Raw genomic sequence first — 56012 nt, 5'->3', positions numbered from 1 at the left:
AAAAATAAGGATCACTATCCAATCACAAAGAAACGATTCATCTCGAATCCGAGACCACGTAATCGTTGGACAGTCCAACTTCAGGTTCATATTTTTTAGTTTTCCGAATTTTTATTTAAATTTTCGATATCCAATATCGATTTTTAAAAATCAGAAAACAAATTTCCTCACGCACCCGAATTCAGGCACTCGACATTCGGGACTGGTTTTTTTCGAAATTCGCACCCGCGACATACCAGCATATGGCATTCGCTTCAGCGATCGAAAATGCGTGAAAATGATTAACTACCGAAAATGCAGCGCCAGCGAAAACATGCACGTCATCGTGGCGATAACGGGCCTGCATTACGGTCAGTCGGCATCGCTTCTCCCTGAGCTACCGATCAACGATCTTCCGGGCAATCCGGCCAATGGGTATTCGAGCTAGTCCGCCGAGCGCCGGCATTTTCCCGGCGCACTCGATACGGCCCTGCACGGTCGAAGTCGAATCGGGGTCAAGCTGTCCGGCACGAACAGCCCGGTCCACCCGGACGCGCCGAAAGAAGGGGAGCACCGCTGTCGGCCGGTTGTCATGCGGAACGACAGGCGTTCCAGCACGTGCAACACGCGGATGCCGGGAAACCGGCAACGAACCCGCGAGGCTGGCACTGCATCGCGAGCCGTACTCCGAGCTGTCCGACTACCCCACGGATGCGCAAGGAATGCGCGGAAAGAATGACTGCTTCTGGTCTTCATCGCTGTTTCCCCGACTGCTTATTGACGAACGCGTCGCCCCCCATCTTTGTCGCATCAGGTCGACCGCTCGCCGGTGCGTCCAATGTTGCAAGCGGCATGCCATGCGTGATTCCACCGACGGTTGCATGACGCGTACCGTCCGCGACGCGCGGCCACATCGCCAGGAATCGCTTTTTTCGTTTCAGGAATGTATCGCGACGACCGTGGGCAGCTTGCGCCGATCATTGAATGCCGCGAAGCAATGCCGGAAAAGGCGGACGAATACGGCCCGCGGGGCCTCGCGCAAGGGGGTGGCGAACGGGTGTTGCATACTTGAGAACTGCGCGGTCGCACATTGCGGCCGATCTGCACATCGGCCCTGCCAAACCGCCTGCTGCAGCCCGTTCGACGGCGTTCGCAGGCCCGAAAAACGACGAATCGAAATACGCGGTGCCCGGTGCAGCGGAGCCTGCACGGCCGATTTCGGCAAGCTTCCGGATGTGCACACCAGCCGCCGCGAAACGCGATTGATTCATCCGTGAAAATACCGACGGGATCAGGTCTCGACCGACAATGCGAACGTGCGGCAAAAAAAACGGCAATTGCGATGCAGGCCGACATGCCCTTCACGCCACCGGCATATCGGAAAAAATGACAGCATGTGCCGCACGAACCCTTCAACACCCTTTATTCATTTTTACTGTCGTCATTCAATTTGGCGACATTCAATGTCGATAACCGTCGTGCTCCAATCGCTGGATGACAACGCACGATGCGCGCGAGAAACATTTCCGATGCGATATCGGCGCGAATCTCATTGCTGAAACATGTTTGTGCAAAGCACGATTCATGCAGAAAATTCGTGCCGGCGCGACTTTTTTGCGCGTTTCGATCGGTCGATTCGTGTGCTGCCGGCAAGTGTCGCCCTGGTTCGCGCAATCCAGGGATGCATGCGTGAAACAGAAGTTCGCGCGCGGCGCGGCAGCGCTGTCCGCCGCTCCCTCGCATCCTCACGCAGCAACCCTGGCACGCCGATTGTATGTCGCCCCGATTCGGCAGACCGCGCATCGCGCGACGAAGCCAGGCGCGATGCAATCGAAATGAACCGCGCGGCCGCTATGTGCCGAGCAATTCCTTCTTGCGCAGATGCACGACGTCGCGCATCGGCGGCGCGCCGAACAGCCGGCTGTATTCGCGGCTGAACTGCGACGCGCTTTCATAGCCGACGGTCGCGGCCACGGACCCGACGTCGCCGCCCTGCCGCAGCAATAGCCGCCGCGCTTCGTGCAGCCGCAGCTGCTTCTGATACTGCAGCGGGCTCAGCGTGGTCACGTGCTTGAAGTGGTGATGTAGCGACGACACGCTCATGTTGACCGCCTGCGCGAGCGTGTCGACGCGCATCGGCTCCGCGTAGTGATCGCGGATCCATTCGATCGCGCGTGCGATCCGGTGCGTCTGGCTGCCGGCAACGGCCATGTGCCGCAGCCGCGTGCCCTGCCCGCTCGTCATCAGCCGGTACAGCAGCTCCTTTTCGATCAGCGGCGCGACCACCGGAATGTCGGCCGGCGTTTCGAGCAGCCGCAACAGCCGCAGCGCGGCATCGAGCAGCGGCGGCGTCAGCTCGGCAAGTGCGATGCCCTCGCCTTCGGGGCCGGCATCCGGCTCCGGCAGCCGCATCTCGGCCGCGAGCTCGACGATGCGTTGCGGATCGAGCGTGAGCGACAGGCACAGGTAAGGCGCGTCCGGCGACGCCTGCGTGACGCGCGAGAGAATCGGCAAGTCGATCGACGCGATCAGGCAGTTCCGTGTGTCGTATTCGTAAGCCTGGCCGCCCACGATCACACGCTTCGCGCCCTGCGCGGCGATCACGAGCGCGGCGCGCGACACGCCGCAGCCGAGATCGACCGGATGCCCATGCCGATGCAGCATCAGCGCGGGCACGGCCGTCGAGTGGGAGCCGTCCGTCGGCGCGAAGCGGGCAATCAGCGATGCCAGTTCGCGCCGCCCGGATTCGCGCGACGCCGCGATTTCGGTCATGTCCATGACGGGTTCCTCGCTTCGTTTCCCTGAACCGCGCGAGCATAGCGAATCGCTTGCCGTCGCGCCGGGGATTTGCAGGATTGTTCAATAAATTTGCAGGATTGGGTAGACGCAAAAATCGCGCGCTCGCGCACACTGCCCGCTAACCGGGCGCATGCCGGGTTTTCCCCATGGAGACATACAAACATGCCTACCTCGTTCGTCCTCAACGGCAAGAACGTTACGCTCGACGCCGATCCGTCGATGCCCGTCCTCTGGGCGATCCGCGAGCACGCGGGGCTGACCGGCACGAAGTTCGGCTGCGGCATGGCGCAGTGCGGCGCGTGCACCGTCCATCTCGAAGGCCAGCCGGTGCGCTCGTGCGTGCTGCCGCTCGCCGGCATCGCGGGCAAGCACGTCACGACGATCGAAGGCCTGCAGAGCAAGCCCGCGCAGGCCGTGCAGGCCGCCTGGGTGAAGCTGCAGGTGCCGCAGTGCGGCTATTGCCAGTCCGGCCAGATCATGTCGGCCACCGCCTTGCTCGAACAGAATCCGAAGCCGACCGACGCAGACATCGACGCGGCAATGAACGGCAACATCTGCCGCTGTGCGACCTACGCCCGCATCCGGGCCGCGATCCACGACGCGGCAGCGACACTGGGAGCCTGACCATGACGATCGAACTCGAGAATCGCGGTTCGGTGCGACCGTCGCGCCGCACGTTTCTGAAAGCCGCGGGCGCCGCGGCCGCCGTCAGCCTGACGATCGGCTTCGAATGGGCCGGCCTCGGCCGCCGCGCGCTCGCCGCGACGGCACCCGCCGCCGATTTCGCGCCGAACGCATTCCTGCGCATCACGCCCGACGGCGTGGTCACCGTCGTCGCGAAACACGTGGAAATGGGCCAGGGTGCCTACACGGGCATCGCGACGATCGTCGCCGAGGAGCTCGACGCCGACTGGTCGAGCGTACGCGTCGAAAGCGCGCCGGCCGATGCGAAACGCTATGCGAACCTCGCCTTCGGCACGATGCAGGGCACGGGCGGCAGCTCGGCCATGTCGAACTCGTGGCAGCAACTGCGCGAAGCGGGCGGCAAGGCCCGCGCGATGCTCGTGTCGGCCGCGGCGGCGCGCTGGAAGGTGCCGGCCGGCGAGCTGACCACCGCCAACGGCGTGGTCACGCACGAGAAGAGCGGCAAGACGGCCGCCTACGGCACGCTGGTGGCCGACGCGTCGAAGCTGCCGGTGCCCGACAAGGTCACGCTGAAGCAGCCGGCCGACTTCAAGCTGATCGGCCATCGCATTCCGCGCGTCGACGGGTCGGCCAAGTCGAACGGCACCGCGCATTTCACGCTCGACACGACCTTCCCCGGCATGCGCGTCGCGCTGCTGCAGCGCCCGCCGCGCTTCGGCGCGACGGTCAAGTCGTTCGACGCGACGGCCGCGAAGGCCGTGCCGGGCGTGGTGTCGGTCGTGCAGGTGCCAGGCGGCGTCGCGGTCGTCGCGACCGGCTTCTGGGCCGCGAAACAGGGCCGCGACGCGCTGAAGGTCGACTGGGACGAAACGAACGCCGAAAAGCGCGGCTCGGCCGAGATCATGCGCGAGTACCGGCAGCTCGCCGCGAAACCCGGCGCGTCCGCGCGCAAGGACGGCGATGCCGACGCGGCGATCGCGGGTGCCGCGCGCAAGGTCAGCGCGACGTACGAATTCCCGTATCTCGCGCACGCTCCGATGGAGCCGCTCGACGCGGTCGTCAAGCTGACCGCGAACAGCTGCGAGATCTGGGCGGGCGACCAGTTCCAGACGGTCGACCAGGGCAACGCCGCCAGGGTCGCGGGCCTGAAGCCCGAACAGGTGCAGATCCACACGCTGTACGCGGGCGGCAGCTTCGGCCGCCGCGCGAACGCGTGGTCGGACTACGTGGTCGAGGCCGTGTCGATCGCGAAGGCGCTGGGCGCGGACGGCCAGCCGGTCAAGCTGCAGTGGACGCGCGAGGACGACATCCAGGGCGGCTTCTATCGCCCGATGTACTTCCACAAGCTCGACGCGGGGTTGACCGCGGACGGCAAGCTGGTCGGCTGGCGCCACCGGATCGTCGGCCAGTCGATTCTCGCCGGCACGCCGTTCGAGGCGTTCATGGTCAAGAACGGGATCGACGCGACATCGGTCGAGGGCGCGGCGAACCTGCCGTACGCGGTGCCGAACGTGTCGGTCGAACTCACGACCACCAAGGTAGGCCTGCCCGTTCTCTGGTGGCGCGTGGTCGGCAGCTCGCACACCGCGTACGCGGTCGAGGCGTTCATCGACGAAGCCGCGCACGCGGCCGGCAAGGATCCGTATCTGTTCCGCCGCGACCTGCTCGCGAAGGAGCCGCGGATGCGCGCGGTGCTCGAGTTGGCCGCGCAGAAGGCCGGCTGGGATCCGGCGAAGCCGCTGCCGAAGGGACGCGGGCGCGGGATCGCGGTGGCCGAGGCATTCAAGAGCTATGTCGCGCAGGTCGCGGAAGTGTCGGTCGACGCCGGCGGCAAGGTGAAGGTCGAACGCGTGGTGTGCGCGGTCGACTGCGGGATCGCGATCAACCCCGACATCGTCGCCGCGCAGATGGAAGGCGGCATCGGCTTCGGGCTCGGTGCGGCGCTGCACAGCGCGATCACACTGAAGGACGGCCAGGTCGAGCAGCGCAACTTCGACGGCTATCACGTGCTGCGGATGGCGGAGATGCCGAAGGTCGAGGTGCATATCGTGCCGTCGGCCGAGGCACCGACCGGCGTCGGCGAGCCGGGCGTCGCGCCGGTGGGCCCGGCGGTCGCCAACGCGATCTTCGCGGCGACCGGCAAGCGCCATTACGTGTTGCCGTTCGATTCGGGCGACACCGCGAAGGCTTGACCGGCAGGTGAAACGCCGGTCGCGCGGCGGGCGTGTCGCGCGACCGGTTTTCTTTCTTTCCGCTTGGGGCAGGCCCTGGCGTACGGTCCGAAATCGGCAAAAATCCGCCCCAACCCATTGATTCCGCTCTGCAATCCGTCCAGGCAAGGGAGCGTTCGATGCAGGGTTCGCCGTCCGGTCGGCGCGCTGCCTGATCGGCGGGAATTTCCCGCCCCCACGTAACACCGCCCGTAACACCCGTAACGTTCCCGCCGGATGCTACGTAACAATCCTTCACTGTTGCTCCGACCCTTTCGAAGCCCGCCGCGCGTCCTGCGTTAAAAATTCTTTTAGATTCAAGGCCGGCGTACCTCCCGCCCCGCCCCCGCCGCCCGTCGACGCCTGACAGTCCCTCCCTGGCCCGGAAGTTGCAGTACATGACCCGCAAACACTCCTTTACGGACATGCGAGGGCCAACATGGATTGCAAATACCTGTACATCGACAACATAAAAATCAACTTCGTGCGCCGCACGATCGAAATCGACAACAAAGTCGTCGACGTCACGCCGCGTGAATTCGACGTCGTCGAATTCCTGCTCGACAACATGAACAAGATCGTGCCGCGGCAAGCGATCCAGGAAGCGGTCTGGGGCCGCGAGCTCGGCGTGTCGTCGCGCACGCTCGACACCCACATCTCGCGCATCCGTTCGAAGCTGCAGCTCGATCACGACAAGAACCTGCGGATCATCCCGATCTATGCGGTCGGCTATCGGCTGGTGCTGTTCGGCGCGGCCATGACGCACGTCGAGCGCCATGACGCGGCGCCGATCCTGCGCGCCGCGCCGCAGCAGGCGCTGGCTGCCGACTACGCGTAACGGCTCACCCGCGCGCCGCCACTGAGCGGCGCGCCGGCAAGGCTCCCCACCGCGCCGCACGTCCGACGTGCGACGCCTCGCGGCCCGGCACGCGTGCCCGCCGCGCCACGACCGCCGCCTCCGGGCGGCGGCCGCCTTTGTGCGTGCGACGCGCCGCACGCGGCCACGCCGCCGCGCAGCAGGCTTCGTAGCTCGCCGCCGCCCGCGCGGCCGGCGCATGCACGCGACTACGGATTCCGGCGTGGCACGCGGCCGGCGCCGTCCCTACAATCGACGCAGCAGCCGCGCGCCCCCCGCGCCGCCGGCCACAACAACCCGTCGAACCAACGCCGAATCCGCCCCGATCCCGCCGTGCCTGCGCTGTCCCTGACGAATGCCGACGCCGGCGACGCCGCGAACCGGGCCTCGCCCGCCGCTGCCACCCCGCCCGCCGCGGCGCCCGCCATCCCGCCCTCGCCGGCCGTGGTCGCGCTCGACGCGTCGCCCTGGCTGCCGCGCCTGTCCGCCGCCGCCGCGCGCGGGCTGTCGCATGCGTACGGTGCCACGGGCGCGGTCCCGGTCACCCTCGGCGAACACGCGTACGAGGTACGCTGGCGCGTCGACGCCGAACCAGCCGCCGACGCGCACGCATACCGCTTCGTCATCGGCCCGGCCGCCGGCACGCTATGGATCGATCCGGTCGCGGAAAGCGCATGGCTCGACGACGCGGCCGACCCGGCCGTACCGGCCGTGATCCGCGCGGCGCTGCTCGCCGACCTCGTCGCACCGCTTTCGGCCGTGCTGCAGGCCGCGACTCGGCAGCGCGTGGAACTGCTGCCGCCGCCGACGAGCGTGCCCGCGTGGCGCAGCGCGCCGGCCGCGCTGCGCTTCGAACTGCGTCGCGCCGACGGCGCATGGCGCTGCCACGGCGCGCTGCTGTTCGATGCACCGGACGCGCTCGCGGTGTTCTTCGCGGCGCCGGCGGCCACGCGGCCCGACACGCGCGCCGCGTATGCAAGCCTGCCGGTGCCGCTGGTATTCGAGATCGGCCGGACCGAGCTGACGATGGCCGAGCTGGCCGACGTCGTCAGTGGCGACATCATCGCGATCGAGCGCTGGCGCGCGCACGAGCAGAACCTGCTGTGCGTCGCGCGGGTGCCGGCCGCGCCGGCGTGGGAGATCACCGGACGGCCGTCGGGCAACCGGCTGACCGTCGAACGAATCAGGGAGATGCCTTTGGAACCGACCCGCACCGACACCCCGCCCGCGACTGCGCAGGATGCGTCGCCCGACGATGCGCCGCGCTCGCTCGACGGCCTCGCGGTCGACCTGCGTTTCGAATTGCCGCCCACGTCGATCCCGCTCGGCGAACTCGGCGCGCTGCAGCCCGGCGCGGTGATCGAACTGCAGCAAGGCATCAACCAGAGCGTGATCCATCTCGTCGCGAACGGGATGCTGATCGGCACCGGCCATCTGATCGCGGTCGGCCAGAAGCTCGGCGTGCGCGTCGTCACGCTGACGCAGCCCGCGCCGCGCGAGCGCTGAACGATGGGCAGCCTGCCGAATCCGGTCGCGCTGATCGCGGTGATCGCCGCGCTCGGCATCGCGCCGTTCGCGGCGCTGATGGTGACGAGCTACACGAAGCTCGTGGTCGTGCTGGGCCTGCTGCGCTCCGCGCTCGGGATCCAGCAGGTGCCGCCGAACCTCGTGCTCAACGGCATCGCGCTGATCCTGTCGCTGTTCATCATGGCGCCGGTCGGCATGTCGATCCGCGACGCGCTGCAGGCACGCCACTTCGACGCATCGGGACAATTGTCGACCGCCGACATCGGCGCGCTCGCCGATGCCGCGCTGCCCCCCGTCAAGGATTTCCTGGTGTCGCATACGCGGCAGCGCGACCGCGAATTCTTCGTGCGCACCGCGACGTCGGTCTGGCCGAAGAACCGCGCGGACGGCATCAAGGACGACGACCTGCTCGTGCTGGTGCCGAGCTTCACGCTCGCCGAGCTGACGAAGGCATTCCAGATCGGTTTCGTGATCTACATCGTGTTCATCGTCGTCGACCTGCTGGTTGCGAACATCCTGCTTGCATTAGGCATGCAGATGATCTCGCCGACGACGATCTCGGTGCCGTTCAAGCTGCTGCTGTTCGTCGCGCTCGACGGCTGGTCGCTGCTCGTGCACGGGCTCGTGCTGTCGTATCGCGTGGCGGGGGCAGGATGAGCGCGCGTGGCCCGCGCGGCGTCGCCGCGATCCTGTGCGCGCTGCTCACGCTGGTGCTCGCAGGCGCGGGCATGCAGCCGCGCGGCGCGCAGGCGGCAGGCAGCGCCGCAGGCTTCGCGCAGCTCGCGCGCGCCTGCGCACCGAACGTCGATCCCGACACGCTCGCCGCGCTGGTGCGCACCGAATCCGGTTTCAATCCGTATGCGATCGGCGTGGTCGGCGGCCACCTGACGCGCCAGCCCGCGTCGCTCGACGAGGCGCGCGCGACCGCAAGCGAGCTGGCCGCGCGCGGCTTCAGCTACAGCGTCGGCCTCGCTCAGGTTAACGAACGAAACTTCGCGAAATACGGCCTCGACGACACGACGATGTTCGAACCGTGTCGCAACCTGCGGGCAGGCGGCGCGATCCTGACCGAATGCTTCACGCGCTCGTCGAACACCGGCCGCCCCGCGCAGGCCGCGCTACGCGCGGCGCTGTCGTGCTATTACAGCGGCAACTTCACGACCGGGTTCTCGAGCGGCTATGTGAGCCGCGTCGTCGCGAGCGCGCAGCGCAACGCACGCGAAGGCGGTGTCGAACCGATTCCGGTGGTGCGCGACATGCCGCCACCCGCGCGGCAACGGCGCATGGACGCGGCCGCGACCACACCGCCCGAACGCGCGCGCAGGCTCGCGTCGCCCGCTGCTTCCGCCGACGCGCCGTCGTGCCATGCGCGACCGGTCGTGATGATGTGCCGCGGATTGTCGGCGAGCCAGGCGAAGCGGCTGTGCGTGCGGTGCCTCGACCAGTGAGCGAGCGCCGAACACCAGCATGACGTGACGCGGCTCGCCGCGTCATCCCGCTTCATGCGGCGCGCTGATGTTCCAGCCACGCCTGGAACATCAGCACCGTCCACAGCTGATGCTGCCAGTTCATCCGGCCCGTCTGGTGCTGGCGCCACAGCCGCTCGACGGCCGCCGCATCGAAGAAGCCCTCGTCGCGCAGCCGCGACGGCTGAAGCAGCGCTTCGGCCCAGTCGCGCAATGCGCCGCGCAGCCAGTGATCGACGGGCGCGCAGAAGCCCTGCTTCGGCCGGTCGATCAGCGACGACGGCACGTACTGGTCCAGCAGCCGGCGCAACAGCGCCTTCGACTGCCCTTCCGGCAACCGCACCGACGCAGGCAGGCGCCACGCGAATTCGACGACGTGATGGTCGAGGAACGGCATGCGCGTCTCGAGGCTGACCGCCATCGCCGCGCGGTCGACCTTCGCGAGAATGTCGGTCGGCAGGTACGTGAGCGTGTCGATCGCCATCGCCTGCTCGGCGAAGCTCAGGTTCGCGGGCCATGCGGACACCGTGTCGAGCGGCGTCGGCGGCTCCTGGCCGCGTAGCGCGATGCGCTCCGGATGATGTACCGACGACATCAGCAGCCGGTACAGCCCGATGCGGCTCTCGGCCGTCATCACGTGGCCGAGCTTGTGCAGCCGGTCGCCGATGCGGGTCGCCGAGTCGCGCGCGTCCACGCCGCCCCATGCGCCCTGCGCAACCGCCGCGAGCTGATCGGCATGATCGGGGCGCAGCGCATGCAGCGCTGCGGCGATCCGCGCGCGCACCGCCGCCGGCACGCGATGCAGCTTGCGCCACAGGCGCGGCGTCAGGAAGTAGCGCGTATAGCCGCCGAACAGTTCGTCCCCGCCGTCGCCGGACAGGCTCACCTTCACGTGCCGGCGCGTCAGCTCCGACAGGAGGAAGGTCGGAATCTGGGAGGCGTCGGAGAATGGTTCGTCGTAGATCGTCGGCAGCTTCGGCACGACGCCGAGCGCATGGTCGGCCGTCACGTAGAGCTCGGTGTGGCGCGTGCCGAGATGGCGCGCAACCGCCTTCGCGTAACCGGCTTCGTCGTAACCGGCCTCGTGAAAGCCGATCGTGAACGTGTCGACCGGGTTCGCCGACTGCGCCTGCATCAGCGCAACGATCGCCGACGAATCGATACCGCCCGACAGGAACGCGCCGAGCGGCACGTCGGCTTCCATCTGCCGCGCGACGGCCTGCCGCAGGACCGCGTCGAGTTGCCCGACGGCCTCGTCGGCACTGCCCTCGAACGGCTGCTCGCGGCCCGCTTCGATCGCCTGCTCGAGCGTCCAGTACGCGCGCAGGCGCGGCGTGTCGCGCGCATGTTCGAACTGGACGAAGGTGCCCGGCGGCAGCTTGCTGATGCCGCGATAGATCGTATGCGGCGCCGGCACGCTCGACTGGCGCAGGTACAGGCACAGCGCGTCGCGATCGATCGTGCCGTCGAAGCCCGGATACCCGCGCAGCGCCTTCAGTTCCGACGCGAACACGAGTGCGTCGCCGATCCGGCCGTAGTAAAGCGGCTTCTCGCCGATCCGGTCGCGCGCGAGCGTCAGCACCCGCGACGCGCGATTCCACAGCGCGAACGCGAACATGCCGGTCGCGCGCCGCAGCGCCGCCTCGACGCCCCACGCGACGATCGCCGCGATCAGCACCTCGCTGTCGGAGTGGCCGCGCCACGCCGGTGCGCGACCCGCGCGCTCGAGCTCCGCGCGCAACTCGCGATGGTTGTAGATTTCGCCGTTGAAGACCATGACGTAGCGGCCGCATGCGGATGCCATCGGCTGCCGGCCGTGTACCGACAGATCGACAATCGCAAGCCGCCGGTGCCCGAGCGCGATACCAGCCTCCGGGTCGACCCAGAGGCCCTGCCCGTCGGGCCCGCGATGCGCGAGGCTCGCCGTCATTCGCGCGAGCGTGCCGCGCGCTGTCTCCTCATCGCAGGCGACGCTATTCAGAAAGCCGTCGATTCCGCACATTGATTTGTCTGCCCCTGTTGACCTGTTCCGTCAGCGGCGGCGCAATCTCGCAGCCCGCCGCCCGGTTGACGGTCGAGCCATATTACGAAGAAATAAATCAGCAATAATTCATGGGTGAATGTCGGACAAATCCGGAAAAAAAACCGCGTCAAGCCCGACGTGCCATCGGCCTGGCGAGCAGGAAACGGGTCCACATCACGGTGCATCGACGAATCGCGTGCATGCCGGCGTTCCGGGCCCGACGGGTCGTATTCGTCATGCCGCGCCGGTCGCCCACTTCAGCAACTGCGCGACCTCGCGGAAATGCTGCTGCTGGATCGTGCCCTTTTCGGGCGTGCTCTCGTACAGCGCGTGCGCGAGGCCGGCGTTCGCGAGCGTCGGGCGCAGCGCGTCGCGCGCGAGCCGCACGATCCGTTCGGCCGCCTCGCCCTCGCCGCGCGCGAGCACCCACGGCAGCGTCCCGATCCCGCCGTAATAGAGCGCAACCGCGACGCTCGACGAATAGACGACCACCGACGCGAAGCCGATCCGGTCGGGCAGCGACGAGAACTGCGCTTCACGCGCGAGCTGCCGGCGCTTTGCCTCGATGTGCGGATCGCCCTCGTCTTCCTTGTGCTCGCGCCGCACTTCGTCGATCGACATCTTCATCTTCTGGTTGAACTCATGGCGCTGGTGAACGATGTCGATCAGCGCCATCACGATGTAGATCAGCGCGGCCCAGCCGAACAGCAGCATCAGCAGCTTCACGATCAGCGCGAGAATCGACATCGGCCGCGTGAAGCCGGCCTGCACCGACGGGTCGAGCGACTCGACGATCAGCCAGCCGAGCGTCGCGGCGAGCAGCACGGTCTTCAGCAGCATCTTCGCGAGGTTCACGAGGTTGCGCATCGACCACATGTTCTTCAGCCCCTCGGCCGGATTGAGCCGCGACAGCTGCGGCACGAGCCGGCTCCACGCCATCACGCCGCCCACCTGCACGAAGCCCGCGAGCACGCCGGCCAGCAGCCCGGCCGCGACGATCTGCGCGGACAGCAGCGCCCAGTCGCGCGCGGCGCCGTCGATCAGCACGGCGAGCCGCGCGGACGGATCGGCCGCGCCGGCCGCATCGAACACGAGCCGGAACAGCGCCTGCAGCCGCGCGAACAACGTGCCGAGCCCCACCGCGAGCGCGACGCACACGCCGACGAAGAAGGCCGACGAGATCGTCTCCGCGCTCTTCGGCACGTCGCCCTTCTGGCGCGCCTCGCGCAAGCGCTTCGCGGTCGGCTGCTGGTTCTTCTCGGACATGGGCGCTCCGGTTCCGGCGGGCCGTCACGCGCCGCCGTGCGCGGCGAACAGCGCGCGCAGCAGCGCCATCAGCCCGCTGTCGGGGCTCAGCAGCGCATGCAGCGACGCGTACACCACCGGCAGGAACAGCACCATCATCAGCACCGCGAGCGCGCTCTTCACCGGCTGCGCGAACACGAAGATGTTCAGCTGCGGCACCGCGCGCCCGACGAGACCGATGCCGAGCTCGACGAGCACCAGCACGATGATGACGGGCGCGGCGAGCTTCACCATCCATTCGAAGATCGTGTCGGTCTGCCGCACGACGAAGGTCTCCAGCATCGACGAGAAATCGGGGCCGAGCGAGCCGATCGGCCACCACGCATACGACTGCGCGAACAGTTGCACCAGCACCTGCAGGCCGCCCGCGGTGACGAACAGCGCGATCGCGACGAAATTGAGGAAGCCCGAGGTCGGGCCGCCCTCGTGCCCGCCCATTGGATCGAAGAACGCGGCGCTGCCGCTGCCGGTCTGGAAATCGATCAGGTAGCCGACACCCTGGATCGCGAACAACACCGCGCTGAACGCGCCCGCGAGCAGCATGCCGACCACCGCCTCCTTCGCGACGAGCAGGCACCACATCAGGAACGGCAGCGCGGCGACCTGCGCCGGGTCGATCACCGGCGCGACGAACGCGGCGATCACCACCGCGATTCCGTTGCGCACGAGGCCTGTGACGATCTGCTCGTTGAACACCGGCACGACGAACATGACCGGCAGCAGGCGCGGCATCACGTAGAGCAGCGGCCGCAGCGTGCCGGCGATGTCGTTGAAGTTCGCGGCGTGGTCTAGCATCGGCGGTCCGCGGCGGCGGGTGCCGGGTCGGCGGCGGGGGTGGGTGCAGTGTCTGCGGCGGTCGAGTCGGAGGTGTCGGCCGCGTCCGTCGCATCCGCATCCGCCGGCCGCGACACCATCTGCGCATCGAAGCCGGCGGCCATCTCCGGCTGCCCCGACGCATGCGCGTGCGCATCGCCCGCCCAGACGCCCGCCGTCGCGAAACGCCGCACCGCATGCGCATCCGCAACTTCGTCAGCGTCACGCTCGACCCGCGCGGCACGCGCCTGCAATGCCTTCTCGCCAGCCTTGTCGAGCTTGTCCTCGGCAGCCTTCGCCTTGCGCGCGGCGCGCTGCAGGTCGGCGAGCGTCGCCTCGTGATCGCGGTGCACGTGCGCGGCTTCGCTGACCGACGCATTCGCAACGCCAATGTGGCGATCGAACGTGCGCGTGTCGGCCGCGGCGTTCTGCAGCGCGCGCGCCTCGCGCAGGTCGTCGGCGAGCCGCGTCTGGATCGCGGCCTTCGCGGCGACCTGCTGCGCGAGCTGCGCGTGCGCGGCATCGAGCGCGCGGCGGCTCTGCGCGGCGATGCCCTGCTGGCGCGCGGCTGCAACGCGCGCGATCTGGCTGCGCATCTCGCGCACGCGCTTCAGGCGCGCAAGCGTCGCGAGCACGAGACGGTCGTCGGCTTCAGACATGGTCGTTCGCGAGTTTCGTCAGCTTCGCGAGCAGCGCGTCGAAACGCACGTCCTCTTGCGAAGCCTGCGCGCAGAACGCGCCGATCGCATCGCGCGCACGCAGCGCGAGATCGCCGAGCCGGTCGCTGCCTTCGCGGTACTCGCCGATCTGCACGAGCAGCTCGATCTCCTGGTACTTCGCGATCAGCTCGCGCACGCGCGCGGCCGATTGCTGATGCGCGCGGCTCGCGACGAGCGGCATCACACGCGACAGGCTCGCGAGCACGTCGATCGCCGGATAGCGGTTCGCGAGCGCGATCTTGCGCGACAGCACGATGTGGCCATCGAGGATCGAGCGCACTTCCTCGGCGATCGGATCGGATTCCTCATCGCCTTCGACGAGTACCGTGTACAGCGCTGTGATCGAGCCGGTCGCGCCCTGGCCCGCGCGTTCGAGCAGGCGCGGCAGCACGGCGAACGTCGACGGCGGGAAGCTGCGCCGCGTCGGCGGCTCGCCGCTCGCGAGGCCGACCTCGCGCTGCGCGCGCGCGAAGCGCGTCAGCGAATCGACCAGCAGCAGCACGCGCTTGCCCGCATCGCGGAAGTGCTCGGCGATCGCGGTCGCCACGAGCGCGGATTTCACGCGCTCCATCGCGGGACGGTCGGAGGTCGACACGACGACGATCGAGCGCGCGCGCACCTCGGGCGACAGGCTGTGCTCGATGAACTCGCGCACTTCGCGGCCGCGTTCGCCGACCAGCGCGATCACGTTCACGTCGGCTTGCGCACCGCGCGCGATCATCCCGAGCAGCGTGCTCTTGCCGACGCCGGACGGTGCGAAGATGCCGACGCGCTGGCCGATGCCGAGCGTCATCAGGCCGTCGATCACGCGCACGCCGGTCGGAAACGGCGTGTCGATCATCTTGCGCGCAAGCGGGTTCGGCGGGTCCTGCTGCGTCGATACCCACGCGGCACCCGTCACGGGCCCGCGATCGTCGAGCGGCCGGCCGAGGCCGTCCAGCACGCGGCCGAACAGCGCTTCGCCGACCGGGAACACGTGCTCGCGCCCGGACGGCACGACGGTCGTCTCCGGCGACAGCCCGGCCACGTCGCCGAGCGGCGTGAGCAGCGTGGTCTGCCGCGAGAAGCCGACCACTTCGGCGAGCAGCGTCGGCTGGTTCGGCGTGCGCAACTCGCAGATCTCGCCGAGTCGCGCGCGGATGCCGGTCGCGTTGAGGATCTGCCCGACCGCGTGATTGACGCGGCCCTGCACCGACACCGGCGAGAAGAACGCGAGCCCCGCGTCGAGATCGCCGACGAGGCGGCCGCGATCGAACGGCGCCGCATCGTCGTCGCTGTCACCGCCGAACGACTGCGGATCGTCGAACGGCGCGTTCATCGCGTCGTGCCCTTCAGCGCATCGCGGCGGATCGCCTGGCGCAGCGCGTCGATCTGCAGGTCGAGGCTCGCGTCGATGCGCCCGGACGGCGTCTCGACCGTGCACGCGTGGCGTTCGAGCTGTGCGTCCTCGACGATGCGGATCCTTTGACGATTCGACTGTCCGGCGAACGCGCGCTCGAGCGCATCGCGCATCTCGTCCTCGCGGCCCGGCGCGACCCGCACGATCAGGAACGCCTCGTCGCGCACGAGCGGCGCGATCCGCGCGAGCGCGGCCTCGTAGAGCTTCTGCGTGCCCATCTCGCCGACGATCGCGCGCACGGCCTTCACGACGATGTCGGCCATCGAATCCTTCATCGACTCCATCGTCCGGGCGGCGGCCAGCGCCTGCGTGTATGCCTGCGCCGCATGCTCGCGCTGCGCGCGGCGCATTCCCTCGTCGTAGCCCGCCGCCTGGCGCTTGTCGAATTCGCGCTGCGCATCGGCGACGATGCGCGCGGCCTCGTCGCGCGCGGTCGCGATCACCGCGGAGGCGTCGAGCAGCGCCGCGTATTCGCGCTCCTTGAGCACCTTGCGCTCCGACAGCAGCTGCAGGTTGTCGCTCGTGATCAGAAAAGCCAGTCCCATGACGCAAGCCTCTCGGGAATCAGAAACAGGAACAGCAATTCGCCGAACTGGTCGCGCTGCGCGCGATTCAGCCAGTACGGCGCTTCGTTGTCGATCGCGCGGTTGAACTTCAGGCGCGCGCGCCGCGCGACCGCGTCGCCGGCCACGCCGATGAAATCCGCGAGCAGTCGCCCGCCGCGCGCACGAATCACCACCGGCAGCGCGGCCGGATCGGCACGCCACGGTTCGAGCGTGTCCGCGAGCGCGCCGAATTCCGGCGCGCGCTCGAGCGCGAGTTCCAGCGCGTCGCCGCCGAGCTTCGCCGCGACTTCCGCACGAATGCGGCGCACGGTCAGCGCGTCGCGCAGCCAGCCGCGATGCAGCAGCAGCCCCGTATACGACGCGAGCTGCTCGAGCGCCGCGCCGGGCAGCAGCGCGAGCCGCGCACACGGATTGGCGACGTCGAAGTCGTGGAGTCCGGCCACGCCGTTCGCATCGAGCAGGTGACGAGCAAGCAGCTTGCGGCCGGCCGGACCGAACGCGTCGGGCGAGCGATAGCGCGAGGGCCACTCGGCCGGCACGCGCGTCACGTGCAGATAGCGGTCCGGGCGCAGGTTGAATTCGCAGACGAGCGCGTGAAACGCCGCGCGCCGCGCGGGCGGCGGCGGCGCGAGCGGTTGCAGCCACGGCAGCGGCGCGGCATCGGGCCTGGCACCCGGCGGCAGCGCAGCGTGTTCGCTCATGCGCCGTCGCGCGCGCCGTCCGGCGTGCGCAGGCCGCTCCCCGACGACGCTGACGCACCGCCGGTTCCGTTCGCCCCGCGCGGCGTGCCGACCAGCCCGGCCAGCCGGGCGCCGAACATCCCGCGCCGCGCGGCCGACAGCGCGATCACCGCGCAGGTCAGCAGGATCAGCGCGAACACCAGCCAGCCGAGCGGCGAGCGCAGACGCAGGACGTCCGACACCGCGCTGCCGATGCCGTCCACGCGCGTCGTGTGTGCGGCGGCTGGCTGCAGGAACAGCGACACGTTGTCGTACTGCAGCCCTTCGATGCTGTGCGCGACGAGATCCTTGACCATCGGCGCCATCGCGCGCAGGTCCACGCCGGGCCGGTAGCGGATGTACACGGCCGCCGACGACGGCTTGATCTTGTCCGCGAGCGGATCGTTCTCCGGAATCACGACCTGCACGCGCGCGACCACCACGCCCTCGATGTCCTGGAGCGTGCGCGACAGGTCCTGCGACACGCCGTACAGGTAGCGCACGCGCTCCTCGGCCGGCGTCGACACGAGCCCCTGCTTCTGGAACAGCTCGCCGAGGCTCGCATAGCTCGGCTTCGGCAGCCCGTTCGCCTGCAGCACGGTGAGCGCCGACTGCATGTCGCCGTCCGCGACGCTCACCTGCCATGCGTTGCGATCCGACGTGTCGCGCGCGTCGTTGTCCTTCGACGCGCTGATGCCCGCATCGCCGAGCACGGCGACCATCTGGTTCGCGTCGCGCTCCGACAGGCCGGAGTACAGCTCCTTCTGGCAGCCGGCCAGCAGCGCGAGCAGTCCCGCGAGCAGCGCACGCGCTGCCCGGCTGCGCCACGCATGCATGCGCGGCGTCGAATCGATCGTCGTCATCGTTTGTCCGCTTCAGGGCGCGCGACCGCTTCAGGCACACGCACCGGCCTTCGTCACTCCTGCGTCTTCAGCACCGTATGCGTGAAGCCGTTCGCCGCCTGCGCGACCGACAGGCTCAACTGGTATTCGGAAATCGTGGTCGTCGCCGTCCACTGGAAATCCATCGCCTTCACCATCGTCATCAGCGGATCGCTGCGGTTGTCCGCCATCGACGTCAGCATCTCGGTGCGATGCTTGTCGATGTTCGCGTACCGCGTGTCGAGATCGTTGCCGTACGTGCGCAACCGCTCGACCAGCGACGCATGATTCGCCTGCGCGGGTGTCGCGGGCGTCATCTGCACCGCCGGCGCCGCATCGGCCGGCGCGCGCGACATCGCGACGCCAGACGCCGACGGCGAGCCCGCGGCTGCACCCGGCTGCATCAACGCATCGAACTGGCGCACCTGCACCGGATCGGACGCCGTGCCCGCCTGCTGCACGGCGCCCGCGAGCGCGGCCGCGCCCGGCGGTGCTGCACCTACGCCTGTTACCGACATGATCGTGTCCTCCTTGACCGGCAGCGCCGGAAACGAGCCGGCCGACACGCACGCGCGCCCCGCCAGGCACCCTGCACGGGCTGCCTGGGCATGGGGCGTCGCGCGGCGCGGCCGGCGGCCGGCGTCATGCGCGGCCGGCGGAACTCAGGTGTTGCGCAACCTGGGCGTTCGCCGTCCCTTCCTGCGCGGTCACTGCGTTGCTGGTTTCGAACGTCGCGGTCGACTGCTGGACCTGGAAGTTGATCTTCGTCAGTTCGAGCTGCGTCTTGGTCAGGTCGTCCGCCTGCTGCTGGACCTGGGTCGTGTCGTTCGGACCACCCGTGCTACCGGCTGCTGAGGCACCCATATTTCGCTCCTTTTGCGTGAAGAACGTCATCCACTTTCCGGCGGCGGCCCCATGCCCCGCCAGTGACGTGACGCGCCGCATGCATGCGGCGTGTCGCGTAATGCGCGCACCGCGCGACACGCGATGCGCAAATCCTGTCGCGACGCTAGTGCGCCGCCTCCTTCGATGCACCAGCGGCCGCGACGGCCGGCGTCGCCGGCGCATCCTGCAGCAGCGTCGGGCCCGGCACCGGCTGCGCGACGCCTGCCGCCGCACCGCTCGCGAGCGGCGGCACGGGCGGCGCCGGCGCGCGCTCGGGCGCGCTCGCGGACGGGCCGCCAAGCGGCATCGTGATGCGCTGGCCGTTGCGCTCGAACACGACTGCGTCCGGACCGATCGACACGACGGTCGGCCCCTCCTTCAGCCGCGCGCCTTCGAAATAGCGGCTGCCGTCCGCCATCTCGATGTAGCGCTGGTCGCCGTCGCCCGCGAATACCGTCGTGATCTCCGGAATCCCCGCGACGCCGCCGAGCGTCGTCGCGGTGCGTGGCGCGGCGGCATCGGCGTCGCGCACGTGGTCCACCACCTCGAGCGCCGGACGCGCGTCCTTCATGTAGTTGCGGATGCGCGGCTCGATCTGCGCGCGCTCGGCCGCGCCCGTCAATTCGATCCGGCCGCGGCCGAGATACGCGACCGTCAGCGCGGTGTCGCTGAAATAGGTCTGCGCGGTCGCGACCAGGTCGCTGACCACGTAGATGTTGCCCAGCGCCGCGTTGTCGACGCCCGCGACGATCTGCGCGACGCGTTCGCGCGCGGCCGGATCGCTCACGTAGCCCGACACGATCACGCCGTCGTCGCGCGGCGCGACGGCCAGCTCCGGATACGCGTGCAGCAGTTGCTGCAGCCGGTGCGTGCGCGCGAGCACCGATTCGTGCTGCCACGGCAGGCGCCCGGACCAGGTGACGAAGCCGTAGCCGAGCGCGCCCAGCAGCACGCCGAGCCACAGCGCGACCAGCGCGATCACGAGCCGCCGGCTGCCGAGGCGGCGCAGCCCGCCTGCGAGCCAGCCGAGCCACGCGGCCTCGCGCGCGGTATCCGGCGCACCGGTCTCATCCGGCAGCGCGACGCTCGCCTGCGCGTGCCGCGCGATGCCGAGCCGGATCGAGCCGACCGTCACGACGTCATGCGGCGTCAGCGAGCGACGGCCCGCGCCGAGCGGCTCGTCGTTGAACAGCACCGGCGCCCCGCCGTCGCCGCCGTGGTTCTGCACCGTCACCGCGAGCGCACCGACCTGCAGGCACACCTGTTTCGCGCCGATCTCGCGATCGGGCAGGATCACTTCGCAGTCGGCCGCGGTGCCGACCCAGTTCGCGCCGCGCGCGAGCGACATCGTGCGGCCGTACATCGGCCCGCTCAGGAAGCACAGGTTCCACGGCGACGCGAGCGCGGCCGACCCGGACGCGGCGCCTCCCGCGCCGCCGGGCAATGCGCCGTCGCCGTGCGGATCAATGATGGTCGTCGACATGAGTGGTGGCTCCTGCGGTCGTCGCCACGGGCTGCGCGGCCGAATCCTTCGGCGGCGGCAGCGCAGGCGGGCCGAACTTCGTGCCGGGCAGCGGCGCGGGCGTGAGCGGCACCGCGATGTCGTTGTCCGGCGGGCGGTACATCGACGTGCCGTTCGAACCGGCCGGCCCGTCCGCGCCCGGATTCACCGGCGAGCCGTCGGGCGCATACATCGACGCGGTCGTCACCACGCGCGGCGTCAGCAGGTAGAACCGCTCCATGTGGTTGCCCGACTTGTCGGTGTACTTGAACAGGTTGCCGATCAGCGGGATGTCGGACAGCCACGGCACGCCGCTCTTGTTCAGCCTCACCTCGTCGTCGTTGAAGCCCGCGATCAGCAGGCTCTTGCCTTCGTCGATCATCGTCTTGGTGACGATGTTGCGCTGCTGGATCACGGGCACGTTCGACACGGCCTGCCCCGGCACGATGTTGCCGTCCTGGATGTCGATCGACATCATCACGCTCTGCGGATTGCCGGAGACGGCGGCCGCGTTGCGGATCGCCTCGTCGACGATCATCGGCGTCACCTTGATGCTCGTGCCGGTCGTCACGCTGTACAGCGACGAATCCTGGTAGCCCTGCACCTGCACGTAGAACTGCGTCAGGTTCTCGAGAATGGCCTCGGTGTTGTCGAGCGCGAGCACCTTCGGCTTCGATCGCAGCTGCGCCTGCCCCTTCTGCGCGAGCGCGTTCACGCGCGTGAGCAGGTAGTTGCGCAACGAGCCGCCGATCGACGCGGTCAGCGCGATCCCGGTCGGCATGAAGGCGCCCGTCTGCCCGGTTTCCGACGTGCCGATGCCGAACGTCAGCGGGGGATTGCCGGCGCCGTTGAACTGCGTGTTGCCGTTCAGCGGGTTCTGGCCGTTGCCGATCTGCACGTCGCCGTGCGTCGTGTGCAGGCGCCAGTCGATCCCGAGGCTGTCGAGCGAATCCTCGTTGATGTCGATGATCGTCACGTTGATCTCGACGATGCGCGGCCGCTCGTCGAGCTGGTTGATCAGCGACTGATAGCGGTACATGTTCTCCGGCAGGTCGCGCACGATCACCGCGTTGATCGCCGGATCGGCAACGATCTGCGGCAGCGTGTCGCCACCGCCGCCGCTCGAGAACGGCGAGAAGCCGCCCGCGCTGCTGTCCGCGCCGCCATAGCCGCCCTGGCGCGGGCCACCGGACATGTCCGGGAAGTCGAGCCGCGGCACGGCGATCGTCAGCCCCGAGCCGAGCTTCACCTGACGCGCGGCCTGCCCGAGCGGCGTGCTCGACGGCAGTTCGCTCGTGCCGCCGCCCCTGCCGAACAGCCGGCGCAGGATCGTCGCGACGCCCGGCACCGTCACTTCCTTGCCCGAGCGGTTGATCGTGAAGTCGGACGCCCAGCCGTACCTGAGGCGGAAAGCGCGGATGTCCGCATGCGCGCCGTTCGCCGACGGATCGCCGACCGAGCCGACCGCCTGCCGCACGAGCTCCACGTAGCGGCGCGGGCCGGCCACGTATACGCTGTTCGCGCGGTCGTTGATCACGAGCGTGTAGCGCTTGTCGGGAATCTGCATGGCCTGCAGCGCGCGCCCGATCTCGCCGGCCGCGTTCGGCGGGATCGGGATCATCTGCGTCTGCGACTGGTCGGCCGGGTCGACGTACAGAAACGAGCCGTCGTAGTACCACGTGAGCCCGTAGGTCGAGCAGATCGTGTCGAGCGTCTGCTGCGGCGTGCCCGAGAAGCGGCCGCTGATCACGCCGTCGACCTTCGGGTCGACCACGGCCGTCACGCCCTGCGACGATGCGAGCTCGCGAATGAAGTCACCGATCTTCTTGCCGTTCGCGACGATCGTAAACGGCTTGTTGCGCCAGCGCAGGTCCGCCGCCCGCGCCGGCTGCGCGACCGTCATGCACAGCGATGCCGTGAGCAGCGCGGTCGCGCACATGGCGAGCGCGGCCCGTTGCAGGCGGCGCGGTTGAAACCGGATCGGGGTGACGCGTCGGCGCATCAAAGCACTCCTGTGGAAGAAACGAACATGCGTTCAAGCGCCTGCTGCGCGAAGCGCAACACCTCGCTGCCGAGCCAGCCCGACAGCAGCACGAGCGCGACCATCACGGCGATCAGCCGCACCGCGATGCCGATATTGGCGTCCTGCACCTGCGTGACCGCTTGCAGGATCGCGACCACGAGGCCGGTGACGGTGGCGATCAGCACGATCGGCAGCGACAGCAGCAGCACCAGCATCAGCGCCTGCCGGGTCAGGTCGAGGATCGTCGAGCTCGTCATTGCGCGACTCCCGGCGCGCGCACGCCGGCGCCCGCGCCGAGCGTGCCGTCGTCGGGCGGATTCTTCACCCAGCCGACCGTGTGCAACTGCACGTCCTCCTCGACCTCCTGGTACGACAGCACCGCGAGCTCGGGCAGCACCGGCTGCAGGATCGTCTTCACGTAGCGACGCGCGCCGAGCGCGACCATCACCGCGAGCCGCGCGGCGCCTTGCGGGTTGCCATGGCCGCCTGCGCCGGCCGCCTGCGCCGACGTCGCGGCCTGCACGATCGCGCGCACCTGTTCGCCGATGTCCTGCTTGATCGCGCTCGACAGCGCGAGGAAATTGCCCTGCTTCGTGCGCATGACCGCGTTCTCGATCCGCTCCTGCAGGTTCTGCTCGAACAGCACGACGCGCAGCTGCCGCGTCGCGCCCGCATGACGATCGGTGATCATCCGGCGCAGGTCGACGCGCACCAGCTCGACCAGCGCGATCACGTCGTCCGGCTCGTTCGGCGCCCACGTGATGAGGCTTTCGAAAATCACGCGCAGGTTGCGGATCGGCACCTGTTCGGCAAGCAGCCGGCGCAGCACCTCGGTCACGCGCTGCAGCGGCACGAGCCGCGTCAGTTCCCCGACGAGTTCGGGATGCTCGCGGCGCACCAGGTGCACGAGCGCTTGCGTTTCCTGGATGCCGATCAGCTCGTCCGCATGCTGGCGCACGATCTGTTCGACGTGCGCGGCGAGCGCGCCTTCGCTCGTCAGCCACTTGCCGTCCGGCGCCGCGCCGTCTGGCTTGATCCACAGCGCGGTCGCGAACGGGCCGAACGCCTCGGCCGGCTGGCGCTCCGCGCGCTCAGGCAGCGGCGCGACGCCGTCCCACAGCAGCCAGCCCGGCTTCAGCGCGCCATGCGCCGCAAGCACGTCCTGCAGATAGATCCGGTACGTGCCGGCCGCTGCGCCCTCGTCGTCGTTCAGCGTGATGCGCGGAAATACCGTACCGATATCCGCGTCGACGCGCGCCTTCGCGCTCGACAACGCGGTCTGCAGCTGCGCAAGGTTCAGCGTCGTGCGCAGGTCGTCCGACAGCGACACCGCGATCAGCGACGTGACGCCCGCCGCATGCGACACCTTCGCGGGCTGGCCGTCGTCGGTCGCGCCGATGCGGCCCGCGATATGAATCAGGTTGAAGCTCGGCGCGGTCGTCTTGCGCTTCAGCTGCGTGAATGCGAACGCGCCGAGGCCGAACGCGATCAGCGCGAACGACCACTTCGGAAAACCGGGCACGACGAGGAAGCCGGCCAGCACCAGCGCCGCGATCAGCAGCGCGCGCGGATGCGCGCCGAGCTGCTCGCCCAGTTGTTCGCCGAGCTGGCGCTGCCGCGTGTCGCGCGTCGCGACGCGCGTCGTCACGATGCCGGCCGCGATCGACACCAGCAGCGACGGGATCTGCGACGCCATCCCGTCGCCGACCGTCAGGATCGCGTAACGTTGCAACGCCTCGCCGATGTCCATGCCGTGCATCAGCGTGCCGACCGCGATGCCCGCGACGATGTTGATGAACGCGATCACGAGGCCTGCGATCGCGTCGCCCTTCACGAACTTCATCGCGCCGTCCATCGCGCCGTGCATCTGCGATTCCTGTTCGAGCTTCTCGCGACGCTCGCGCGCTTCGTCGGCGCTGATGATCCCCGCGCGCAGGTCCGCGTCGATGCTCATCTGCTTGCCCGGCATCGCATCGAGCGAGAAGCGCGCGCCGACTTCGGCGACCCGCTCGGAGCCCTTCGCGATCACGATGAACTGCACGACGGCGATCACGAGGAACACCACGCCGCCCACCACGACGTTGTTGCCGACCACGAGCCGGCCGAACGCGTCGATCACGTGGCCCGCGTTCGCGTGCAGCAGGATCAGCTTGCACGACGCGATGTTCAGCGCAAGCCGGAACAGTGTCGTAAACAGCAGCAGCGCGGGAAACGACGAGAAGCTGACCGCGGAAGGCACGTAAGTCGACACCGTCAGCAGCACGACGCTGGCGGCGAGATTCAGCGAGATCATCCCGTCGAGCGCGGCTTGCGGAAGCGGCAGGATGAACAGCGCGACCACCGACACGATGAACGCGGCGAGAAACAGGTCGGCGCGCGGCGATGCCCCGAGACGTCGCCCGGACACGCTGCGGGCGGCGGAAAAGATCCGCTGCCAGTCGCGAGGGAGCGCCTTCGGTTCTGCCATCGTGCCGTCGTCCTGTCGTTGTCGCCGGCGGGCACGGGCCGTCATGCCCCGTGTCGCGCGGACCGTTGAATGGGACGAGTGTAGCGACGCGACACCGCGCAAAAAGGGATGCACCTCGTAGCGGCGCGGCGGTTTTCCGGTGACGATCGGATCCGACTACGAAACCCGGCGGCGCGTGTTCGCGCGCATCGCCGGAACCGCTTCCATCGCGCGGCGGGCGCCGCGCGCGCAGACAGGGTCAGGACTCCAGACGGCGTGCGGCGAGATACGCGAGCTGCGCGCGATTCCGGACGTTGAAGAGTTTTTCGAGCGAACGGATGTGGTGACCGACCTTGTGCAGCGACGTGCGCAGCGCGCTCGCGATCTCCTGGTCGGACAGCCCGTGCACGAGGCGCTCGAGCACCTGCTGCTGCTCGTCGCCCAGCGCGAAGCCGCGCATGCGCGCGATGCGCGCCTCGAGAAACGGCAGCGCGACGCGATGCACGGCGAGGCTCACCGCCAGCGCGCCGCCGATCACGCGATCGTCGATCCACTCGGTACCGTGCGCTTCCGACGTCACGTTCACCGCGACGCGCAGGTCGAGCCGCGGCGCCGACAGGCTGAAGATCACGCCGCTGTTCATCGCATGCGCACGCAGATGGCCGGCCAGCGCGAGCACCTTGCGGTCGCCGCTGCCCTGCGCGGACGACTCGATCTCGTCGAGCCGCCACGCGACCGGAAAGCCGCTTTGCCGCACTTGCGCGAAACGCGGGTCGCTCTCGTAGAGCATGCCCTCGATATACGGCTGCACGAACGTCGCGGGCGCGAGGTCGCGCAGCAGATGCGCGCACAGAATGCGCCGCCCGATCATTTCATATGCGCCGTAACCGAGTGTGCTGAAACCGATTTGCCGCAATCGGGCATGGCATTGGGCGAAATCGACGGGAGCGAGGTCGGATTTACCGGGTGCGATTTGGATGCCGGTAAAAACGTCGCGCTCGATTGCATGAATTTCTTTTGAATAAGCGGCAGCAGCAGCGATATCGGCTTGCGAGAACCACTCGACGCGTGGCGCGTCGTCAGCATATGTCATGAGGAGCCCACCCTTTCCCAATATGTGAACCTGCCCCGTCACGATCTGGTCTTTTCTTTATGTTTTTCTGGTCTTCTCTATACCGGTGCGAATATGAACCTTTCGCCCGAATTAGTATTACGGCATATTACGCGCACACAGGCATTTTTGTACAATGCCCCCGCGTTTCGTCAGGATGACGATCGACGCATATCATAAAGATGCTCGATCGCATCGTCGCGAGCGCCGTACACGATACGGTTGCCGCCACGCGATGCGCGTCGATTCCGAGGGATGGCTCATGTCCGATATTGCATTGCAAGAAGAAGCGGTCGCCCCAACGTTGTCCCGTCCGTCGCGGCGGACGGCCGCCTGCAACGACGCGTCGAGAGAACGCACGGTGCAGGTCGTCTGGTGCGACGACGTCAAGCGCGGCGACATCGCGCAGCCGCACGCGCCGAAGCTTGGCGTCGCCGATACGCTCGCGCACGCGCAGAGCACCGCGGAGCGCAACCGGATCGTCGCAAGCCTGCTGCACCTGACGGGCTTCTCGACGTTCGCGTATTTCGCGCTCGAATTCTCGCGAGAGCGCGTCGAAAGTCTCTACCTCCACGAGGCGTTCACGCCGACCACCTATCGCGGCGACTACGTGAGGCACAACCATCACGACATCGATCCGCGCACGCTTGGCGCGCGCGTCTGCAACATGCCGATCGTGTGGGACCTGCAGCAGCTGCGCCGCGAACACCGCGAGCGCGACGACGCGCCGTGCGTGACGCCGGCAGCGCTCGACGGCTTCCTGCAGACGATGCAGGACGACGGCATGTGCAGCGGCATCATGTATTCGATGGCCGTGCCCGGCACGCGGCTGCACGCGTTCATGAGCTTCACCGCGCCGCGCCGCACGCGCGAGTGGATCACGCCGGCGACGATCGAGCAGGCGCTGTCGATCGGGCTGTCGGTGCACAAGTTCGCATCGCCGCAGCTGATCGCGACGTCGCGCGAACGCGCGGTGAACGGGCTCACGCCGTTCGAACAGGAACTGCTGCTGGGCATCGCGGAAGGAGCATCGGACAAGGAGATCGGCCGGCGCCTCGACACCAGCGCGCACAACGTCGACTATCACCTGCGCAAGCTGCGCAAGCGCTTCGGCGTCGCGAACCGGATCCAGCTCACGTACCTGACGTCGAAGCTCGAACTGATCTGACGCGCGCGACGAACCTGCGTATACGCACATGCCGGCCTCGCGGGCCGGCATGTGCACACACCTGGCGACGACGCCGTAAGGCGCTACTTCAGCAGCGTCATCTGCACGACCTTGACGATCACGAGGCCGACCGCGATCACCAGATAGCCGCGCATCACGGCCATCCAGACGCGCGTTGCGACCGTCATCTTCTGCGGCTCGAGAGAATCAAGCGGCGGCATGCGCCATGTTTCGCGCAGCGTGCGGTCGATGCCCGGCTCGACGACACGCTTGTTGCGGCGGATCAGCACCGTCGCGAGATAACCGGCAATCGCGAGCACGGTGCCGCCGATCAGCACGTCGACGATCGCTTCGCCGCTGATGTCCGGATACATCACCGATGCGGTCAGGATGATCGACAGCAGCACGAGCACCCAGATCACCGCGCCCGTGAACACGTTCAGCTTCGTGGAGTTGACCCACGGGCCGAGCACCTGGCGATCGTTGCAGAGCACGAGCAGGAACACGGTCGCGCTCGGCAGCAGCACACCGGCGAGCGTCTGCACCGCTTCGGTCAGCAGGCCGAGCGGGCTGCCGGGAATCAGCACGAGCGCGGCAGCCGCCGCGACGATGCCGAAGTAGACGAGATAGAAGCCCTTCGCATCCGACACGCCGCGATGCAGCGAATGACGGATCTTGAACACGTCGCCGATCGCGTATGCAGTCGACAGCGACACCGCCGCCGCGCCGATGATGCACGCGTCGAGCAGCGCGACCGCGAACAGCGTCGCGCTCGTGCGGCCCGCATATCTCTCGAGGCCCGCGATCACGCCGCCCGCGTCGGTGAAGCCGCCCGCTTCCGGATGGCCGCCGAACAGCGCGGCACTGAAGCCGATCATCGCGACCGCGCCGATCAGCACGAACGCGATGCCGATCCACAGGTCGACCTTCTCGTACTTCATGAAGCGCGGCGTGATGCGCTTGTCGATCACGTAGCTCTGCTGGAAGAACAGCTGCCATGGCGCGACCGTCGTGCCGACAATGCCGATCACGAGCAGCATCACGTCGGACAGCTTCGCGTGCGCGGGCCAGTTCGGTACGAAGAAGTCGCGCGACATCTGCGCCGCCGGCGGGTGGATCGACACGAGCACCGGCACGAGCAGCAGGCTCATCACGCACAGCACGATCGCGAACCGCTCGAAGCGCCTGAAGTCGCCGGTACTCACCGCCGCCATCGTCAATGCGGCCGCCACGCAGACGCCCGCAACCTTCGGGAGCCCGAAGAAAGCCAGCACGAACGTGATGCCGATGAACTCGGTGACGATCGTCAGTGCATTGAGCAGGAACAGGTCGATCACGCTGAACGCGCCCCAGAACTTGCCGAAGCGCTCGAAGATCAGGCGCGCATGGCCGACGCCGGTAACGGCGCCGAGGCGCAGCACCATCTCCTGATTCACGTACAGCACCGGCACCAGCAGCAGCAGCGTCCAGAGCAGCGTCGTGCCGTAGTTCTGGCCGGCCTGCGTATAGGTGCCGAATGCGCCGGCGTCGTTGTCGCCGACCATCACGATCAGGCCGGGGCCGATGATCGCGAGCAGCGTGCGCAGGCGCGCCCACCACGTCCCGCGCGCGGCGGTGTCGTGATGCGCGATGGTGCCGAGCGCGCCGCGGATGTCGCCCAGATGGGCTTCGTCGAGCACGGCGCTGCGTTCGACGGCGATCGGTGGAGAGACGTTCGATGGCGTGGACATGATGAATTCCGTACGGCTGGTTTTTTTATACGGCAAGCGTGTGGCCTTGGAATACGCGCGCGGAACGGGTCCGCGCGCGCATGCCGAGACGCGCTCGGCGCTTCTTCAGCGGATCAACGATTTCAGCTGGTTCAGCAAACGGGAGAACACCCGCGGACGGGCGTCGAGCGTCAGCATCGCGTCGTAATGCGGACGCGATTCCGTGACGTGCGGGAGGTTCGACAGCAGAAGGCCGAAGTTCATGGTCTGGCTCCTGGCGGCAACGGCATGCGTGCCGGCCGCTTGGTGGGCGCGGGGCCAGTCCGGGGCCTGAACGACGTGTCAGGCTAGTCGGCCGGCATGTCCCTGCGACCCGGGTTCAAAAGGGTCTGTTGATGCAACGGGCATAAGGGACAACTGTCACTGTCGTTCACGGCGGCTCCTGTGCGGTGTTCTGGAGAACACGGTTGACCGCCGTCAGGCGCGCTCCGCCGTTCGGGTGCATGCGAAACGCATGCGCGAACGCGGCCGCGCGCCGGGCGGCGGCAAAACCGGATGGCGCATGCGAAAACGCATCACGCTAACCGGCGCGAATCAGGGTGCACGTAGGGAGTTGCTGCGGAATACTGCTGCGCGCACCGTTTGCCTGGACGACAAACGGCGGCTTCGATGAGGCGCGGACGTCGGTCGCTCAGGCGGAAATTTCGTTCGAAGATCGACTACTGCAGGCGTCCAAGGCGGCGGCCCCAAGAGTGAAGATGCCGGATTCTATGGACCGGCCGAAACGGAAGTCAACCCTCTGGCACGCGCTGCGGGGAATTTTTTTTCCGTCCCCTACACACTGAAAGATTCGCGCCCGGAATGGCGCGCCGCAACCTTTCAACGCGTTGCAGGGCGCGCGCCGCCGATGCGTGCGAGCAACAGTCGCCGCTGCCGCCGATGGGCGGGCGTGCCGGGCATCGGCCTGCCTGCGGCGCGGCGGCGCTGCCGATGCAACACGCGCAACGCCGCTGCTTTTTTGCTTGCACCGCAGCAAAGCTCGCGACTACAATCCGCCCCAATTCATCAAGGGAGTCCCTTCGTGGACACATGCTCCAGTTGCAGTTCGATGCCGGTCCAGGCCGGCCAAGCCATCGCGAGATAGCAGCCAGACGCATGTCATTCGCCGCTAGCTCGCATTCGTCGGGTTAGCGCGCTTCCCCCCGATGCCGGCATAGCCGGCTCGTCCGTCGCACGCTCCGTTACGTTCCAACCGCCGATCGCAGGTCGCGTCATGCACCCGCGCTCGATCACGTCGTCCGGCATGCGCCGGACCGGACGGAGGATCGTCATGTTCTTTCAATCGTTCTCGGCCAGACTCAAGCGACTCGTGCACGTCGCGTCCGACCGCTTGCTGGTTTCCGGCCTTTCGCCGCTCGCCCACGCGTTCGGCGACTGGCGCGGCAGCGCCCTCGCGCACCTGCCGGCGGCACCGCGCCCGCTCGACTGCGTGCTGATCGGTGCGATGGCCGCCGCCGTCGCGCTCGTCGCGCTGCTCTGCACGGCCGCATCGCGCCTCGGCTTCGCATACGTATGGCGGATCGGCGGCTGGCTGCCGTAACCGGCGGTGCGCAACGCGCGGCATGCCTGCGTGTCGCTGCCCCCACCTGCTCCATCGCTTCGCGTTCCCATTTCTTCAGTCAAGCTAATCAATCAAACAACGGAGCCCGCATGAAAAATCGCTTCGAATCCGCACCGCGTACACCGCGCCTCGATGCGCTCGCCGCGTTGCTGCTGTCGCTCGCCGCCGCGCCTGCGTTCGCGCAATCGTCGTCGCCGGCTGCAGCGTCCGCCGCGGCCGAGCCGGCGGCCGACGTCAGCGACGCCGCCCCCGCACCCGCTGCCGATGCTGCCGCGCCAGCGCCCACCGGTTTCTGGGAGCGCTCGAACCTGCTCGGTAACATGGGCGGCCTGCGCGACGTGCTCGGCGATCGCGGCATCACGCTGAACCTGCAGGAAACCAGCGAATACCTGTACAACGCCGCAGGCGGCACGCAACGCGGCGGTGCCTATCAGGGCCTCACGCAATTCGGCTTCAACGTCGATACGGAAAAGGCGATCGGATTGCCGGGCGGCACGTTCAACGTGTCGGCGCTGCAGATCCACGGCACCAACCTCACGCAGCGCTATTTGCAGACGCTGCAGACCGCGACCGGCATCGAGGCGAATTCGACCACGCGGCTGTGGGAGCTCTGGTACCAGCAGGCGTTCCTCGCCGGCAAGGCCGACGTGAGGGTCGGCCAGCAGAGCGTCGACCAGGAATTCATGGTGAGCCAGTACGCGGCGACGTTCATGAACGCGACGTTCGGCTGGCCCGTGCTGCCGTCGACCGACCTGCCGTCCGGCGGCCCCGCGTATCCGCTGTCGTCGCTCGGCGTGCGGCTGCGCTTGAAGCCGGCCGACGCGTGGACCGCGATGGTCGGCGTGTTCGACGGCAACCCGGCCGGCCGCAGCGACGGCGACGCACAGGTGCTGAACGCGCACGGCACCAACTTCAACCTGCGCAGCGGCGCGTTCGTGATCGGCGAACTCCAGTACGCGCTGAACGCGCCGCCGGCCGATCCGAAGGCGCCGCAACCGCTCGGCCTGCCGGGCACGTACAAGCTCGGCTTCTGGTATCAGTCGCAGCACGCGAACGATCCGCGCGTCGGCACCGACGGGCTGTCGCTCGCGAATCCGGCCAGCAACGGAATCCCCGCCACGCATCGCGGCAACTACGGTTTCTATGCGGTCGCGGATCAGATGGTGTGGCGGCCGTCGGCGGACAGCCCGCGTTCGGTCGGCGTGTTCGCACGCGTGATGGGCTCCCCGGGCGATCGCAACGTTGTCGATTTCGCGGCGAATGCGGGCGTGACGCTCAAGGCGCCGTTCAAGGGCCGCGACGACGATACGGCCGGCATCGCGATCGGCTACGCGAAGATCGGCTCGCATGCACGTGCGCTCGACGGCGACACGGGCACGTATACGACGCCCGGCTATCCGGTGCGTCGCGCGGAAACGGTGATCGAGGCGACCTATCAGTACCAGGTCGCACCGTGGTGGCAACTGCAGGCCGACCTGCAGCACTTCTTCCGGCCTGGCGGCGGCATCCCGAACCCGAACCAGGCCGGCGCGCGCATCGGCGACGAAACGGTGGTCGGCGTACGCACGACGATCACGTTCTGACACGCGCGCATGTGATATGGGCCGGACTGCCGCTCGCGCGGCGATCCGGCCCGTGTCCGTTTACGTGCCTGCGTGCCTGCGTGCAACGCACGCGGCCCGTCACTCGCCATACAGGCCGAGCAGTTTCAGCGTGACGCCGTTGGTCCAGCCGAAGCCGTCCTGCAATGGATATTCGCCGCCACCGCCACCGCCCGCGCCGGCCCCTTCCACCACGTACTTCTCGACGAGCTTGCCTTCGGTCGCATACACATGCTTCACGTCGGCCAGGAAGCGCGTGCCGATGTCCTTCGCGAGTGCCGGTTCGCCGTAGCGGCGCAGTCCGTCGATCGCGATCCACTGCAACGGCGCCCAGCCGTTCGGCGCGTCCCATTGCTGGCCGGTGTTCTCGGTCGTCGTCGCGAGGCCGCCCGGTTGCAGCAGCGTCTTGCGCACCTCGCGCGCGGTCGCCTTCGCGCGTTCGGGCCATGCGACACCCGCGAACAGCGGATACAGCGCGGCCGCCGTCACGCCGTCGCGCGGCTTGCGCAACTGCCAGTCGTAGTCGCCGTAATAACCGCGGCGATTCCACAAATAGTGGTTGATCGCCGCCGCGCGCCGCGCCGCCCGGCCGGAAAAATCCGCCACGCACGCGATGTCGCGCGTGACCGCGCAGCCCTTCACGATCGTCGTCTCGAGATGGAACATCAGGCTGTTCAGGTCGACCGGCACGATCGACGTCGTGCGGATCGTCGCGAGCGTCTTGCCGTCGCCGAACCAGCGCGAGCTGTAGTCCCAGCCGCTTTCGGCGCCCGCGCGCAGGTCGCGGTACACCTCGTTCGCGGGGCGATTCGGCACCGCCTTCGCGGTCGTCACGTCCTCGAGATACGACTCGTCGCGCGGCGTGTCGCTCGCGTCCCAGTAGCGGTTCAGCACCGCGCCGTCCGGCATCGCGACCACGTTGCGCGCCGCCTGCCCGCGCGGCGTCGTGGTTTCGCCCTGCATCCAGTACGCATGCTCCTTGCGCAGCGCCGGCAGGTATTTCTGGTAGACCTTGTCGCCTTCGGCTTGCGCGGCGAGCGTGACCATGTAGGCGAAGAACGGCGGCTGCGATCGGCTCGCGTAGTACGTGCGGTTGCCGTTCGGGATGTGGCCGATCGTGTCGATCAGATACGCAAAGTTGTCGAGCATGTCGTCGACGAGATCCTCGCGCCCCGACACCTGCAGCCCGAGCATCGTGAAATAGGTATCCCAGTAGTAGCCTTCGCGGAAGCGGCCGCCCGGCACCACGTACGGCTTCGGCATCGCGATCAGCGAGCTGTACGGCGGCACCGTCATGCTGGTGCGCGTGAGCTGCGGCCACAGCCAGTCGATGTGCTGGCGCAGCGTCTGGTTCGCGGGTGGCGTGACCCCGCCTTCCGGCGGCGGCGTGAAGTGCTGGTCGACGAACGCCTTCAGCGAGAAGCCCGGCTGCGACTTCTGTTGCTGATACAACTGTACGATCGTCGCGGGATCGGTGTTGGGCGTCGCGTCGACGAAGGTCTTCTGATCGGGATAGATTTGAGCCGTCTGCACCGCGACGAACAAGTCGCCGTAGAGCTGGCTCGGTGGCGGCAGCAGCGTGCCGGAAGCCGGGCTCGCGAGCGTCGCCGTGGCGGGCGTGGCAGGCGCGGCGGACTGGCTGGCCGCCTGCATCGAGGCTTGATTTGCGCTGTCGGCCTGCGCCGCGCAACCGGTGACGGCGAGGTAAGCAACGGCGAGGACGGCGGCCCAGCGCAGACGCGGCGCGGGAACGGACGGATGCGAGGCAGGATGCGATGCGGTCGATGCGGCACGACGTGACGTCATGACGTGTCCCCTCCTTTCGATGATGAATGGTTCGGCAGGGGTCTCGTTCGCGCGTGCGCTCGTCTCGATGGCCGTCGATCGATGCGCGTCGTTGTATTACGCAGATGAGTTCCGACTGTCGCACGAAACGCGCAACGCACGCAAGTTTCGCGGCGGCCACCGCGAGCGCACGTCATGTGCCGTGTCACGAATCGCACCCGGCACCGCAGTCGTTCCTTCTTTCACGCGCGGTAACAGGAACGACTGTTGCAACATGCGGAACAACCATTGTCTCGCGTGACGCAACGACCACATTGTGGGCATAATGGCGTCTTTACCGCGCGCCCTGCCCATGTCGCCCGTCTTTCTAGCACCGCTCATCGTTGCCTGTGCGTTGTTCATGGAAAGCGTCGACGCGAACATCATCGTCACCGCACTGCCCGCGATGGCGAGGGACTTCGGGCACAATCCCGTCACACTGAACATTGCGATCACGGCCTACGTGGTCGGCCTCGGCGTATTCATCCCGATCTGCGGATGGCTTGCCGACCGCTTCAGCGCGCGCGCCGTCTTCCGCACCGCGATCGGCATCTTCGTCGCCGGCTCGCTGATGTGCGCGGCCTCCAACTCACTCGGCGTGCTGACGTTCGCGCGCTTCGTGCAGGGCGTCGGCGGCGCGATGATGGTGCCGGTCGGCCGGATCATCATCTTCCGCGCGGTGCCGCGCTCCGATCTCGTGCGCGCGATGAACTACCTCGCGATTCCCGCGCTGTTCGGGCCGACGCTCGGGCCGCTCGTCGGCGGCTTCATCACGACCTATCTGCACTGGCGGATGATCTTCTTCATCAACGTGCCGATCGGCATCTACGGGATCTACCTCGCCAGCAAGCACATCGCGAACACACACGAGCCCGATCCCGGCCCGCTCGACTGGTTCGGCTTCCTGCTGTCGGCAAGCGGCGCCGCGCTGCTGCTGATGGGCCTCACGCTGATCGACGGCTCGCTCACGTCGCGCGGCAACGCGCTCCTGATGTGCGTGGCCGGCGCGGTGATGCTCGCGCTCTACGTGCCGTACGCGCGCCGCAAGGCGCGTCCGGTGCTCGACCTCAGTTTCCTGAAGATCCCGACCTATCACGCAAGCGTGGTCGGCGGGTCGCTGTTCCGCATCGGCCTCGGCGCGGTGCCGTTCCTGCTGCCGCTCGCGCTCCAGGAAGGCCTCGGGATGAGCGCGTTCCACTCCGGGCTAATCACCTGCGCATCCGCGCTCGGCGGCGCGGTGAGCCGCTCGACGGCCACGCATACGCTGCGCCGCTTCGGTTTTCGCACGGTGCTGATCTACAACGCCGCATTCGCCGGGCTCGCGATCGCCGCCTACGGCGTGTTCCATCCGGGCATGGCGACCTGGGCGATCTGGACGATCGTGCTGGTCGGCGGCATCTTCCCCGCGCTGCAGTTCACGAGCCTGAATTCGATGATCTACGCGGATATTTCGCAGGCCGATGCAGGCCGCGCGACGAGCCTGGGCAGTGTCGTGCAGCAGATGTCGCTCGGGCTCGGCGTGACGGTCGCCGGCCTCGTGCTGCACGTGTCGCACTGGCTGCAGGGACATCAGACGATGGTGTGGTCGGATTTCTGGCCCGCGTTCGTCGTGGTCGGGCTGTGTTCGTTCGCGTCGATTCCGATCACGCGACGGCTGCCGCCCGGCGCCGGCGATGAAGTCGCGCGCGGCAAGCGGCAATAAACAGGCTGTCCGGGAAAGGGCTGGCAGCGGAATAACCGGAAAACAAAAAAATCAGCGGACATCCACACGGGGCCGGTGCACAGCCGCATGGATGTCCGCTCAGGGCTCCGGGTCTCTCATTGGGGGTTGAGATTCCCTGATCTGCTTCCTGCGTGCCATGGACATATGTGCGTCGGAAGCCGAATCGTCGCGCGCACATTTCGTCGCGCCATGACTGCACTATAGGGAAAGTCGCGCCGCGCATCTGTCAAGCATTGTCAGAAGCGTCGCGTGCATGCGTCGCACACGTGCGCCGCTTTCGCGCTAAAGTGGTGCCCGACTGCCACCCTCAGCCGCCGTTCCGATGCTTACGCTCTCGCCCGCCGCCGCCCGCGCGCTGCATCTCGCCGCGCAGGGCCTGCTGACCCCGCCCCGCCGCAAGGCCACCAAGGCCGACGTGCTCGACACGATCCGCCGGATGGCGCAGTTGCAGATCGATACCATTCACGTCGTCGCGCGCAGCCCGTATCTCGTGCTGTTCAGCCGCCTCGGCGACTTCGCCCCGCAGTGGCTCGACGAACATCTTGCCGAGGCGCGCCTGTTCGAATACTGGTCGCACGAGGCGTGCTTCCTGCCGGTCGAGCAATTCGGGCTGATGCGCTACAAGATGCTCGATCCGTCGGGAATGGGCTGGAAATACGCGGCCGAATGGCACGAGCAGAATCGCGCGGACATCGACCGCATGCTCGCGCGAATTCGCGACGAAGGCCCGGTGCGGTCGGCGGATTTCATTCGCGAAGACGGCGCGAAGGGCAACGGATGGTGGGACCGCAAGCCCGAGAAAAAGCACCTGGAGGTGCTGTTCACGACCGGCGACCTGATGGTGTCCGAACGCCGCAACTTTCAGCGGATCTACGACGTGCGCGAACGCGTGCTGCCCGGCTGGGACGATGCACGCGACCTGCCGCCGCGCGACGCGGTGCTGCCCGCGCTGCTCGACTACACGTGCCGCGCGCTCGGCGTCGTGCGCGCGGACTGGGTGGCCGATTACTACCGGCTGCCGCGCCGTTCGTACCGCGCGGAGCTCGAGCGGCTCGCGGATGCGGGCGAACTGATTCAGGTGGAGATCGCGGACTGGAAGGAGCCGGCCTACGTGCATCGCTCGCTCGAAGCGCTGCTGCCGGCCGCCGCGGCCGATACGCTGCGCTCGACCGTCACGACGCTGCTGTCGCCGTTCGATCCGGTGGTGTGGGACCGGCGGCGCGCGTCGACGCTATTCGGGTTCGACTACACGATCGAGTGCTATACGCCCGCGCACAAGCGGCGCTACGGCTATTTCTGCCTGCCGGTGCTGCATCGCGGCCGGCTGATCGGGCGTGTCGACGCGAAAGCGCATCGCGCGCTCGGCACGTTCGAATTGAAGGCGGTGCATGTCGAGCCGGGCGTGCGGTTCGGCACGGGGCTCGCGGCCGACGTCGCGAAGGCCGTGAAACGGCTGGCGGCGTGGCATGGGACGCCGGAGGTGACGGCCACGCACGCGCCGCCCGAATTGTCGAAGGCGCTGGCCGGCGCGTAAGGCCGGCGGAGCCGCGCCGCGCGACGGGCAACAGCGACGCGCGCGCCGCTTGCGATTGCGCGGCGGCGCGCCCGTCTGCCGCCACCTGCCACCTGCCACGGCTCAGTCGCGCAGTTTGCGAAAGCGCGGGGTGCCGTCCGGCAGGTTCTCGTTGAACATCGCTTCAGGCCGCACCCACAGGCCGCGCGCATGCGGCCACAGATGCTCGTACACCACCACCGATTCCTCGGTTTCGGAATGACGGGCAACGCCGATGTAGCGATACAGCCCGCCCTTGTAGTGACGATGCGTGGCGAGTTGTTCGGCTTCCTGTTCGGTCATGATCTGCTTCCCTTCGGCAAAACGAAAGCGCGTATTGTATGCGCTCGCCGCGCATCAGCGTTTCACGTAGATGTCGGGGCGGCGAATCTCCATCAGCCGCTCCGGATTCGCGGACGGCCCGAAGCCGACCGGCCGGTACAGTTCGTGCGCATCGGTCGTCACGAGCATGATGCGGCGCAGGCTGCGCACCATCGGCTGCGCGAATACGTGGTCGATCAGCGCGCGGCCATAGCCGTTGCCGCGGTCGGCCGGCAAGACGAAGACGTCGCACAGGTACGCGAACGTCGCGTGGTCGGTCACGAGCCGCGCGAACCCGACGAGCCGGTCGCCCACGTACGCGCCGAAGCACAGCGATCCGTCGATCGCACGCTCCACGACGTCGCGCGGAATGCCCTGCGACCAGTACGCGTCCCGGTGCAGGAAATCGAAGATCGCGTCGATGTCGAGTTCGCGCTTGTCGGTGGAAAATCTCAGCGTGGCGGGAGTGGCTGCGGGCACGTCGGCTCTCCGGTCGGGTCGGGGGCGGAGCAGCAACGATAGCGCGACTCGACCAGCCGAGGCAACCGAACGCCGCGCGGCGCACTCCGGCGTCTGCTCTTCCATCTCGTCTCGCCTCGCCGCGGGCACAACCGATCGCACGGGCCACGCGGCTCGATTCGGTGATATCGTCACCGGCTCAATGAACTCGCAGCATCGCTTCATGCCCTATCGACTCATCGCGTTCGACTTCGACGGCACACTCGCCGATTCGCTCGACTGCTTTCTCGCGGCGCTGACCGAAGCGTCGCGCATGCACGGCTTTCGCGACGCGACGGCCGACCTGCGCCCGGCGCTACGCGGCATGTCGGCGCGCGAGATCATCCGCGCGCTCGAGGTGCCGATGTGGAAAGTGCCGCGCGTGACGCTCGACATGCGCCGGCTGATGCGGCCACGCATCGCGCACGTGAAGCTGTTCCCGGGTGTCGACACGACCTTCGACGCGCTCGCCGCGCGCGGCATCCGCATCGCGATCGCGACGTCGAACAGCGAGGACATCGTGCGCGACCGGCTCGGCCCGCATGCGAGCCGATGCGTCGATACGTTCGCGTGCGGCATTCCGCTGTTCGGCAAGGCGCGCCGGCTGCGCGCGCTCGTGCGCGAAGCGGGCATGCAGCCCGCCGACGTGCTGTACGTCGGCGACGAAATCCGCGACGCCGAAGCGGCACGCCGCGCGCGGATCGCCTTCCAGGGCGTCTCGTGGGGTTACACGGCCGCCGACGCGTTGCAGGCGCATTGCGCGACGCCATTGCTGCCGCATCTCGACGCCTTGCTCGACCGCGTGTGAGGACGCAGCGCGAATCGCGCGTTCGATTCGACGGATCGCGAAGCAACCAACGCGCTCTGCCCGCAAGACGATGAAACGCCGATGACACGCGCACACATCGCAGCCATTGCATGCACGCCGCGCACGCAAAAATTTCCGCCACGATGCGCGCGACAGGTACGCTCTACCTGCCCGCGCGCACACACATCGATTCGTCTTACCAACCGTTACACAAACCACAGCGCGGTTGCACCTGCTACCTGAGCGGTCTCCTAGAATCAGTCGGGCCGGGAAACACTTCGAACGCCGCCGCGGCAGAGCGGCCACCGAGTCCGGCCCGGGCGCGCCCGGTCTCTCGCACAGCTGCGGATCACCCGATCCGCCCGTTAATCAGAGCCCCGATTGAAAGGAGGTCCCATGAACCGCTTTCCCCAAGTCTCGCGCCTTGCATTGTCTGCCGCTGGCCTGCTTCTCGTCGCCGTGACGGCGACCGCGCAAACCGCGCAACCGGCGCCGGCCGCACCGGCCGCCGCCACGCAAACGCGCATCCACGAAGCCGACCAGACTTTCATCACCGACGGCACGAAAACCGTGTCGACGCAGCACGATGCCGCACGCATCGCCAATTCGCGCACGTCGGACAGCCAGGTGAAGGCGTTCGCGCAGCGCGTGTCGACCGACGACGAGAAGATCATCCAGGCGATGCGCGCGGCCAGCCCGCGCGGCGTCGACGTGCCGGCCAACGATCCCGACACGGCCGTGCTGGACGGCATCAAGAACCTGCGCGGCGCGGAATTCGACAAGGCATACATCGAGCAGGTCGCGCTCGCCGGCCAGCAAAAGACGATCTCGGCATTCCAGGCCGAAATCGCTTCGGGACGCGACACGAAGCTGAAGGAAGTCGCACGCCAGGCGCTGCCGATCCTGCAGGCGCACTACGCGGACGCGCAGAAGCTCGCCCAGCGTCACCACCTCGCATCGGCACAGTAACGCGATGCCCCACCGCGCATCGCGCGCGGTGCTCCTCTTCCCCGCTTCCCCGCTCGTCGCGTCGCCGTCCCCCTTTCGGCGGCGCGACGCCAGCGCCTCCCCGGTTCGCGTTACGTCGCCAGCTTCGCGCGCAACCGCTCGCTCACGTCCGGCCATTCGTCGTCGATGATGCTGAAGCGCACCGAATTGCGCTTGCGGCCGTCGGGCATGATCCGCTCGTGACGCACGATCCCTTCCTGCTTCGCGCCGAGCCGCAGAATCGCCGCGCGTGACTTCTCGTTCAGTTCATCGGTCGTGAACTGCACGCGCACGCAGTGCAGCGTGTCGAACGCGTACGAGAGCAGCAGCCATTTCGCCTCGGTATTCGCACGCGTGCGCTGCGCCGATTCGCTCAGCCACGTATGACCGATCTCGAGCTTGCGATTCTTGCGGTCGATCTTCCAGAAACGCGTGCTGCCGATCACGCGGCCCGACGCGCGATCGACGATTACGAACGGCATCACGGTGCCGGCCGCGCGGCCTTGCAGCGCCGTGTCGATATAGGCGTCGACCGTGTCCTCGCCCGGCACGACCGTGACCTTCAGGTTCCACAACCGACCGTCCGCCGCCGCATCGAGCAACGCTTGCCGGTCGGATGCCTCGAGCGGCCGCAGTACGATGCACTCGCCGGTGAGCGTCGGTTGTTCGAGGGAAGATGATGCGTCCGTCATGTCCGGTTCCGTTTCCATGAAGATGACGCGGAGGATGACCCGCCGCGCAGCGAAACGCCCATCATACGGCCGGCGTCAGCCGGGCAGCGCGGCGAGCCGCTGGCGAATCGCGTGCGCTTCGCCGCGCAGCGCGTCGGCGAATGCGTCGACGAGCAGGCTCTTCGGCCGGTGCTCGGGCACGATCACGCTGACGCGGTACGGAAACGAGCGCGTGAGCGGCCGCACGTGCAGGTCGCGTCCGACGAAATCGAGCGCGGTCAGCGGGTTGACGATCGCGGCGCCGAGCCCCTGCCGCACGAATGCGCACACCGACACGGCCGACGGCGTCTCGACGATCGAACGCGGCGCGACGCCGAGCTGCGCGAACGCCTCGTCGATCAGGATCCGGTACGGGTCGTTCAGCGACAGGCTCACGAACGGGCGATCGGCGAGATCCGCTAGATCGATCGCGCGTTGCGCGAGCAGCGGATGGCCGTCGGGCAGCACGCATACCTCGTCGACTTCGAGCAACGGCGTGAGGACCGTGCCGGCCGGCGCGATGTCGTGTTCGGTCAGCCCGAGATCGTAGCGCTGCGCGGTCAGCCACTCCTCGAGCACGGGTGACTCCTGCGTCGCGACCGACACGCTGACGCCCGCATGCGCGTCATGGAAACGCCGGCAGGCGCCGGGCAGGATCGCGTGCGAAAACGCCGGCAGCGCGATCACCGACAACTGCCCGTCGCGAAACTCGCGCAGCCGCGCGGCCGTCGCCGCGACGCGCTCGAGCCCCACATACGCGAGCCGCACGTCGTCGAACAGCGTGAGCGCGGCCATCGTCGGCCGCAGCCGCCCGTGCGAGCGCTCGAACAGCGCGAAGCCGATCACCTGCTCCATGCGTGCGAGCTCGCGGCTGATCGTCGGCTGCGACGTATAGAGCATCTCGGCCGCACGCGTCGTGCTGCCGGTGACCATCAGCGCGCGGAAGACCTCGATGTGCCGGTGTGTGAGCATGAGCGCCTATATCCAAAATGAATAGAATCTCGAAAAACAGGCATTTTACTGTATAGACGTTCAGGCGCATCATTCACGCTATCCGTTCATTCGATCCGATTCTTCCGCCATGTCCCTCGATTCCCGCCAGCTCGCGGCGCTCGCGCAGCAATACGGCACCCCGCTGTGGGCGTACGACGCCGACGTCATCCGCGACCGCATCGCCCAACTGCGCCAGTTCGACGTGATCCGCTATGCGCAGAAGGCGAACTCGAACCTGCATATCCTGAAGCTGATGCGCGACGAAGGTGCGTGCGTCGACGCCGTGTCGCTCGGCGAAATCGAGCGCAGCCTCGCGGCCGGATTCAGTCCTGCGGGCGAACCGGAAGGCGTCGTGTTCACGGCCGACCTGATCGACCGCCCGACGCTCGCGGCCGTGCTGAAGCACGGCGTGACCGTGAACGCCGGCTCGCTCGACATGCTCGCGCGCGTCGGCGAGCATGCGCCCGGCCACCGCGTATGGCTGCGCGTGAACCCGGGCTTCGGCCACGGCCACAGCAACAAGACCAACACCGGCGGTCCGCAGAGCAAGCACGGCATCTGGATCGACGACGTGCCGCGCGCGATCGAGATCGTGCGCCAGTACGGGCTGAAGCTGGTCGGCATCCACATGCATATCGGCTCGGGCGTCGACTACGGCCATCTGTCGCAGGTGTGCGACGCGATGGTCGAGCTCGTCACGTCGCTCGGCCACGACATCGAAGCCATCTCCGCCGGCGGCGGGCTGTCGATTCCGTATCGCGACGGCGAGCCGCGCGTCGACGTCGGTCACTACTTCAGCCAGTGGGACGCCGCGCGCAAGCGGATCGAACGGCATCTCGGCCACGCGGTGCGCATCGAGATCGAACCGGGCCGCTTCCTCGTCGCGGAAGCCGGCACGCTCGTCACCGAAGTGCAGGCCGTGAACCACCGGCCGAAGCACGACTTCGTGCTGATCGACGCGGGCTTCAACGACCTGATGCGTCCGTCGATGTACGGCAGCTACCACGCGGTGTCCGTGCACACGCACGACGGCGCACTGCCTGCCGGCCGGCCGCTCGTCGACATCGCGATCGCAGGGCCGCTGTGCGAGTCGGGCGACGTGTTCACGCAGGACGCGGGCGGCGTGGTCACGCACCGCAAGCTCGCGCAGCCGCAGATCGGCGACCTGCTGTTCCTGCACGACGCGGGCGCATACGGCGCGTCGATGTCCTCGAACTACAACAGCCGGCCGCTCGCGCCGGAAGTGCTCGTCGATCGCGGCACGCCGCGGCTGATCCGCCGCCGGCAGACGATCGACGAACTGCTTGCGCTCGAAACGTTCGAGTAAAACGCGCCTTCGCGCCGCGTTCGACGCGGCGGACGCCAACGGCCAGGCTTGCCACTACCGGCATGCCTGGCCGTTCTGCTTTTCAGCAATCGTTTCGGGCGCAACCGCTCGACCACGCCGTAGCACCCGATGCTGCGCACCCCGTACAACCGCAGCAGATCGCATGCACCGTGCTTCACGCATGGAGAAAAACTTTCCACGCCGCGTGGAAAGTCCATGCATTTTTGGAAGCACTTTCCTTTTTGACAAAACTAAGATTGCCCTCAGTCGTTCAGCATTTGCGTCACCGGACACGCATCGACGATGCAACCGGTCTACCCCACTCGCAAGCCGCACGGGCACTCATGAACACGATGCTTGAATTCTTCGCCGCGCAACGCTACGCCACCGTGCGCGAACGCATGCCGTAACGCCTCGCGGCACACGGCTCGCACCGTCTCTCGCCGCACTGTTTCCCGCTTCCCGCCCACGGCGACGCCGCCCGTCGCCGCGGACGCGCTCACCCTGAATTTTCGACAACGACGTTTCGACAACAACCCCGGAGACAACCATGAAGCCCTTCACCCCGACGCTCAAGCAAGGCCTCGCCGCCGCCCTCCTCTGCGTGGCGGCCACCGCATCGCACGCGGCGGACCTGCTCGACACCGTCAAGCAGGCCGGCGTGCTGAAGATCGCGCTCGAAGGCACCTACCCGCCGTTCGACTACCGCAACGCCGAAGGACAACTCGAAGGGTTCGACGTCGACGTCGCGAAGGCCGTCGCCGCACGGCTCGGCGTGAAGCCGCAGTTCGTCACGACCGAATGGAGCGGAATTCTCGCCGGGCTGCAGGCCGGCAAGTTCGACGTGATCGTCAACCAGGTCGCGATCACGCCGTCGCGCCAGCAGGCGCTCGACTTCAGCATGCCGTACGTGTATTCCTCCGCGCAGCTGCTGCAGCGCCAGAACGACACGCGTGCGTTCAAGTCGCTCGACGAGCTGAAGGGCAAGAAGGTCGGCGTGACGATGGGCAGCAACTACGTCGATCTCGTGAAGACCGTGCCCGCGATCGATCTGCAGGTCTATCCGGGTACACCGGAAAACCTGCGCGACCTCGCGGCGGGGCGTATCGACGCGGCGGTCAACGACCGCCTGATGCTGAGCTATCTGATCAAGAACTCGCACTTGCCGCTGCGCCCCGGCTCCGTGCTCGCCGGCGGCGAGGACCGCATGGGGATCCCGTTCCGCAAGGGCAACCCGAAGTTCGCGAAGGCGATCGACGATGCGGTCGCGTCGCTGCAGCAGGACGGCACGCTGAAGAAAATCTCGATGCAGTGGTTCGGCTCGGACACGACGAAACCGATCGCGCAATAACGCAGCCGTCACGCGGCCGCGCACGCGCTCGCGCGGGCCGGCCGCCACCTCGGCGCACACGACACACAATCAGGAGACACGCGATGGAAGCACTCGATCTGGTCATTCAAACCCTGCCCGTGATGGTGAAGGGCGCGCTGCTCACGCTGAAGTTCGCGGTGGCGTCGATGGCCCTCGGCCTCGTCGTCGGGCTCGTGGTCGCGATCATGCGGATCGGCAGCAACCGGCTCGCGTCCGGTCTCGCGCAGGGCTACGTCAGCCTGATGCGCGGCACGCCGCTGCTCGTGCAGATGTTCGTCGTCTACTACGGGCTGCCCGATCTCGGCATCACGCTCGATCCGACGACGGCCGGCATCTTCACGCTGACGCTCAACGCCGGCGCTTACCTGTCGGAAAGCATGCGCGGCGCGATCCTCGGCATCGGCCGCGGACAATGGGCGGCCGCGCACAGCCTCGGCCTCACGCACGTGCAGACGCTGCGCTACATCGTCTGCCCGCAGGCGCTGCGCCTCGCGGTGCCGAGCCTCGGCAATACGCTGATCAGCCTGATCAAGGACACGTCGCTCGTGTCCGTCATCACCGTCACCGAGCTGCTGCGCTCGACGCAGGAAGTGATCGCCGCGACGTTTCAACCGCTGCCGCTCTACCTCGCGGCCGCCGCGATCTACTGGGTGCTGAGCACGCTGCTCACGCGGCTGCAGGGCCGCGTCGAGACGCGCCTCTCGCTGCCGTCCACGCATTGAGCATGCGCACCTCGTTCAACCCGAACCTCAATCACGGACAACCATGATTACGCTCGACAACGTTTCCAAGTGGTATGGCAAGCATCAGGTCCTTTCCGAATGCAGCGCGGCGGTATCGAAAGGCGAAGTGGTCGTCGTCTGCGGGCCGTCGGGCTCCGGCAAGTCGACGCTGATCAAGACGATCAACGGCCTCGAGCCATTCCAGAAAGGCAGCATCGTCGTCGACGGCATGCGGCTCGGCGACCCCGCCGCGAAACTCGCGCAACTGCGCGCACGCGTCGGCATGGTGTTCCAGCATTTCGAGCTGTTCCCGCACTTGTCGATCACCGACAACCTGACGCTTGCGCAGGTCAAGGTGCTCGGCCGTCGCAAGGACGAAGCGATCGAGAACGCGATGAAGCTGCTCGATCGCGTCGGCCTGAGGGCGCACGCGCACAAGTATCCGGGGCAGTTGTCGGGCGGACAGCAGCAACGCGTCGCGATTGCACGCGCGCTGTCGATGAACCCCGTCGCGATGCTGTTCGACGAACCGACCTCCGCGCTCGATCCCGAGATGATCAACGAAGTGCTCGACGTAATGGTCGAGCTCGCGCGCGACGGCATGACGATGGTGTGCGTTACGCACGAGATGGGCTTCGCGAGAAAGGTCGCGCATCGCGTGATCTTCATGGATCAGGGCGCGGTGGTCGAGGATGCGGCGAGCGAAGCATTCTTCGCCGCGCCGCGCTCCGAACGCGCGCGCGACTTCCTCGACAAGATCCTGCACTGACCGCGCGACGGCTGCGCTCCGATTTGACCGACTTTCAAAGGACGACATCTTGAACCAACCGCACTCGACCGACACCCTGCTCGCTCACGAAGGCCGCGCGCACGGCCAGCCCGGCTCGCCGGTGAACCCGCCCGTGTATCGCCAGTCGACGCTGCTCTTTCACGGCACCGACGCGCTCGACGCGGTGCGCGGCACGCCGCTCGCGTACGGACGCCACGGCAGCCCGACCACGCGTGCGCTCGAAAAGGCGCTCGCACGCCTCGAAGGCGCGCACGCCGCGCTGCTCACGCCGAGCGGCCTCAGCGCGATCACGACCGCGCTGCTAGCGGTACTGAACCCCGGCGACCATCTGCTGATGGCCGACTCGGTGTACGACCCGACCCGCTCGTTCTGCGACGAGACGCTCGCGCGCCTCGGTATCGAGACGACCTATTACGATCCGTCGATCGGCGCCGGCATCGCGTCGCTGATGCGGCAGAACACGCGCGCGGTCTTTACCGAATCGCCGGGCTCGCTGACCTTCGAGGTGCAGGACATTCCCGCGATCTGCCGCATCGCGCACCAGCACGATGCAGTCGTGCTGCTCGACAATACGTGGGGCACGCCGTTGAATTTCCGCTCGTTCTCGCACGGCGTCGACGTGTCGATTCACGCGGCGACCAAGTACATCGCCGGACACTCCGACGTGCTGATGGGCGTGATCCTGATAACCGAGGCGCTCGCGCAGAAGGTCACGCGCTGCTACCGGCAGCTCGGGATGACCGTCAGCGGCGACGATGCGTATCTCGCGCTGCGCGGGCTGCGCACGTTGTCGGTGCGCCTCGAACGCCACCAGCGCAACGCGCACGTGCTGACCGAATGGCTCGCGCGGCAGCCGGAAGTCGCGCAGATCCTGTATCCGGCCCGGCCGGGCGATGCCGGCCATGCGCTGTGGCAGCGCGACTTCACGGGCGCGTGCGGCTTGTTCGGCCTGGTGCTGCATCCGCAGCCCGACGATGCCGTGCGCGCACTGCTCGACGGCATGACGTGCTTCGGCATGGGCTACAGCTGGGGCGGCTTCGAAAGCCTGATCATTCCGTCGAATCCGTCGCGCCACCGTACCGCGACGCCATGGCTGGCAGCCGGCCCGCTGCTGCGCATCCACGCAGGGCTCGAGCATCCCGACGACATGATCGCCGACCTCGACGCCGGTTTCGCGAGAATGCGTGCCGCCGCGGCCGCGCTCGCGGAAGCCTGACATCGGGCGCGTCGCACGCATCTCCCCGCACTCCCGTTTTTTTCAACGTCCGACCACCACTGATAGCGAGGCCATCATGAAAGACACGCTGTTCATTCTCCGCCCGGGTTTCTTCAAGGACTCCGAAGGTCCGTTCTACTGCGGCGACTCGGTTGCCGTCGAAGGGCTGCTGAGCTTCTATCCGCAGTTGCGCGACGCCGTCTCGGTCGAGTACGTCGACGCGCCGCGGCCGCGCCGGCCGATCGTCGCGCTGATCGGCGAGGACAACCAGTCCGCGCCGGTGCTCGTCCTGGGCGACGGGCAGGCGCCGAAGGACGACGCGGTCGGGATTCGCGAACACAACGGCCGCCGCTTCATCGATTCGCCGGCCGATATCCGGCGCTACCTGTCCTCGCAATACGGCGTCGCGCACGTCGCGTAAGCACGCCGGCGCCCGGTGTCGACGGGCGCCGCCGAACGGGGCGCGCGGCCTGCGCGGCCCGTTCGCCGTTTCCGGCACGCACGTCGCCGTGCGCGCGCGACGTACTCGGCCACGCGGCTCGCCGCGACCGATGACCGGCCCGGGCACCCCGCCTCCGGCCCGATGGACTTCAACGCAACGCGACACCGGATGCTGGCACACACCGGGGCCCGCCGCGACCAGCCTCAGCCGGGCGAACTGCAGACGGGCGCGAACGCGAATGCCGCCGGCTCGGACGGCACGTGGCGTGCAAGCCACAATGCGGCCTCGGTCCGGTTGCTCACGCCGATCTGGCGGAACAGCGCATACAGGTGGTTCTTGATCGTGCCTTCCGCGACGTTGAGCACGCGGCAGATCTGCTTGTTCGACTTGCCTTCGGCCAGCAGCCGCAGCACGTCGCGCTGGCGCGGCGTGAGGCGCTCGAATGCGCGATCGTCCCCGGCCGGCACGCCGCCCGGGCGCGCCTGCGTCGCGCCGCCGTCGCTCGGCGGCACGTAGATCGCACCAGCCGCGACCCGGCCGAGCGCGTCAGCGAACTCGTCAGCGCTCGCGTGCCGGTCGATGATGCCGGCCGCCCCCGCCAGCAGCGCATCGGCAATCGTGCGGCGGCACACGATGGCCACCACGCACAACCATGGCGCGCCGGCGAACGTCTCGTTCAGCACGCTCGGCCAGCTCGGCCGCGCGGCGTGCTCGTCGCATTCGATCGTGATCGCCTCGACCGTCCCGGGCAGCAACGCGTCGCGCAAGCGCAAGACGTCCTCGGGACGGCGAGCCGACCACACATGCCAGTCGACATCGCGTTTACACAGTACGTCCGCCACGCCCGCGACGAATAACGGCGGGCTATCGATCATCAGAACGTTCATTGCGCGGTTTCCTCGAAATCGGGATGCTCGGTTTAGGTTTTTTTGCTTCCCTACCCGGCGTTTTTTTACCGCTGTTTTACCCGCCGCGCACTAGGCCCGTCGCTCCGTGACGAATGGCCTAATTCATCCACGCCGCGCGTACCGATGCCCGCCGAGGGCCGACCATGGCCGCCGGACGTGACGGACGTCATATTTTGTAAACGTCTTCAATTTCCTAACGTAAATAAAGACAACGAATTTCCGTTGTCTTCAACACGAAGAGGAGTTTATTCATGGACGCGAATTTCATCGGCTCAGTGATTAACGCTTTACCCATGGACCAAATGATCGCCGGCCCGTTAAAGGCGATGATCAGCGCGCAGACGCAGGCCGCGAAGAGCTACGCGGATTTCCTGATGCAGGTCTGCATCCAGGGCGGCAAGGCCGTGGCCGTCCAGTTCGACTACGACGAGACGCTGGTGGACGAAGCCGGCGTGTCGAAGGGCGTCGTGCAGAAGACGATGCGCATCCCGCTGCTCGCGGCGATCGTCCATCCGATCATCGCGATCGAGGAAGGCACGATCGACTTCGAAATGGAGATTACGCAATCGGAGAAGTCGTCGTCGTCGACCGAGGCCGGCGGCGAATTCCAGGCGAAGTTCGGCTGGGGGCCGATCAGCGTCAGCGTGTCCGGGCGTGTGTCGCACAAGGCGGAGCAGACGCGCAGCACCGACACGCGCGCGAAATATTCGATCCATACGCAGGTGAAGCGCCAGTCGCCGCCCGAAGCGCTGATGCGCGTGATCGACTTCCTGACCGAAGCCGCGACCAAGCCGGTCGTCACGGAAGGCAACGCGAAGGCCGTGAAGCCGCTGCCGGCGACGCCGACCGACGGCAAGCTGGTCGGCGATGCGTCGGCGGCGGGCGGCGGCACGGCCGCGCCTGCCGGAGCCGGTTCGGATGCCCAGCAGCCGGCGCACGCGTAAGCGCGCGGGCCGGTCATGTTCAGGCTCTTCAGACGGTCTCGCCGCGCGGACGGCGGGCACGACGATGGGGATACGCGTCCGGGCGGCAGCACAGCCCGGCCGGAACCGGACGCGACGGACCCGCCGCCGGCCGGTGCGGCGGCCGGCAAGACCGGGACGGTCTCAGGCACCGGTGCCTCGGAGGCGGTAACCGCCGATCCGGTGCGCCACGTGCCGCCCGAGGCCTCCGGCTCGCCGGCCGGGGCCGCGCCGGTCACGCACGACGCACCAGGCACCGCGCCCGGCGCGTCCGCCGGCGGCCTACCCCCCGCTCCGCCCGCCCCGCCGGCGCCGCCGGGCACGCCGGCCGACGACGAGCGCCCGCCGCCACGTGGCATCGCGCTCGACGAAATCGCGCGCGGGATGCAGCACGCCGCGGCCGCCGCGAACCAACTGCTCGCGCACCAGTACACGGCCGTGCTCGATCAGTTCTTCGACCTGCGCGACGACGGCCTGCTCGCGCCACGCGAGGTCACGGTCGCGCTCGACGCGGAGCATACGATGCCGGTGCCGCTCGTCGCGCTCGCCACGCCGCGCGGACTCGCGCTCGACCGGATGATCGTGCACCTGACGGTGCGCGGCGACTTCACCGAGGCGTTGCCGGCCGGCGGTGTCGCGGGCGACGACGACCAGCGCGGCCGCTTCTACGTGACGTTCGCGCCGCGCTCCGGGAAGAAGGACGCGCAGGGCAACGCGCGGCAGCGCGACACCGAGCACATCGACATCGAAATGCAGTTCGCGGCGCTGCCGCCGCCCGAAGCGATCATGCGCGTGATCGACGAATACACTCATCGCCTGGTGCCGCGCGCACGGCCGGGCAGCAAGGAGAACGACGATGGCGAACCAGCCTGAACACACCGGTGAGCAAGGCATCGCGCTGATCAAGCAGTTCGAGGGGCTGCGGCTCGCGCGCTATCTCGACGCGGTCGGCAAGCCGACGATCGGCTACGGGCACCTGATCCTGCCGCACGAGCGCTTCACACGACCGCTCACGCCGGCCGAAGCCGAGGCGCTGTTGCGGCGCGACCTGCGCGGCGCCGAGCTGAACCTGCGCAAGCTGCTGCGCGTGCCGGTCACGCAGCAGCAGTTCGATGCGCTGATGTCGTTCGTCTTCAATCTCGGCGCGGGACGGCTGCGTTCGTCCACGCTGCTGCGCTACCTGAACGCCGGCGCGTGCGCGCGTGCGGCCGACCAGTTCCTCGTCTGGAACAAGGCCGGCGGCAAGCCGCTCGCGGGGCTCACCAAGCGCCGCCAGGCCGAGCGCGCGCTGTTCATGTCGTGAGCGCCGGGACACCGCACCGGCCGAACGTCACGGGTCGCCGCGCATGTCGTTCGCGCCATTTCGCACGTCGTCGGCCGCCCGTAAGCTGAAACCGTCGCTGAAGTCTTGCCGCATCCGTTCCAGCCGTCCGTCATTCGCCATTCGTTACTCGTCACGTCAGGAGTCCCGCATGAAGGTCACTCGCTCGCCCGGCCGCACGACGCCGCCCCGTTCCACCGTTTCGCGCACGCTGCGCCGCGTGCTCGGCGCCGCATGCGTCGCCGTTGCCGCAGTGGCGTCGGTCGCGCCGCACGCCGTCGCCGCCCCCGCCGATCCGCTGCCCGCATACGGCGCCGACCTCCAGCGCACGTCGGTGTCGGGGCTGTCGTCCGGCGGCTTCATGGCCGCGCAGTTCGACGTCGCGTTCTCGAGCCGGCTGATCGGCGCGGGCATCGTGGCGGGCGGGCCGTTCTACTGTGCGGGCGTGAACGAGTTGATCCCGCCGGCGGTGGCCGCCACCACGCTGTGCATGCAGCCGATCGGCCCCGCACCATCCGCGGCCGATGCATGGCGCGCCGCGCGCATGTTCGCGCAGCGCGGCGAGATCGACGATCCGGCCGCGCTGCGTGGTCAGCGCATCTACGTGTTCAGCGGCGCGAAGGATACGGTGGTGTCGACGCGCGTCGTCGACCAGACCGCGCGCTTCTACACGCTCGCGCAGGTCCCGGCCGCGAACCTCCAGTACCGCGAATCGCCGGACGCCGGGCATGCGTTCATCACGAACCGCCCCGAAGACAACGCATGCAGCGCGAACGCGAGCCCGTATATCGACAACTGCGGCTTCCAGCAGGCGCACGACATCGTGCGCTGGATCTACGGCACACCTGACAAGCCGCTCAATCCGCCTGCCACTCAGGCAGGCGGCAAGCTGCTGAAGTTCGATCAGCGCACGTTCGATCCGCAGCGCGGCGCGTCGCTCGGCGACACGGGCTACGCATACGTACCGGCCGACTGCGAGCGCGTGGCCTGCGCGGTGCACGTGGTGTTCCACGGCTGCGTGCAGAACGTCGCTGCCGTCGGCGAGAAGATGATTCGCGGCGTCGGCTACAACGAGATCGCCGATACGAACCGGTTGATCGTGCTCTATCCACAGGTCGAAAAATCGGCCGTCAATCCGCTCGGCTGCTGGGATTTCTGGGGCTATACGAGCACCGATCCGCTCCACCCCGGCTTCTACCGCCGCGACGCGCCGCAGATGGCCGCCGTGATGCGGATGGTGCAGCGCCTCGGCGCCGCGCGTCAGTAATCCACGTATCGGCCGCCATCGCGCCGTCACCGCCCCTTCATCACGAGGAATCGCCATGTTCTCCACGTTCATCGCCCAATGGGAACGCGCGCACGCCGACGCGCTCCAGCAGTTCGGCAAGGTCGCCGCGCAGGCGACCGGCACCGGCTGCACGCCCGGCGGCCCCGCGTGGCGCGCGTTCGCGCACACCGCGCTGCTCGCCGGCCACCGTTACACGGATGCCTGCCAGGCCGCGACCGACGCGTTGTGGCGCGGCCAGCTCGAACGGTTCGCGCCCGGCAGTTCGGCCGCCGCGGTCAAGGAGCTGGCGGCACTGAACGCCGATCTCGCGACACGCGTCACACAGAGCCATCTGCAGCATGCGGGCGCGATGGCCGACGCGGCCGCACAATATCTCGACGATCTCGGCCGCACGCGCGGCCCCGCCGATGCCTTGATGGCGCTCGGCCGCTTCGCGGGCGATCTTCAGGCCCAGGCGCGTGCACATGCGCTGCACGTCGCGTCGCTCGCGAATGGCGTCGCGCCCGCGCTTGCGCAGTGGGCCGACCGCACGCTGCGCGACGATCGCGGCACGTCCGATCAGGAGCAGGCGTCATGAACATCAAGCTCCGCTTCGTCAATCGCTCGAACGACTGCGGCAACAGCGAGGTCGTGCTGTTCCAGCGCGACGTGATCCCCGATCTCGACGCATTCGCGATCGCGTGGAAGGTGATCCGTTATTGCGGACGCGACTGCTTCCATCCGTTCGACTACTCGACCGACATCGACGTCGCGCTCGGCGACGAGCACGGCAACTTCTCGCCGCGCGTCACGGCGCCCGCCGGCATGCGCTTCGTGGTCGACGCGCAGCCGACGGGACGCGGCCGGCTCGTGCCCGACTCGGCCGACGCACCGGGCGGCGACATCGAGGTCGTCAACCGGCTGCGGCGCGGCGCCGTGAACGTCAACGCGTTCAGCGCAGGCCGGCTGATCGCGGTGAAGGAAGCGGTCGCGCCCGGGCAGAAGGCCGTGTTTCGCTTCACGCCGACGCTGTGGATCGGCGTGGCGTCGCAGATACAGGAAAGCCGCGCGCTGCACGCGGCGGTGCTATCGAGCGCGAACACGCTTCTGCCGCTGGCGGGCGTCGCCGCGGCAGACATCGTGATGACGGGCGGCGGCACCGGCACCGACGCGCAGCCGTTTGCATTCGCGCTCGAACACATCGTGCGCGCGTAGCGCCGCCAGACACGGATTGAACCGGCTTGACGGCACGGCTTCGCGGCCGGTCCGGCGGGAAAGGTGTGCGGCAGACCGACTGCCGTCTTTTCAAACTCAAGGAGCAACGACGTGGATATCCAACTGAACCTGATCAACCGCTCGAACGACGCCAACAACTCGAGCGTCGTGATCTTCCAGAAGAACGTGGCGACCGACTTCGACGAACTCGCGATCGCGTGGAAGGTGATCCGCAATTGCGGCCAGGGCGACAACCATCCGTTCAAGTTCCCGATGACGATGAGCGTGAGCGCGAGCGACAGCTGGGGCAACTACATGCCGCAGCAGGTCGCCTCGAACGGCCAGGTGTTCCAGGTCGTGCGCTCGAGCTCGGGCGACGTGCTGCAACTCGGCGGCGACCCGGGCGCGAGCTCCGAGGTGCAGGTGCGCAACGACCTGCCGGCCGGCGCGATCAACGCGACGATCTACAAGGACGGCAGCGCGCTTGCGCGCAAGACGTCCGTCGCGCCGGGCCAGAAGGCCGTGTTCCAGTTCAAGCCGACGATCTGGATCGGCGTCGCATCGCAGATCGAACAGGGTGCGCTGATGAATTCCGCGGTGATCTCCGACATCAACACGGAACTGTCGCTGCTCGGCATCGCGAGCGCCGACATCGTGATGACCGGCGGCGGCCCCGGCCCGCGCTCGATGCCGTTCACGTTCCGGCTGGAAAACGTGGTGATGGCGTAACGGTTCGTGCGCCGGCGATGTACGGCCGGCGCCCATTCAATCAGTTATCCAAATCGAACCAAGGTGACTCATGGACATCAATCTCAACTTCGTCAACCTGTCGAACGACGTCAACAACAGCCAGATCGTGATCTTCCAGAAGAACGTGTCGACTGACTTCGACGAGCTCGCGATCGCGTGGAAGGTCATCACCAACTGCGGGCGCGGCGACAACCATCCGTTCGTGTTCCCGATGCTGACGACCGTCTCCGCGAGCGATGCCGACGGCAACTACATGCCACAGAAGCGCGCGGACAACGGACAGGTCTTCAACGTGTCGCGCTCGACGTCGGGCAACGTGCTCGCGTTGGCCGGCCCGGCGCCGACGTCGCGCGAGATCCAGCTGCGCAACGACCTGAGCCAGGGGGCGATCACCGCGTCGGTCTTCAAGGACAACCGGCTGCTCGCGCACAAGACGGGCATCGTGCCGGGGCAGAAGGCCGTGTTCGAGTTCAAGCCGACGCTGTGGATCGGCACGGCGTCGCAGATCGAACAGGGCGCGGTGATGAATTCGGCCGTGCTGTCCGACATCAACACCGAACTGTCGCTGCTGGGGATCAAGAGCGCGGACATCGTGATGACGGGCGGCGGCGGCGGCACCACCGCGACCGCGTACCAGTTCCGGCTCGCGAACGTGGTGATGGGGTAAGCCGCAAGCCGCGCCCGCGCGACGGCGAACGGGTGGCACCCGTCACGTCGTCGCGCGCCGGCGCGTCAGCCCGCGCGCTGCACGGGCGCCATCTTCGAGAAGTACTTCGCCCCCGCGACGCAGCCGACAACCACCGCCGTCACGGCGAGCATCGACGGCGGCACCGTCTCGTGCAGCAGCCCGGCCGCGAGCAGGAAACCGAAGAACGGCTGCAGCAACTGAAGCTGGCCGACGCCCGCGATCCCGCCGAGCGCGAGGCCGCGATACCAGAACACGAAGCCGATCAGCATGCTGAACAGCGACACGTACGCGAGCCCCCACAGCGCGGCAGCATCGACGCCATCGAACGTCGCGGGCCACGTGAACCACGCGAGCGGCAGCATCACCGGCAGCGACAGCACGAGCGCCCACGAGATCACCTGCCAGCCGCCGAGCTGGCGCGACAGGCGCGCGCCTTCCGCATAACCGAGCCCGCATGCGACGATCGCGGCCAGCATCAGCGCGTCGCCCAGCACCGACGCACTTCCGCCGTTGCGCAGCGCGAACGCGGCCACCGCCCCGCTGCCGACCAGCGAGAAGATCCAGAACGGCAGCCGCGGCCGTTCGCCGCCACGCCAGACACCGAACAGCGCGGTCGCGAGCGGCAACAACCCGACGAACACGATCGCATGCGCGGACGTCACGTGCTTGAGCGCGAGCGCCGTCAGCAACGGGAAACCGACCACGACCCCGAGCGCGACGACGACGAGCGACGCGGTCTCGGTACGCGTCGGCCGCTTCTGTTTCAGCGCGACGAGCAGGATCAGGCCGAGCACGCCGGCGATCGTCGCGCGCGCGAACGTGAGGAACAGCGGATCGAGCCCCTGAACCGCGACGCGCGTCGCGGGCAGCGAGCCACTGAAGATGATCACGCCCAGCAGGCCGCTGAGCCATCCGTCGGTCGTCTTTTGCACGGGAAATCCTGATCGGAAAAAGGTGAATGACCGATGATCCGCCGCCCGTGAAAAGCGCGTAAGCTACAGCCCAATACAATTCGGACAAACTGTACTGGACAACCGTCCGTACAGTTCCCTCTCGCCATGAGCCGTTCCATGCAAGCCCCTGCTCCGCCCGCGCCGTCGCGCACCCGCGTGGAAACCGTGATGGACACGCTGCGCGCACGGATCGCGAGCCGCGCGCTGATGCCCGGCGCGCGCGTGCCGTCGATCCGGATGATGGCCGACGCGCTGCACGTGTCGAAATCGACCGTCGTCGACGCATACGAGCGGCTCGCGAGCGAAGGCGTGCTCGTCGCGCGGCGCGGCTCCGGCTTCTACGTGTCCGGGCACGCGCCGCCGCTCGCGCTCGCCGAACTCGGCCCGCGCCTCGATCGCGAACTCGATCCGCTGTGGCTGTCGCGCCAGGCACTTGAGGCGGCGCCGAGCTCGGTGAAGCCGGGCTGCGGCTGGCTGCCGTCGTCGTGGCTGCCGGACGAAAGCCTGCGACGTGCGCTGCGCGCGGTGTCACGCGACGAAGCCGACGCGCTGACCGACTACGCGACGCCGCTCGGGCTGCCCGCGTTGCGCCAGCAGTTGGCGTGGCGGCTCGCGCAGCACGGCGTCCATGCGGAACCCACGCAGATCATGCTGACCGACGGCGGCACGCACGCGCTCGATCTCGTGTGCC

55 protein-coding genes (1 of these 55 running past the window's edge) are annotated in these 56012 nt (G+C 67.9%); 30 read left to right on the top strand and 25 right to left on the bottom strand.

Translation table 11 applies throughout. The features are described 5' to 3' along the window. Together DIE11_RS37085 and DIE11_RS26575 are read left to right on the top strand one after the other, a co-directional pair. Window positions 1-427 carry the 3' portion of a hypothetical protein gene (locus tag DIE11_RS37085; protein WP_260437185.1) on the top strand. The gene continues 215 nt to the left of window position 1, outside the view, so 427 of the gene's 642 nt are visible here — the last part of the coding sequence; its start codon lies beyond the left edge, outside the window; its stop codon occupies window positions 425-427. A gap of 1046 nt (window positions 428-1473) precedes the next feature. Then, window positions 1474-1818, top strand: a complete 345-nt coding sequence (locus DIE11_RS26575; RefSeq protein ID WP_124628161.1) for a hypothetical protein — start codon at window positions 1474-1476, stop codon at window positions 1816-1818. Between the two features lie 12 nt (window positions 1819-1830). Here the strand turns inward: DIE11_RS26575 and DIE11_RS26570 are convergent, their stop codons facing one another. Further along, on the bottom strand, window positions 1831-2757 hold the full coding sequence (locus tag DIE11_RS26570) for an AraC family transcriptional regulator (RefSeq protein WP_124628159.1): 927 nt from the start codon (window positions 2755-2757) through the stop codon (window positions 1831-1833). 183 nt (window positions 2758-2940) lie between these two features. Between DIE11_RS26570 and DIE11_RS26565 the strand changes: the two genes are divergently transcribed. The 6 genes from DIE11_RS26565 (at window position 2941) to DIE11_RS26540 (ending at window position 9464) form a co-directional block, all read left to right on the top strand. Continuing rightward, entirely contained in the window at window positions 2941-3402 is a 462-nt protein-coding gene (locus DIE11_RS26565; protein ID WP_124628157.1) for a (2Fe-2S)-binding protein, read from the top strand. A gap of 2 nt (window positions 3403-3404) precedes the next feature. After that, window positions 3405-5615, top strand: coding sequence for a xanthine dehydrogenase family protein molybdopterin-binding subunit (locus DIE11_RS26560; RefSeq protein WP_124628155.1), 2211 nt, complete (start codon window positions 3405-3407; stop codon window positions 5613-5615). Between the two features lie 457 nt (window positions 5616-6072). Beyond that, window positions 6073-6471 carry a winged helix-turn-helix domain-containing protein gene (locus DIE11_RS26555; RefSeq protein ID WP_059526731.1) on the top strand — a complete coding sequence of 133 codons (399 nt, stop codon included), beginning with the start codon at window positions 6073-6075 and terminating at the stop codon, window positions 6469-6471. A gap of 351 nt (window positions 6472-6822) precedes the next feature. After that, complete coding sequence (sctQ, locus tag DIE11_RS26550) at window positions 6823-7995, top strand: type III secretion system cytoplasmic ring protein SctQ (protein ID WP_124628153.1); 1173 nt, start codon at window positions 6823-6825, stop codon at window positions 7993-7995. A gap of 3 nt (window positions 7996-7998) precedes the next feature. Beyond that, window positions 7999-8673 carry a type III secretion system export apparatus subunit SctR gene (gene sctR, locus DIE11_RS26545; protein WP_044847619.1) on the top strand — a complete coding sequence of 225 codons (675 nt, stop codon included), beginning with the start codon at window positions 7999-8001 and terminating at the stop codon, window positions 8671-8673. Continuing rightward, a complete protein-coding gene (locus DIE11_RS26540) occupies window positions 8670-9464 on the top strand; it encodes a lytic transglycosylase domain-containing protein (RefSeq protein ID WP_124628151.1) in 795 nt (264 codons plus the stop codon). The genes sctR and DIE11_RS26540 overlap by 4 nt, the downstream gene beginning before the upstream one ends. 52 nt (window positions 9465-9516) lie before the next feature. On the opposite strand, the gene asnB is transcribed toward DIE11_RS26540, so the two are convergent. The 15 genes from asnB to DIE11_RS26465 form a co-directional block, all read right to left on the bottom strand. Further along, the gene (asnB, locus tag DIE11_RS26535) at window positions 9517-11484 is read right to left on the bottom strand and encodes an asparagine synthase (glutamine-hydrolyzing) (protein WP_124628149.1); all 1968 of its coding nucleotides are present in this window, start codon (window positions 11482-11484) and stop codon (window positions 9517-9519) included. A 255-nt stretch (window positions 11485-11739) separates the two neighbouring features. Beyond that, window positions 11740-12771, bottom strand: a complete 1032-nt coding sequence (locus DIE11_RS26530) for an EscU/YscU/HrcU family type III secretion system export apparatus switch protein (RefSeq protein ID WP_124628147.1) — start codon at window positions 12769-12771, stop codon at window positions 11740-11742. A gap of 24 nt (window positions 12772-12795) precedes the next feature. Then, the gene (gene sctT / locus DIE11_RS26525) at window positions 12796-13605 is read right to left on the bottom strand and encodes a type III secretion system export apparatus subunit SctT (protein WP_059526749.1); all 810 of its coding nucleotides are present in this window, start codon (window positions 13603-13605) and stop codon (window positions 12796-12798) included. Continuing rightward, the gene (locus DIE11_RS26520; RefSeq protein WP_124628145.1) at window positions 13599-14282 is read right to left on the bottom strand and encodes a hypothetical protein; all 684 of its coding nucleotides are present in this window, start codon (window positions 14280-14282) and stop codon (window positions 13599-13601) included. Before DIE11_RS26520 ends, sctT begins: the two co-directional genes overlap by 7 nt. Beyond that, a complete protein-coding gene (sctN, locus tag DIE11_RS26515) occupies window positions 14275-15660 on the bottom strand; it encodes a type III secretion system ATPase SctN (protein ID WP_124628143.1) in 1386 nt (461 codons plus the stop codon). The genes DIE11_RS26520 and sctN overlap by 8 nt, the downstream gene beginning before the upstream one ends. Next, entirely contained in the window at window positions 15657-16286 is a 630-nt protein-coding gene (sctL, locus tag DIE11_RS26510) for a type III secretion system stator protein SctL (RefSeq protein ID WP_124610256.1), read from the bottom strand. Before sctL ends, sctN begins: the two co-directional genes overlap by 4 nt. Further along, the gene (locus DIE11_RS26505; protein WP_124628141.1) at window positions 16268-17008 is read right to left on the bottom strand and encodes a SctK family type III secretion system sorting platform protein; all 741 of its coding nucleotides are present in this window, start codon (window positions 17006-17008) and stop codon (window positions 16268-16270) included. The genes sctL and DIE11_RS26505 overlap by 19 nt, the downstream gene beginning before the upstream one ends. Then, a complete protein-coding gene (sctJ, locus tag DIE11_RS26500; protein ID WP_124628139.1) occupies window positions 17005-17889 on the bottom strand; it encodes a type III secretion system inner membrane ring lipoprotein SctJ in 885 nt (294 codons plus the stop codon). The genes DIE11_RS26505 and sctJ overlap by 4 nt, the downstream gene beginning before the upstream one ends. A 53-nt stretch (window positions 17890-17942) precedes the next feature. After that, complete coding sequence (locus DIE11_RS26495; protein WP_124628137.1) at window positions 17943-18425, bottom strand: hypothetical protein; 483 nt, start codon at window positions 18423-18425, stop codon at window positions 17943-17945. A 124-nt stretch (window positions 18426-18549) separates the two neighbouring features. Beyond that, entirely contained in the window at window positions 18550-18771 is a 222-nt protein-coding gene (locus tag DIE11_RS26490; protein ID WP_040141234.1) for a hypothetical protein, read from the bottom strand. A 145-nt stretch (window positions 18772-18916) separates the two neighbouring features. Continuing rightward, window positions 18917-20275, bottom strand: coding sequence for a type III secretion system inner membrane ring subunit SctD (gene sctD, locus DIE11_RS26485; protein ID WP_124628135.1), 1359 nt, complete (start codon window positions 20273-20275; stop codon window positions 18917-18919). Then, window positions 20256-22295 carry a type III secretion system outer membrane ring subunit SctC gene (gene sctC / locus DIE11_RS26480; RefSeq protein WP_124628133.1) on the bottom strand — a complete coding sequence of 680 codons (2040 nt, stop codon included), beginning with the start codon at window positions 22293-22295 and terminating at the stop codon, window positions 20256-20258. The genes sctD and sctC overlap by 20 nt, the downstream gene beginning before the upstream one ends. Further along, a complete protein-coding gene (gene sctS, locus DIE11_RS26475) occupies window positions 22295-22573 on the bottom strand; it encodes a type III secretion system export apparatus subunit SctS (protein WP_006751731.1) in 279 nt (92 codons plus the stop codon). Before sctS ends, sctC begins: the two co-directional genes overlap by 1 nt. Beyond that, on the bottom strand, window positions 22570-24783 hold the full coding sequence (sctV, locus tag DIE11_RS26470; RefSeq protein WP_124628131.1) for a type III secretion system export apparatus subunit SctV: 2214 nt from the start codon (window positions 24781-24783) through the stop codon (window positions 22570-22572). The genes sctS and sctV overlap by 4 nt, the downstream gene beginning before the upstream one ends. Window positions 24784-25021: 238 nt before the next feature. Next, the gene (locus tag DIE11_RS26465) at window positions 25022-25855 is read right to left on the bottom strand and encodes an autoinducer binding domain-containing protein (RefSeq protein WP_124628129.1); all 834 of its coding nucleotides are present in this window, start codon (window positions 25853-25855) and stop codon (window positions 25022-25024) included. 280 nt (window positions 25856-26135) lie between these two features. On the opposite strand from DIE11_RS26465, the gene DIE11_RS26460 reads away from it, so the two are divergent. After that, window positions 26136-27041: a LuxR family transcriptional regulator gene (locus DIE11_RS26460; protein WP_124628127.1), complete on the top strand. Its 906-nt coding sequence runs from the start codon at window positions 26136-26138 to the stop codon at window positions 27039-27041. Window positions 27042-27124: 83 nt separating this feature from the next. Here the strand turns inward: DIE11_RS26460 and DIE11_RS26455 are convergent, their stop codons facing one another. Together DIE11_RS26455 and DIE11_RS36545 are read right to left on the bottom strand one after the other, a co-directional pair. Further along, a complete protein-coding gene (locus DIE11_RS26455) occupies window positions 27125-28771 on the bottom strand; it encodes an NRAMP family divalent metal transporter (RefSeq protein ID WP_124628125.1) in 1647 nt (548 codons plus the stop codon). 105 nt (window positions 28772-28876) lie between these two features. Next, entirely contained in the window at window positions 28877-29014 is a 138-nt protein-coding gene (locus DIE11_RS36545) for a hypothetical protein (RefSeq protein WP_170296434.1), read from the bottom strand. A 1066-nt stretch (window positions 29015-30080) separates the two neighbouring features. On the opposite strand from DIE11_RS36545, the gene DIE11_RS26450 reads away from it, so the two are divergent. Together DIE11_RS26450 and DIE11_RS26445 are read left to right on the top strand one after the other, a co-directional pair. Next, a complete protein-coding gene (locus DIE11_RS26450) occupies window positions 30081-30350 on the top strand; it encodes a hypothetical protein (protein WP_124628122.1) in 270 nt (89 codons plus the stop codon). Window positions 30351-30460: 110 nt separating this feature from the next. After that, complete coding sequence (locus DIE11_RS26445; RefSeq protein WP_124628120.1) at window positions 30461-31954, top strand: carbohydrate porin; 1494 nt, start codon at window positions 30461-30463, stop codon at window positions 31952-31954. A 99-nt stretch (window positions 31955-32053) separates the two neighbouring features. Here DIE11_RS26445 and treA read toward each other — a convergent pair whose 3' ends face one another. Continuing rightward, a complete protein-coding gene (gene treA, locus DIE11_RS26440) occupies window positions 32054-33778 on the bottom strand; it encodes an alpha,alpha-trehalase TreA (RefSeq protein WP_124628118.1) in 1725 nt (574 codons plus the stop codon). A 331-nt stretch (window positions 33779-34109) separates the two neighbouring features. On the opposite strand from treA, the gene DIE11_RS26435 reads away from it, so the two are divergent. Together DIE11_RS26435 and DIE11_RS26430 are read left to right on the top strand one after the other, a co-directional pair. Further along, entirely contained in the window at window positions 34110-35498 is a 1389-nt protein-coding gene (locus tag DIE11_RS26435) for an MFS transporter (protein WP_124628116.1), read from the top strand. 343 nt (window positions 35499-35841) lie between these two features. After that, entirely contained in the window at window positions 35842-37053 is a 1212-nt protein-coding gene (locus DIE11_RS26430; RefSeq protein WP_124628114.1) for a winged helix-turn-helix domain-containing protein, read from the top strand. Between the two features lie 102 nt (window positions 37054-37155). On the opposite strand, the gene DIE11_RS26425 is transcribed toward DIE11_RS26430, so the two are convergent. Both DIE11_RS26425 and DIE11_RS26420 read right to left on the bottom strand, forming a co-directional pair. Then, on the bottom strand, window positions 37156-37374 hold the full coding sequence (locus tag DIE11_RS26425) for a DUF1653 domain-containing protein (protein WP_006751720.1): 219 nt from the start codon (window positions 37372-37374) through the stop codon (window positions 37156-37158). A gap of 54 nt (window positions 37375-37428) precedes the next feature. Next, window positions 37429-37872, bottom strand: coding sequence for a GNAT family N-acetyltransferase (locus DIE11_RS26420; protein ID WP_124628112.1), 444 nt, complete (start codon window positions 37870-37872; stop codon window positions 37429-37431). A 202-nt stretch (window positions 37873-38074) separates the two neighbouring features. Here DIE11_RS26420 and DIE11_RS26415 point away from each other — a divergent pair, with 202 nt between their 5' ends. Further along, on the top strand, window positions 38075-38698 hold the full coding sequence (locus tag DIE11_RS26415) for an HAD hydrolase-like protein (protein ID WP_059600317.1): 624 nt from the start codon (window positions 38075-38077) through the stop codon (window positions 38696-38698). 396 nt (window positions 38699-39094) lie between these two features. Further along, window positions 39095-39667, top strand: a complete 573-nt coding sequence (locus tag DIE11_RS26410; protein ID WP_124628110.1) for a DUF4142 domain-containing protein — start codon at window positions 39095-39097, stop codon at window positions 39665-39667. A 110-nt stretch (window positions 39668-39777) separates the two neighbouring features. Here DIE11_RS26410 and DIE11_RS26405 read toward each other — a convergent pair whose 3' ends face one another. Continuing rightward, complete coding sequence (locus DIE11_RS26405; protein WP_124628108.1) at window positions 39778-40377, bottom strand: GNAT family N-acetyltransferase; 600 nt, start codon at window positions 40375-40377, stop codon at window positions 39778-39780. A 75-nt stretch (window positions 40378-40452) separates the two neighbouring features. Further along, window positions 40453-41367 carry a LysR family transcriptional regulator gene (locus DIE11_RS26400; protein ID WP_059600096.1) on the bottom strand — a complete coding sequence of 305 codons (915 nt, stop codon included), beginning with the start codon at window positions 41365-41367 and terminating at the stop codon, window positions 40453-40455. Between the two features lie 109 nt (window positions 41368-41476). On the opposite strand from DIE11_RS26400, the gene lysA reads away from it, so the two are divergent. The 6 genes from lysA (at window position 41477) to DIE11_RS26370 (ending at window position 47236) form a co-directional block, all read left to right on the top strand. Beyond that, window positions 41477-42715 (top strand): diaminopimelate decarboxylase, encoded by a 1239-nt coding sequence (lysA, locus tag DIE11_RS26395; protein WP_124628106.1) that lies wholly within the window; start codon window positions 41477-41479, stop codon window positions 42713-42715. 550 nt (window positions 42716-43265) lie between these two features. After that, window positions 43266-44066, top strand: a complete 801-nt coding sequence (locus tag DIE11_RS26390) for a transporter substrate-binding domain-containing protein (protein ID WP_124628104.1) — start codon at window positions 43266-43268, stop codon at window positions 44064-44066. Window positions 44067-44149: 83 nt separating this feature from the next. Beyond that, window positions 44150-44809 carry an amino acid ABC transporter permease gene (locus DIE11_RS26385; protein ID WP_059600099.1) on the top strand — a complete coding sequence of 220 codons (660 nt, stop codon included), beginning with the start codon at window positions 44150-44152 and terminating at the stop codon, window positions 44807-44809. 43 nt (window positions 44810-44852) lie between these two features. Continuing rightward, window positions 44853-45578 (top strand): amino acid ABC transporter ATP-binding protein, encoded by a 726-nt coding sequence (locus DIE11_RS26380; RefSeq protein ID WP_059468348.1) that lies wholly within the window; start codon window positions 44853-44855, stop codon window positions 45576-45578. 49 nt (window positions 45579-45627) lie between these two features. Beyond that, complete coding sequence (gene metC / locus DIE11_RS26375) at window positions 45628-46815, top strand: cystathionine beta-lyase (RefSeq protein WP_124628102.1); 1188 nt, start codon at window positions 45628-45630, stop codon at window positions 46813-46815. A gap of 76 nt (window positions 46816-46891) precedes the next feature. Next, window positions 46892-47236 (top strand): DUF3088 domain-containing protein, encoded by a 345-nt coding sequence (locus DIE11_RS26370; RefSeq protein WP_124628100.1) that lies wholly within the window; start codon window positions 46892-46894, stop codon window positions 47234-47236. A 224-nt stretch (window positions 47237-47460) separates the two neighbouring features. On the opposite strand, the gene DIE11_RS26365 is transcribed toward DIE11_RS26370, so the two are convergent. After that, window positions 47461-48144 carry a response regulator transcription factor gene (locus DIE11_RS26365; protein WP_124628098.1) on the bottom strand — a complete coding sequence of 228 codons (684 nt, stop codon included), beginning with the start codon at window positions 48142-48144 and terminating at the stop codon, window positions 47461-47463. Window positions 48145-48416: 272 nt separating this feature from the next. Here DIE11_RS26365 and DIE11_RS26360 point away from each other — a divergent pair, with 272 nt between their 5' ends. From DIE11_RS26360 to DIE11_RS26325, 8 genes are all read left to right on the top strand, one after another. Beyond that, complete coding sequence (locus DIE11_RS26360; RefSeq protein ID WP_059685956.1) at window positions 48417-49109, top strand: DUF2589 domain-containing protein; 693 nt, start codon at window positions 48417-48419, stop codon at window positions 49107-49109. 210 nt (window positions 49110-49319) lie between these two features. Then, on the top strand, window positions 49320-50000 hold the full coding sequence (locus DIE11_RS26355) for a DUF2589 domain-containing protein (RefSeq protein WP_260437181.1): 681 nt from the start codon (window positions 49320-49322) through the stop codon (window positions 49998-50000). Next, a complete protein-coding gene (locus DIE11_RS26350) occupies window positions 49984-50430 on the top strand; it encodes a lysozyme (RefSeq protein ID WP_124628096.1) in 447 nt (148 codons plus the stop codon). The genes DIE11_RS26355 and DIE11_RS26350 overlap by 17 nt, the downstream gene beginning before the upstream one ends. A gap of 169 nt (window positions 50431-50599) precedes the next feature. Next, window positions 50600-51715, top strand: coding sequence for a poly(3-hydroxybutyrate) depolymerase (locus tag DIE11_RS26345; RefSeq protein ID WP_124628094.1), 1116 nt, complete (start codon window positions 50600-50602; stop codon window positions 51713-51715). Window positions 51716-51770: 55 nt separating this feature from the next. After that, window positions 51771-52313 carry a hypothetical protein gene (locus DIE11_RS26340; protein WP_124628093.1) on the top strand — a complete coding sequence of 181 codons (543 nt, stop codon included), beginning with the start codon at window positions 51771-51773 and terminating at the stop codon, window positions 52311-52313. Then, entirely contained in the window at window positions 52310-52930 is a 621-nt protein-coding gene (locus DIE11_RS26335; protein WP_124628092.1) for a hypothetical protein, read from the top strand. Before DIE11_RS26340 ends, DIE11_RS26335 begins: the two co-directional genes overlap by 4 nt. A gap of 111 nt (window positions 52931-53041) precedes the next feature. Beyond that, window positions 53042-53659, top strand: coding sequence for a hypothetical protein (locus DIE11_RS26330; protein ID WP_059600108.1), 618 nt, complete (start codon window positions 53042-53044; stop codon window positions 53657-53659). 70 nt (window positions 53660-53729) lie between these two features. Further along, window positions 53730-54347, top strand: a complete 618-nt coding sequence (locus tag DIE11_RS26325; protein WP_059600109.1) for a hypothetical protein — start codon at window positions 53730-53732, stop codon at window positions 54345-54347. Between the two features lie 65 nt (window positions 54348-54412). Here the strand turns inward: DIE11_RS26325 and DIE11_RS26320 are convergent, their stop codons facing one another. Then, a complete protein-coding gene (locus tag DIE11_RS26320) occupies window positions 54413-55300 on the bottom strand; it encodes a DMT family transporter (RefSeq protein WP_124628091.1) in 888 nt (295 codons plus the stop codon). 126 nt (window positions 55301-55426) lie between these two features. Here DIE11_RS26320 and DIE11_RS26315 point away from each other — a divergent pair. Next, window positions 55427-56012: GntR family transcriptional regulator (locus tag DIE11_RS26315; RefSeq protein ID WP_124628090.1), on the top strand; the 586-nt coding region annotated here is incomplete at its 3' end.

This window comes from Burkholderia sp. Bp9012, assembly GCF_003853825.1.
Classification (GTDB): domain Bacteria; phylum Pseudomonadota; class Gammaproteobacteria; order Burkholderiales; family Burkholderiaceae; genus Burkholderia; species Burkholderia diffusa.
This window is presented reverse-complemented; position numbering and strand designations above follow the sequence as displayed.

Bases quoted from the DNA above. Each gene is read 5' to 3' on its own strand.
- DIE11_RS26575 (WP_124628161.1), top strand. From the start codon at position 1,474: ATGACAACGCACGATGCGCGCGAGAAACATTTCCGATGCGATATCGGC.
- DIE11_RS26570 (WP_124628159.1), bottom strand. From the start codon at position 2,757: ATGGACATGACCGAAATCGCGGCGTCGCGCGAATCCGGGCGGCGCGAA.
- DIE11_RS26565 (WP_124628157.1), top strand. From the start codon at position 2,941: ATGCCTACCTCGTTCGTCCTCAACGGCAAGAACGTTACGCTCGACGCC.
- DIE11_RS26560 (WP_124628155.1), top strand. From the start codon at position 3,405: ATGACGATCGAACTCGAGAATCGCGGTTCGGTGCGACCGTCGCGCCGC.
- DIE11_RS26555 (WP_059526731.1), top strand. From the start codon at position 6,073: ATGGATTGCAAATACCTGTACATCGACAACATAAAAATCAACTTCGTG.
- sctR (WP_044847619.1), top strand. From the start codon at position 7,999: ATGGGCAGCCTGCCGAATCCGGTCGCGCTGATCGCGGTGATCGCCGCG.
- DIE11_RS26540 (WP_124628151.1), top strand. From the start codon at position 8,670: ATGAGCGCGCGTGGCCCGCGCGGCGTCGCCGCGATCCTGTGCGCGCTG.
- asnB (WP_124628149.1), bottom strand. From the start codon at position 11,484: ATGTGCGGAATCGACGGCTTTCTGAATAGCGTCGCCTGCGATGAGGAG.
- DIE11_RS26530 (WP_124628147.1), bottom strand. From the start codon at position 12,771: ATGTCCGAGAAGAACCAGCAGCCGACCGCGAAGCGCTTGCGCGAGGCG.
- sctT (WP_059526749.1), bottom strand. From the start codon at position 13,605: ATGCTAGACCACGCCGCGAACTTCAACGACATCGCCGGCACGCTGCGG.
- DIE11_RS26520 (WP_124628145.1), bottom strand. From the start codon at position 14,282: ATGTCTGAAGCCGACGACCGTCTCGTGCTCGCGACGCTTGCGCGCCTG.
- sctN (WP_124628143.1), bottom strand. From the start codon at position 15,660: ATGAACGCGCCGTTCGACGATCCGCAGTCGTTCGGCGGTGACAGCGAC.
- sctL (WP_124610256.1), bottom strand. From the start codon at position 16,286: ATGGGACTGGCTTTTCTGATCACGAGCGACAACCTGCAGCTGCTGTCG.
- DIE11_RS26505 (WP_124628141.1), bottom strand. From the start codon at position 17,008: ATGAGCGAACACGCTGCGCTGCCGCCGGGTGCCAGGCCCGATGCCGCG.
- sctJ (WP_124628139.1), bottom strand. From the start codon at position 17,889: ATGACGACGATCGATTCGACGCCGCGCATGCATGCGTGGCGCAGCCGG.
- DIE11_RS26495 (WP_124628137.1), bottom strand. From the start codon at position 18,425: ATGTCGGTAACAGGCGTAGGTGCAGCACCGCCGGGCGCGGCCGCGCTC.
- DIE11_RS26490 (WP_040141234.1), bottom strand. From the start codon at position 18,771: ATGGGTGCCTCAGCAGCCGGTAGCACGGGTGGTCCGAACGACACGACC.
- sctD (WP_124628135.1), bottom strand. From the start codon at position 20,275: ATGTCGACGACCATCATTGATCCGCACGGCGACGGCGCATTGCCCGGC.
- sctC (WP_124628133.1), bottom strand. From the start codon at position 22,295: ATGCGCCGACGCGTCACCCCGATCCGGTTTCAACCGCGCCGCCTGCAA.
- sctS (WP_006751731.1), bottom strand. From the start codon at position 22,573: ATGACGAGCTCGACGATCCTCGACCTGACCCGGCAGGCGCTGATGCTG.
- sctV (WP_124628131.1), bottom strand. From the start codon at position 24,783: ATGGCAGAACCGAAGGCGCTCCCTCGCGACTGGCAGCGGATCTTTTCC.
- DIE11_RS26465 (WP_124628129.1), bottom strand. From the start codon at position 25,855: ATGACATATGCTGACGACGCGCCACGCGTCGAGTGGTTCTCGCAAGCC.
- DIE11_RS26460 (WP_124628127.1), top strand. From the start codon at position 26,136: ATGTCCGATATTGCATTGCAAGAAGAAGCGGTCGCCCCAACGTTGTCC.
- DIE11_RS26455 (WP_124628125.1), bottom strand. From the start codon at position 28,771: ATGTCCACGCCATCGAACGTCTCTCCACCGATCGCCGTCGAACGCAGC.
- DIE11_RS36545 (WP_170296434.1), bottom strand. From the start codon at position 29,014: ATGAACTTCGGCCTTCTGCTGTCGAACCTCCCGCACGTCACGGAATCG.
- DIE11_RS26450 (WP_124628122.1), top strand. From the start codon at position 30,081: ATGTTCTTTCAATCGTTCTCGGCCAGACTCAAGCGACTCGTGCACGTC.
- DIE11_RS26445 (WP_124628120.1), top strand. From the start codon at position 30,461: ATGAAAAATCGCTTCGAATCCGCACCGCGTACACCGCGCCTCGATGCG.
- treA (WP_124628118.1), bottom strand. From the start codon at position 33,778: ATGACGTCACGTCGTGCCGCATCGACCGCATCGCATCCTGCCTCGCAT.
- DIE11_RS26435 (WP_124628116.1), top strand. From the start codon at position 34,110: ATGTCGCCCGTCTTTCTAGCACCGCTCATCGTTGCCTGTGCGTTGTTC.
- DIE11_RS26430 (WP_124628114.1), top strand. From the start codon at position 35,842: ATGCTTACGCTCTCGCCCGCCGCCGCCCGCGCGCTGCATCTCGCCGCG.
- DIE11_RS26425 (WP_006751720.1), bottom strand. From the start codon at position 37,374: ATGACCGAACAGGAAGCCGAACAACTCGCCACGCATCGTCACTACAAG.
- DIE11_RS26415 (WP_059600317.1), top strand. From the start codon at position 38,075: ATGCCCTATCGACTCATCGCGTTCGACTTCGACGGCACACTCGCCGAT.
- DIE11_RS26410 (WP_124628110.1), top strand. From the start codon at position 39,095: ATGAACCGCTTTCCCCAAGTCTCGCGCCTTGCATTGTCTGCCGCTGGC.
- DIE11_RS26405 (WP_124628108.1), bottom strand. From the start codon at position 40,377: ATGACGGACGCATCATCTTCCCTCGAACAACCGACGCTCACCGGCGAG.
- DIE11_RS26400 (WP_059600096.1), bottom strand. From the start codon at position 41,367: ATGCTCACACACCGGCACATCGAGGTCTTCCGCGCGCTGATGGTCACC.
- lysA (WP_124628106.1), top strand. From the start codon at position 41,477: ATGTCCCTCGATTCCCGCCAGCTCGCGGCGCTCGCGCAGCAATACGGC.
- DIE11_RS26390 (WP_124628104.1), top strand. From the start codon at position 43,266: ATGAAGCCCTTCACCCCGACGCTCAAGCAAGGCCTCGCCGCCGCCCTC.
- DIE11_RS26385 (WP_059600099.1), top strand. From the start codon at position 44,150: ATGGAAGCACTCGATCTGGTCATTCAAACCCTGCCCGTGATGGTGAAG.
- DIE11_RS26380 (WP_059468348.1), top strand. From the start codon at position 44,853: ATGATTACGCTCGACAACGTTTCCAAGTGGTATGGCAAGCATCAGGTC.
- DIE11_RS26370 (WP_124628100.1), top strand. From the start codon at position 46,892: ATGAAAGACACGCTGTTCATTCTCCGCCCGGGTTTCTTCAAGGACTCC.
- DIE11_RS26365 (WP_124628098.1), bottom strand. From the start codon at position 48,144: ATGAACGTTCTGATGATCGATAGCCCGCCGTTATTCGTCGCGGGCGTG.
- DIE11_RS26360 (WP_059685956.1), top strand. From the start codon at position 48,417: ATGGACGCGAATTTCATCGGCTCAGTGATTAACGCTTTACCCATGGAC.
- DIE11_RS26350 (WP_124628096.1), top strand. From the start codon at position 49,984: ATGGCGAACCAGCCTGAACACACCGGTGAGCAAGGCATCGCGCTGATC.
- DIE11_RS26345 (WP_124628094.1), top strand. From the start codon at position 50,600: ATGAAGGTCACTCGCTCGCCCGGCCGCACGACGCCGCCCCGTTCCACC.
- DIE11_RS26340 (WP_124628093.1), top strand. From the start codon at position 51,771: ATGTTCTCCACGTTCATCGCCCAATGGGAACGCGCGCACGCCGACGCG.
- DIE11_RS26335 (WP_124628092.1), top strand. From the start codon at position 52,310: ATGAACATCAAGCTCCGCTTCGTCAATCGCTCGAACGACTGCGGCAAC.
- DIE11_RS26325 (WP_059600109.1), top strand. From the start codon at position 53,730: ATGGACATCAATCTCAACTTCGTCAACCTGTCGAACGACGTCAACAAC.